The sequence below is a fragment of the Kitasatospora sp. NPDC057015 genome (genome assembly GCF_042673745.1).
Lineage (GTDB): Bacteria > Actinomycetota > Actinomycetes > Streptomycetales > Streptomycetaceae > Kitasatospora.
Window position 1 is genome coordinate 47,065 of record NZ_JBHUSG010000044.1, and the last position, 41,907, is coordinate 88,971.

Here is a 41,907-nt window from a genome sequence, read left to right on the forward strand (position 1 = left end):
CGGGGGCGCCCCCCCCCGCGGCCGCGCGCCCCGCGCCCCCGCCCCCCCCCCCCCCCCCCGGGGGCCCCCCCCCCCCGGCCCCCCCCCCCCCGGGGGGGGGGGGGCCCCCCCCCGACCGTGACTCAGGGGTGCTGCTGTCCGGAGATCCACAGGACGACGACGGCGATCCAGACCAGCGTGGCCCAGATGGCGATCGCCGGGGCGTGACGGCGCATGGGGTGTCCCCTCTCGGGTGGGTTCAGAGCCAGTTGCGGCGCTTGAAGATGAAGTAGAGGCCGACGCAGACCACGCCCATCAGCGCGATGGCGAACGGGTAGCCGAAGGCCCACCGCAGTTCGGGCATGGTCTCGAAGTTCATGCCGTACACGGTGCCGATGAGGGTGGGCGCGAAGAGGATGGCGGCCCAGGAGGAGATCTTCTTGATCTCGTCGTTCTGGACGTGGCCGGCCTCGGCGAGCTGCTTCATCTCCTCGTTCTGGGCCTGCGAGACGAGGGTGGCGTTGACGGTCAGGATGTTCTGGAGCATCTGGCGGAAGCCGTCGACGCGTTCGGCGGCGTAGGTGGCGTGGTCGGCGACGTCGCGCAGGTAGCGCTGGAGTTCCTCGTCGGTGCCGTACTTGACGAAGCCGGCCTCCAGGCTGGCCATGATGTCCAGCAGCGGGCGGGTGGCCCGCTGGAACTCGATGACCTCGCGGGACAGTTCGTAGATGCGCCGGGACACCCCGGGGGCGCCGCCGAACACCTCGGTCTCGATCTCGTCGATGTCGTGCTGCAGGCCCGCGATCACGGGTGCATAGCCGTCGACCACGGCGTCCAGCACCGCGTACAGCACGGCTTCGGGGCCCAGGGCGAGCAGGGCGGGGTCGGCTTCGAGCCGGGTGCGGACGGCGGAGAGGTCGGGGGCCTGCGAGTGGCGGACCGTCAGGACGAAGTCCGGGCCGACGAAGAGGTGGATCTCGCCGAAGTCCACCTCCTCGACGTCGTCCAGGTAGCGGGCGGCGCGCAGCACGACGAAGAGGGTGTCGCCGTAGCGCTCCAGCTTGGGGCGCTGGTGGGCGACGATGGCGTCCTCGACGGCGAGCTCGTGGAGGTCGAACCGTTCGGCGGCCTCGATCAGCTGGGTCTCGGCGGGGCGGAACAGGCCGATCCAGGCCATGGTGCCGGGCTTTCCGGGCAGCTGCCGGTAGATCTCGGCCAGGCTGGCGGGTGCCTCTATCCGGTGCCCGTCGCGGTAGACGGCTGCGTCCACCACGGAACCCTCCAGGGAGACGCCGTCCTCGGCGGGGTCGGGCCTGGGGTCCATCGAGTGCTCGGGTGCGGGCAGGGCCGTGCCGGTGCCGCCGGCTCCGGTGGGGCGGGTGAACGGTCGCTTGCTCGCGCGGGTCGCGCGCGCACGCCAGTCGGACATGGCAGGAACCTCCAGGGTCGGTGCCCGCCGCAGCACCCGGGCCCACCCGCGCCTGCGCGGGGACCTCGGGCGGAACGGCGGGGCGCCCGGCCGTGCCCTCCTCGCGCACCACCGGCTCGACGCGGGCCCGGTGCGGTCAGCGGTGGGCCGTGCGACGAGGTGCGGGAGCGGTGTGGAGGAAGGGGAGCCGGGTGCCGGGGGAAGAGGGGGACATCCCGGGGCGGGGCCTAGTTCGGCCCGGACTACTGCACTCCACAGCTCTCACCTCCTCGCCGCCGGGGCGCCCACGTCGTGGGTCGCCGGAACCGGGTCATCAGGAGGATCCACCCGCCGGTGGCACGGGCGCGGACGCACGTGCCCGCGAAGCGGGTGGGCACCCCTGAACTCGTCAGAGCTTTGGCACGCCACGGCGTAGCACCCGAAGGGGTGCAGCCACTTGGGGTCACCCCTTAGGCCGGGGAGACCTGTCCTGAACCTGGGCGTCTCTCGACGTCGTGGGGTCAGTGGCCTGTGTCCGTGGCGACGCCTCACCGAACGAGGTGCCTTCACAACCGCGTCAAGTCTAGACCCGTCGGCGAGTGCCGGGGACCAGTCCGGTCGCGGGACCCGCGGCCGGCGCCACTGCCGGCCCGGCCGGGTGGCGTGCTCATGACGCTCCATGACCGGTGCATGGACGATCGTGACGTCCCGCCGACGAACCCGCGTCGACGCCGGACGGCGAGGGCAATACTCGGCTCGAACGCGACGGCGTCCGGGCCGGAGCCACCAGGGCGGGACGCGGACGACGGACGATCCCGCCACCGTGCGCGCACCACCTCCCGACGCCCGCACGAACGGACCCGGCCGTCGCGACCACTGCCGCGCCGCCGCCGACACCCGAGGCCGCGCCATCGACCCCAGGAGCCCGAGCCGTGCCAGACCTGACCCGCCGAACCTTCCACGCCCTCGCCCTCCTGCCCGTGGGAGCCGCCGTGTTCGGGGCGACACCCGCCCGGGCGGCGGACGGGCCCCCGCCACCGAAGGCGGGCCCGGGGCCCGCAACGGACTTCCGCTCCGGGCTCCAGGACCTCCTGGACCTGCACGGCGTGCCCAGCGACGCGTACCCCCACGCCCTGAACCTCTTCTGCGACCTCGGCGCCTGGCACGCCTACGGAGTACCCGGCCCCACCGACACCGCCCAACTCGGCGGTTTCAGCGGCCCGTTGTACCTCGCCGAGGAGTTCCCCTGGTACCTCAGCCGGGCGTTCAGCGTCTTCACCCTGACCGACGAGCCGACCGGGCGGAGGGTGGACCTCGCCCGCGATCCCGCACCCGAACTGCACAGCGCACCGGGCGTCCTGACGCAGGCCTTCACGGTGGACGGACTCCGCGTCACGCTCGACCTGCGGTACGCATCGAACCGGACGGTGCTGATCCGAGCGGCGGTGCGCAACGAGGGCAGCCGTCCACGCGTCCTCCGCGCCGGGTGGACCGGTGAACTGCTGCGCCACGACGCCGAACCCGTCCGCAGCGCGCCCACGCTCACCGCGACCCCCACCGGCGTCGCGGTCACCTTCGCCGAGGTCCGGCTCCCGAAGGACTACCTGACCACGACGCAGACCCGGTTCGAGGCCGTTCGGTCCACCCCCGTGGACACCGTGGTGGAGGGCGACGGCTACCGCTCGACCGCCCGCCGCGCCGTGACGCTGCCGCCCGGCCAGGAGACGCGGTACGCCTGGACGGAGAGCTACACGTTCACGGATGCCGAGGCCGTCGCAGCGCGACGGGACGCACGGGAGGTGCTGGCCCGGCCCGAGCGCGTCGTGGATCGCGGCGACGAACGCTGGCACACCTACCTGCGCCGGGCCCTGGACGGTGTCGCCCCCGAGCGCCGCAGGGCCGGGGCCAAGGCCCTGCAGACCGTCGTCAGCAACTGGCGCAGCCCGGCGGGCGCGCTGAAGTCCGACGGCGTCACCGGCGCCATCACCGCCGGCACCTTCGCCACCGGACTGTGGGCCTGGGACGCCTGGAAGACGGCCGTCACCGTAGCCCTGTTCGATCCCCGACTGGCCGAATCCACGGTCGAGTCCGTCTTCGACCACCAGATCACCTCCGCCGACGCGGACCGCCCCTGGGACGCCGGAATGATTCCCGACGTGGTGTTCTACAACGATCCCGAGCACGGCGGAAAGCTGTGGAACGAGCGCAACTCCAAGCCCCCGCTGGCATCCTGGGCCAGCTGGCGGGTGTACGAGCGCGGCGCGGACCTCGCCTTCCTGCGCCGCATGTACCCCAAGCTGCTGGCCCACCACGACTGGTGGTACCGCAACCGCGACCACGACCACGACGGGCTCGCCGAGTACGGGTCCACCCTCGACCCGGCCAACGACAGCACCGAGGAGCGCAGGGCCGCGGCGAGCTGGGAGAGCGGCATGGACAACGCGCCGCGGTTCGACGACGCCGGTGTGGTCACCACCACCGACGCGCACGGCAGGCCCATCGGCTACAGCCTCGCCCAGGCGTCCGTGGACCTCAACTCCTATCTGTACGCGGAGAAGCGCGCCCTCGCCCGGATCTCCGGTGCCCTCGGTCGGCCGAAGGCGGCCGAGGACTTCGACAGGGACGCGGACCGTCTGCGTGACGACGTCCGCACCCGGATGTACGACCCGGGGACGGGCTGGTTCTACGACCTCGGCAGTGACGGGCGCCTGGTCACCTCCGCGGGCAAGGGCATCGAGGGGGCGATCCCGCTGTGGACCGGTCTCGCCTCCGCCCGGCAGGCGGCGGCGGTCCGTGCCTCGCTCACCGACCCGGCACAGTTCGCCACGCCCCTGCCGCTGCCCACCGTGTCGCGGCAGAGCCCGGACTTCGACCCGACCGGCCCGGCGTACTGGCGCGGCCCGGTCTGGCTCGACCAGTTCCTCTTCGCCGTCAGCGGGTTGCACGCCTACGGGTACCACCAGGACGCCGCCGCGCTGACCGAGGCCGGGCTGCTGCACGCCGAGGGGCTGCTCGGCGACGCCCCCATCCGGGAGAACTACAACCCGCTGACCGGAGCCGGGCAGAACACCACCAACTTCACCTGGTCGGCGACGGCGCTGTTGGAACTGCTGCGCGGCGGCATCACGCGGAACGACTGAGGGCGAAGGACCGAGGGCGAACGACCGAAGGCAGGAGGGGACCGGAGCGGTGGCCGCCGCTCCGCTCCGGTCCCCGTTTCCCGCCGCCCGGGCAGCAGGCCGGCACCGACCCGTCCCGACCGTCGAGCAGTCCACACGGTCGACGGAGGGCGGGTGCCGACGCGCATCCGCGCCCTACCGCTCGGCGCGGTACGTCGCCTCGTCGAAGTCCGCGTGCAGGCCTTCCCCGGTGAGGTCCCAGGCCCACAGGCCGACGAACGCGCCGGTGAACCCGAGGGAGCGGATCCGGCCGTCCTCGATGTGTTCGGCGTGCTCGTCGGACAGGACCGTCGCGTCGAGGCGGTCGCCGAAGTCTCGCCAGCCGTCGCCGGCGTCGTACCGGAAGCGCAGTTCGGCCCCGTCGACGTCGACTCCGAGCCGGAGTCGGGTGACGTCGTCGAGCGCCTGCTGGCCGGCTTCGTCGACGTGCAGCCGCCCCCGGTCGCAGTGCGCGGTGCGCAGGACGGCCCGTCCGTGGTCGTCCGCGGTCATGTACAGGTAGTACCAGTTACGGGTGTTGTAGTACGCGGTGATCCCCGCCAGGTGCTGGAACGCGAGGGGCCGGTACTCCATCACCGCCTCCAACGAGCAGTGCGGCTGGGTCACCCGGCGGGCCAGCAGGCTGGGGCCGACCAGGCTCTGCGGTGACCGGCCGCCCCGCAGGCGCAGGTGGGACGGACGCTCGGTCAGGGTGAGCCAGTCGGTTGTCGCGGGCCGGCGCAGCGTCGACCACTGGGGGCCCAGGGCCGGCCGGTCGAATCCGTCGACCTCGGTCGTGCCCGCTGCGTCGGTCGGGGAGGAATCGTCGGTCGGGGAGGAGGCGCCGGTCGGGGAGGGGGTGCCCTCACGGCCGGCCGGCGGGCCGGGAGCGGGGATCTCCAGAGCGGGCAGGCCCGTCGCGATGCGCGGCCAGTCGTCGGCGGTCCAGGTGACTGCTGCCAGCGCCGTCTCGCGGCCCAGCACGCACGGTCCTCGTCGGCCGTGGGGCCGGGCGACCAGGTAGGCCAGGTACCACAGGCCGTCCGCGGTCTCCACCAGGCTGCCGTGGCCCGCCTTCTGCAACGGAAGGTCGGGGTGGTCGCGCGCGGTCACGAGTGGGCCGTGCGGGTCGCGTTCGTAGGGGCCCGCCAGGCTGCGCGAGCGGGCGACCGTGACCTGGTGGTCGTAGCCCGTGCCGCCGTCCGCGGTGAGCAGGTAGTACCAGGGGCCCCGGCGGTAGAGATTGGGGCCTTCGATCCAGCCGGCCTGCGGCGGCAGCGCGACCCTGATCGGGGCCCCGATCAGCCGGCGCGCCGCGCGGTCGTACCGCCGTAGCTCCAGGCCCGCCGAACCGCTGTGCCCGGGGCGCCAGTCGTGGACCAGGTTCAGCAGCCAGCTGTCCGCGCCGTCGTGGAACAGGGAGGCGTCGAACCCCCTGGCGTGCAGCGGGAGCGGGTCCGACCAGGGGCCGTCGATCGAGCGCGCGGTGACCAGGTGGTTGGGACTGTCGGTGAACCCTCCCGTGTAGGTGGACACGTTGCTGTACACGAGATGGAACAGCCCGTCCGCATGGGTGAGGTTCGGCGCCCAGACACCGCCCGAGTCCGGACAGCCCGTCAGGTCCAGCAGCCGAGCACTGTCGAGGGCCCCGGGGACGGGCCGCCAGTGCTCCAGGTCCGTGGAGTGGTGCAGGCGCACTCCCGGGTACCACTCGAACGTCGACGTCGCGAGGTAGAAGTCCGGCCCGACCCGCAGGACGGACGGATCGGGGTGCGAGCCGGCCAGGACCGGATTGCGGATGATGCCTGGTGAGGGGGCGTGCACGTGCTCTCCCTGGTCGTGAACCGCTCGCGCCGGGCTGCGCCGGGTGATCACTGCGGACCGTAGTATCGAACATGTTCGCCGGCAATGGGCGGAGCGCCCGGCCGTCCCGAAGCGCCCACGGCCTCACCGGGGTTGGGCGCCGCGCCGATCGACGCCTCGCCGGCCTGCGGGGAGCGGTCGATCAGCCCGGGCGTCCTCGTCGGCGCTCGACGAGCTCCGCGGCCTCCCGGCGGTGCGCTCCGACGTGCCCGTCCTGAGTCGGTGGATGTGCCCGTCCTGAGCCGGTGGACGTCTCCGTCCTGAGCCGGTGTCCCGTGGAGTGGCGGCCCCCCGGGGCGGCCACTAGTGTCCGGATTGCCCGATTGGCGCAATCCGGACGCCAGGGGGCCATGACGTCTGGAGACCAGCGTGGTCGAGCCCAAGCAGGCGTCCCGTTTCACCGCCGAGGTCAACCGGGCGGCCCTGTCGCAGTACGCGATGGAGGACCGCGGGGACTTCGCCGACGTGGACCGGGGCTTCATCGCGGCCTTTCCCGAGAAGCTGTACGACGACGGGGTCCTGTTGCGCGACGGGCGGATGCTCGACTACGTCGCGGACGACGCCCCGGCCCCGGACTCGGTGAACCCGAGCCTGTGGCGGCAGTCCCAGCTGATCAGGCGCGAGGGCCTGTACAAGGTCGTCGACGGCCTCTACCAGGTGCGGCTGAGCGCCAACATCACGATCGTCGACGCCCCCGAGGGCCTGGTCGTCATCGACTTCGGCACCGACGTCGGCCTGGCGAAGGCCGGTCTGGAGCTGTTCCGCCGCGAGCTCGGCAACGACAAGCCGGTGGTCGCCGCGATCTACACGCACACGCACTTCGACCACTACGGCGGCATCAAGGGCATCGTGGACGAGGCCGACGTCGCCTCCGGCCGGATCCCGATCATCGCGCCCGGCACGATCGAGTCGTTCAACAAGCACGCCATCGGCGAGAACGTCATCACCGGCAACGCCATGTCACGCCGGATGGGCTACACCTTCGGCCTGCTGCTCCCGCACTGCGACTGCGGGGTCGTCACCGGCGGCATCGGCTCCGAGGACGACGGTTTCCGCACCAAGTTCAGCTACATCCCCCCGACCGACCCGATCACCCGTACGGGTGAGGTCCGCACCCTCGGCGGCTGGGACTTCGAGTTCCTCTACGCACCCGACACCGAGGCGCCGGAGGAGATGCACATCTGGATCCCGGCGATCAAGGCGCTCACCTGCGCCGAGAACGCCAACCACACCATGCACAACATCCAGACCATCCGGGGAGCCCGCACCCGGGACGCGCGCAACTTCGCCCGCTACCTCGACGAGACGGTGGTGCGCTGGGGCGGCGACGTCGAGGTCCACTACGGCCCGCACACCTGGCCCGTCTGGGGCAACGGGACCGTCGTGGCGTTCCTGGAGTCCCAGCGCGACCTCTACAAGTTCATCCACGACCAGTCGCTGCGGCTGGCCAACCAGGGGCTCACGCCGCTGGAGGCCGCGGAGGTGGTGGAGCTGCCGGACGCGATCGGCCGCAAGTGGTTCAACCGCTACTACCACGGCGGCCTGCACCACAACGTCCGCGCCGTCTTCCACAAGGAGCTCGGCTTCTGGGACGGCGACCCCGCCACCATCATGCCGCTGCTGCCCGAGGACCATGCGAGGCGGCACGTCGCGCTGATCGGCCGCGACAAGATCCTCCAGGAGGGCCGGGACGCGATCGGGGCCGGTGACTACCGCTGGGCCGTCCAGGTCCTGCACCACCTGGTCTTCGCCGACGCCGACGACACCGAGGCGAAGAACCTCCAGGCCGACGCCTACGAGCAGCTCGGCTACCAGCAGGAGGTGCCCCAGTACCGCGCCATCTTCCTGACCGCGGCCCAGGAGCTGCGCGACGGCATCCAGGCGAAGAGCGTGGTCCACACCGACAACCTCGACACGATCCTGGCGATGCCGGTCGACCTGCTGTTCGACTTCGCCGCCGTCCACACCGACGGCGCCAGGGCCGCGGACGTCGACGTGCGGATCAACTTCGTCTTCACCACCCCCGGCCACCCCGCCCAGGAGCGCTGGACGATGTGGGTGCGCGGTGGGGTCCTCAACGCCCGCCCCGGCCGCGCCGACGACGCACACCTGACCGTCACCGGGCCCAAGGCCGCCCTGGCCTCCCTGCTGCTGCAACCCGCCCGGGCCGCCGGGACCATCGCCGAGCACGCCGTCACCACCGCCGGCGACACCGGGGCGCTCGCCGTCCTCGCCTCCGTCCAGGACACCTTCGACCCGTACTTCAGCATCGTCACCCCCTGACGCGGTCCGGTCGGCGGCCGGAGGGCACGCCGAGGCGCGAAGCCGCGAGCCGCGCCGGCGGGCACGGCTCGCGGCTTCCCGTGGTGCCGGTGTCAGGTGCGGACGTCGGCGAGGAGGCGGGTGCCGGCGGGGATCCGGAGCGCCCCGCCCGGGTGCCGGTGTCGCATCAGGTGATGGTCCGGCAGACCGTGCCGTTCAGCCTGAAGACCGTCGGGGAGGGGTTGGCGCCGTTGTTGCCGCCGACGAAGCCGAAGTCGACGGAGTTGTCGCCGTTCGGCGCGAGTTTCGCGTTGAACTCGCCGTTGGTCACCCGGACGTGCTGCCCCGCACCCGCGATGGTGGCGTTCCACCACGAGTTGACGGACTGCCCGGTCGACGGCCAGTCGAAGTCCAGCGTCCAGCCGTTGATGTCCGCCGGGCCGAGGTTGCTCACCGCGACGTTGGCGACGAAGCCGTTGCCCCAGCCGGCGGTCACCTGGTACGAGACGGTGCAGGTGCTGTCGTTCGGCGTGCCGGTGGTGAAGGTCAGCGGGACGGAGGGCCGGGAGAGACGCCCGGCCTGGTCCCGCGCCAGCACGTTGACCGTGTGCCGGGAGCCCGGCGGCAGGTTGTAGAGCGTGGCGGAGGTGCCGGTGGACGTACCGAGCAGCTGGACGGCGGTGCCGAGCTGCTCGTAGACCTCGTACTTGTCCACCGGGCCGGCGGCGGCCGGCCAGCTCAGGGCGACGGTGCCCGCGCCCACCGAGGTGGTCCGCGGGGCGCCGGGCGCGCCGACGGTGGCGGCGGACGAGCCGGTGCCGGGCTTCGGGTGCAGGGTCAGCACGGTGAGGGAGTACGGGGCCAGGGTCGCCGAGGAGGAGGTGGCGCTGCCGGTCGCGTCGACCAGGCCGTCGTCACCGGGCGCCCACCGCTGGACGGAGGGGGCCGGGGAGCCGGCGGTGAAGCCCTGGTACCGCAGGTCCACGGTGTGCGGGGCGGTGGAACTCCTGTTCAGCAGCAGGACGCTGAGGTCGCCGTTGGCCCGGAGCACCGCGTGCGAGGAGACCTCGGGGCCGGAGGCGCCGGAGGCCACCATGGTGTCGCCCGGGTCGCTCAGGGCGCCCAGTGCCTTGATCCCGTGGTACGGCGCGAACGGGGTGTTCACCGCCGGCTCGCAGACGCCGCCGGTGCAACTGCCGTTCGACAGCATGCCCATGTCGCCGTAGTCGGTCTCGCCGCCCACGGTGGTGATGGCGCCCGCGCCGTTGTGGGTGTCCCACCAGTCCACGGTGAAGACGCCGTTCTCCAGCGCCGTGATCACGGCCTCCGCGGCGAACAGGCCGTTGGGGCGGCTGGTGAAGGCGCCGCTGCCGGAGTTGGAGTTCACCTCGGTCATCGCGATGCCGATGTTCGCGGAGTCGGCCCCCGCGTACCGGTTCACCAGGTTGCGCACCTCGCGGAGCTCGCCGGGCAGTTGCTGCACGGCGGCCAGCGACTGGTCGGCGTCGCTGGCGTTGGGGTACCAGTGGACGCTGACGAAGTCGATGTCGTGGGCGACGGCGGCGAGTACGGTGTGGTTCCAGTCGCCGGTGTCGCCGGCGGCCACGATGCCGTCCGGCCAGTTGCCGGGCATGGTGAGCACCGCACCGACCTTGACGGTGGGGTCGACGGCCTTCATGGCCGTGGCGTACGCCTTGACCTCCCTGGCGTACTGGTCCGGCGTCTTGTCGGCGTGGACGTCGTTCTCCCAGCCGTTGCCGTAGACGCCGTTGCCGTAGATCTCGTTGCCGATCTCCCAGTACTTCGCGCCGTAGCCCTTGGTGACGTTGGCGTACCGGACCCAGTCCGCCGCCTCCTGGGCCGTGCCGGAGCCGTAGTTGGCGATCAGGATCGGCTGGGCACCGGTGGCCTGCACCGTCCCCATGAAGGCGTCGAAGCCGGTGCCCGGGGCGACGTAGCCGCCGGGTGCGGTGTTGTCGACCCAGTGGTAGATGTCGGAGTAGGAGCCGCCCGGGTAGCGCAGCGCGCCGATCCCGGCGGCCCGGTACAGGGAGACCACCTGGGGGTCGTTCATGGACGAGTCCCAGATGGCGGTGTTGGCGCCGAGCGCGGTGGAGCTGACGGTGCCCAGGCCCGCGCTCGCGTTGACCGTGACCGTGGTGTCGCCGGTGGCGGCCGGGTCGGCCGCGACGGCGGGGGCGGACAGCGGCAGCGCCGCGGCCAGCACGGCCAGGGCGGCCGAGGCCGTCATGGCGAGGGGGCGGCGGAGCCCGTCTGGTCTCCTGCGGAACAGCATGGGGGAGTTCCTCCCGGGTAGGACGCCCGGCCCGGGGCCATGCCGCGGAGCCGGACGGTGGACGGGGAACTGTGCGGCGTACGGGGAACTGTGCGGCGTACGGCGTCGCGTCGACCGTCGACGGCGTGTTCGACGAGTGCAGCGGCGGGGGCGACGGGTGGAACCGGGCGAGCAGAGCCGGGCTGGTGGAACGTGGCCGGTGGAGCCGAGCCGGAGGAGCTTGGGAGCGCTCCCATGATGTGAGGGTGCGCCGGGCATGTCAATCTTCCTGACATGCCGAGCCGCCCGGGCGCAGCCACCGCGTCCCAAGCCGACTCCGACGGGGCGATGGTCCGGTCGCGGGAGATCGGATCGGCCGCCGCCTTCCACCGCTGTGACAGGGTTGTTGCCGGAAGTGTGACCGCCGTCACGGCCCCTGACGTCCAGTCATGATCAGCTCGGCGGGTGCTTCGTTTCCGTACCGCCTCTCCAGCCCTCCTGGCCGCCGGGATCCTGTCGCTCACCGCCTGCGGCTCGCAGGCCGCCCCCGGGTCGCAGGCCGCCCCCGCCCGGTCGGGCGGCACGTCCTCCTGCGGCGTGCCGTTGGACCGGACGGCCTCCGCGCCAGCCGGTGATCCGGCCGAGCGGGAGGTGGACGGTGTCAGGATCACCGGCTCCGGCCCCCTCTGCACCGAGTTCGAGGTCACCAACCGGGGGAGCGAACCCTTCACCTACACGGTCACGTTCACGCACCTGTCGCGGTCCGGAAAGGCGATGTCGGTCAGCAGGCGGACGGTGCCGGACGTCGCGCCCGGCCGGACGGTGGCGGGCACCGTCGCGGCGAGTGCACCGACGTCCGTCGTCCCCGGCCAGGGCACGGTCGGCCAGGGCACGGTCGGCCAGGGCACGGCCGGCGCCGCCCCCACCGGTGCTCGTGCGTCCGCCCCCGCCGGCGGCGAGCGGGTGCGGATCACCAAGGTGCGCAGCGTTCCGAGCCTGGAGGCGTCGGCCGCCGCCGGCGCCTGCCCGCCGTCCGGGACGCGGGTGTACGCCGACGAGGGCGATGCCGCCATGGGGCTGCGGGTACTCGGCCTCCACCTGGAGAACTGTGGGGCGGGCACCGTCCAACTCAACGGCTATCCGGACCTCCAGGTCATCGACGAGGAGCACAGGCCGGTCGGCGCCGTGCAGATCCTGCACGGCGGCAGCGCCATCGCGACCGGCACCGGCGTCGACGAACCGCCCCGGCCGGTCACCCTGCGGCCCGGCGAGCGCGCCTACGCCGGGTTGGTCTGGCGCAACACCGTGGAGGCCGGAACGGCCGACCCGGTGAACGCACCGTACCTGCGGGTACGGGCGCAGCCGGGTGCCGACCCGGTGACGGTGATCCCGGAGCTCGACCTGGGCACCACGGGCCGGCTCGGGGTCGGCGCCTGGACGCCGGACCGGACGGGGAGCTCGGCCACCGAGGGCAGCCCGGGCGCCCGGCCCTGACCGGCCGCCGGTGCTCGGGATGCGGTGTACCGCTCGCCGGTCCCGTGCCCGGCGGGCGCGGGACCGGCGAGTGGTGAGGGTGCGGCAGGTGGTTCGGGGCGCCCGTGCTCAGGCGGTGGAGCCCTCCTGCTCAGCCTCGACCCGGGCGTTCCACTCGCGCTTGGAGGACTGCCAGCCGTCCTCGTCGTGCCCGAGCCGCCAGTAGCCGGAGACGGAGAGGTCGTCGCGGGGGATCTCCAGGCCCACCCGCAGGAGCGCGCGGACGTCCTTGACGAAGCCGGCCTCGCCGTGGACGAAGGCGTGCACCCGCCCCTCGGGGAAGTCCAGCTCACGGACGGCCCGGACGAGCAGTTCGCCGACGGGGCGGTCGCCGCGGTGCAGCCAGACGACCTTCGCGGCGGATGCGAACGTCTGCTCCTCCTCGGGGCCGTCGACCTCGACGAAGGCCCGGACGTCGGCGTCGGCCGGCAGGGACTCCAGCGCGGCGGCGATGGCGGGCAGGGCACTCTCGTCCCCGGCCAGCAGGTGCCAGTCGGCGGTGGTGTCGGGCCGGTAGCCGCCGCCGGGGCCCATGAACCGGACGGTGTCGCCCGGCCGGGCGCGCACCGCCCACGGCCCGGCGAGGCCCTCGTCGCCGTGGACGACGAAGTCGAGCGTGAGCTCGTGCAGTTCGGGGTCCCAGGCGCGCACGGTGTACGTCCGTGTCACGGGCCACTGCTCGCGGGGGAACTCCTCGCGGATCCGCTCCAGGTCGAACGGTTCGGGATAGCCGACGCCGTCGGCGCCGAACAGCACCTTCACGTAGTGGTCGGTGTGGGTGCCCGCGGTGAACCCGGCGAGACCGTCACCGCCGAGCACCACGCGCTGCATGTGGGGGGTCAGCCGCTCGGTGCGGACGACGTTTGCGGTGTGCGGCCTCCGGGGCCTGCGGGCCGGACGCTCCGGCATGGGCGCTCTCCTCGTGTCGATGATCGGCAAAGCAGTCCCGAACCGGTCGGACACCCGTGATCGCGGGCACGGCCGTACCGCGGGTACCGGCTGCGGCCGGGTCCGCGGAGCATCGGGGGAGGGCGGGAACCGGGGCGGCGCCCGCCGTGGGAGCCGGCGCAGGGGCGACGAGGACCGCCGCGTGCTTCGGGCTCCACGCGGAGGGGGAACACTCGCCGGCGTTCCCGTGCGGGCCCGAACCGGTGACCACGGTGACCGGTCGTGACACAGCGATCGTAGTCGTCGGGAAACCGCCCGCAAACCGCCACTGCCTGCAGGATCGTTCAACTTATCTTGCGTTCCCGAGGTCATCTCAGCGGAGCCGTACCGGTATACGGTGCCCGAGCCCCCACCCCGGATGGCCTGCGTAGGCCGCAGTGGTCAGGCCCTTCCCTCAGTCCTGCGGCCGTCGCACATCTCATTCCGCCACCATCGTTAGAGGTATCCATGTCTGCAAAGGCTTCTTCTGCCTCGTCGCAGCCTTCTCCCACGCCGGGCGTCTCCCGGAAGGCCGACGTGACGATCCTGTTGGCCTGTCTCGGCGTGTTCGCCGCCTACCTGCCGGTCGTCGGCGTCTCGGTTGCGCTGCCGGTGATCCAGCGGGCCCTCGACGCCTCCACCGTCGAACTCCAGTGGGTGACGGACGCGTTCATCCTGCCGACCGCGGCCCTCCTCCTGACCTGCGGCGTTCTCGGCGAGCGCTACGGGCGGAAGAAGGTCTACACGGCGGGCCTGACGCTCTTCTGCCTCGGCTCCCTGGTGTGCCTGGCGGCGCCGAACGTCGCCCTCGTCTGCGTCGGCCAGGCGCTCACCGGCGTCGGAGCCGCGGCGCTGCTGCCCGCGACGCTGGCACTGATCAACCACGTCTGCCCGGACCACCGCCGACGTGCCCGCGCCATCGCCCTGTGGACCGCCTCGCTCGGCCTCGGGCTGACGCTCGGCCCCGTCATCAACGGTGTGATCGTCGAGCACCTCAGCTGGCGCTGGATCTTCCTCCCCGCCCTGGTCATCGGTGCGATCGTCGCCGTCATCGGTATCTTCCTGTTGGAGGAGACCGGGGCCTCGCGCACCCGCCACCTGGACATCCCCGGGCAGCTCCTCGCCGTCGTCGCCATCACCGGGCTGGTGTACGGCGTCATCGAGGGCGGCAGCGTCGGCTGGACCTCCCCGAAGGCCCTCGTCGCGTTCGTCGTGGCCGCCGCCGGATTCCTCGCCTTCGTCCTGGTGGAACTGCGTTCGCCCGCCCCGATGCTGGACATGCGCCTGTTCGGCTCCCGGGGCTTCTCCGGCGCCGCGTTCATCATGGCGGCCACCCTCTTCGCGCAGGTCGGCCTCGTCTTCGCGGTGAGCGAGTACTTCGGGCTCGTCCACCACGCCTCGACCCTCGACATCGGGCTGCGCCTGCTCGCCCTGAACGGCATCACCGTGCTGGTGGGCCCCTTCGTCGGACGCCTGATGAACCGCACCAGCCCCGGCCTGGTCCTGATCACGGGGCTCGTCGTCGGCGGCGTCGGGGCGTTGGGCGTCTGCCTCTTCCACGCGTCGACCGACACGCTGACCGCGGCTTCTCTGATCGCCGTCCTCGGCGTCGGGATAGCCCTGGCGATCGCCCCGATCACCACGATCGCGATGAACAGCGTCCCGCGTGACCTCGCCGGTACGGCGGGCGCGGCGAACAGCGCGCTCCGCCAGATCGGCAGCGCACTCGGCCCCGCCGTCTTCGGCGCCGTCCTCACCGACCGTACGCTGGGCGCGCTGCCCGGACACCTCGCCGCCTCCGGGCTGGACCCCGCCGCCCAGGGCAAGGTGGAGGGCCTGGTCTCGCACGTGGGCATCCAGGCCGGCGCGTTCCTGCGACTCGACACCCCCGCGGCGACCCGGCAGGCGATGTCCGCCTACGGCGCGAGCTTCACCGACGCCCTGCACGTGTGCGCGCTGATCAGCGGCGTCGGCCTGCTGGTCGCCGCGGGAGTCGGCCTCGTCCTGATCGGTGTCCGTCAGCGGACCCCCGGGGACGCGGCAGCCGCGTCCGTCCCGGCGCAGGCCGCGGTACCGGTCGCCGTGGCCGACGAGGGCTGACGGCTCGGGGCCGGCCGCCGGCCGCGGCTCCGAGAACCGGGCCCAGCAGTAGTACGCCGAAGCCGCCGCGCGTCCAGCAGGACGCGCGGCGGCCTCTGCCGTCCGGTGGCTCGGGTGCACCTACTACGGCCCCGGACCTGTCGGAGGCAGTCCTGCAGCGGGTCGGGCGTGACCGGACGGGGAACCCCGGGCCCCGGGCGCCGGATCCGGGCCTTCGAGGGCAGCACGAAACCCCCGGTCGGACCGTGCTGGTCCGACCGGGGGTTTCCCGGTCAACGGTGGGTGTGCCGGAGCGGTGCGGGTGAGTCGGCGAGCGTGTGGTGGAAGAAGGCCGCCACGGCGGCGGCGGTGTCGTCGGGGCCGAGGAACTCGTAGGTGTCGGCGAGCAGGACGGAGGCGCGCCCGCCGGCGGCGCTCACCACCTGCACGAGGCGGATGCCGTGCTCGGCGGTGATCTTCGGGTCGTCCAGCTGGTGGACCACCAGCAGCGGCACGTCGTTGCCGGTGGCCAGCGCGATCTCGCTGACCTGGTGCAGGACTTCGGCGTCGGGGTGGCGGCGCGGAGTGGTGCGCGGGCGGCGGCGGGCCGCTTCGGGGGACAGGTCCGCGCCCCAGGCGCCGCCGATGCCGGCCACGGCCTGGACGCGGGACCGGAGGTCCACGGTCCCGTACGCGGTGAGGGCGGCGAGGTAGGCGCCGTCGCCGCAGCCGAAGAGGCCGATCCGGTCGGTGGCCGGGCCGGTCGTGCTGCCGCCGGAGCGCAGCAGCCGCACCAGGGCGCGGACCGTCTGCAGGGCGTCGTGGCGGTGTGCGGGGGCGGGTTCGCGGATGGCGGCCACGGCCAGACCGTGGGCGGCCAGTGCCGGCGCCCAGTGCCCGGTGGTGTCGGCCGGCGCCGCCGGGTGTGCGTACTGGGAGACGTCGATGACGAGGGGGAGCCGCGGTCCGGCCGGGGTCGGCAGGTGGAGGTCGACGACGGGCGCGGGGTGGTGGGCGATGAGGGCGTTGCGTTCGACGCGGGTGCGGGGCCGCGTCCGGTCGGCGTCGGCAGGGTTGTTCAAGGTCGGTTCCTCGTCCGGGTGTTCGGGGTGTTCCGGGATGGGCGGGCGGCGGCTGCGGGGTGTGCGGAAACGGTGCCGCCCTGCCCCGGTCGGATGGGGCAGGGCGACGGCGGCCGGGGGCCGAGCGGGCGTGTTCGGGCTACCGGGCGCCGGTGAGCATGACGGTCTCCGCCCGGCCGGCGGCGGCGCGTTCGGCGGGCGTGCCCGGCCGGAGGCGGCTGCCGGCCCAGCCGAGGAGGAATCCGACGGGCACCGTCACCACGGCGATGTTCCGCAGCGGGAACCAGTGGAAGTCGGCGTGGGGGAGGAGCGAGTACGGCTGCCCCGAGACGGTCGGGCCGAAGACCTGCAGCAGCAGGCAGCAGGCCAGTGAACCGTAGAGCGTCCACAGCATCCCCGTCCGGGAGAAGCCGGGCCAGAAGAGCGTGTACGCCAGGACCGGCAGGATCACCGACGCGGCCGCCGCGGTGGCGAACGACGCCAGGAAGAGGACGCTCCATCCCCGCAGCAGGACCGCCGCCAGCACGCTGACCACTCCGAGGACGACGATGGCCCACTGCGCGACGGCGAGTTCCCGCTTGTCGGTGGTGTTCCCGCGGTGCAGCGTCCCGGCGTAGACGTCGTGGGAGAGTGCGGCGGCGCCGGCGAGTGTGAGCCCGGCCACCGAGGCGAGGGAGGTCACGAAGACGGCGCAGGCGACCGCCGTGAACAGGATCCGGCCGCCGGTCCCGTGGGCGAGGGCGTTGGTGAGGAGCAGCAGGGCGGAGTTGCCCTGGGGATCGTCGGCGGTGATCGCGTGGGCACCGACGGCGGCGGCCGCCGTCAGACCGAGCAGCACGATCGCGCCGTAGTACAGGGTGATCAGGAAGGTCGCACGGCGCGCGGCACGCCGTGCGGAGCGGCCGCTCACGGACGCGCCGATGCGCATGAGGAGGGGCGGCAGGACGGCGGAGCCGACCGACAGGGTCAGGCAGAGCGAGAACTGGTCGAGGGTGCCCGTCGTGGTGCTGCCGAAGCGCAGGCCCGGCGCTTGGAAGAGGCCGGGTCCGCCCGCTCCGGCGGCGGCGTGCGCCGTCAGCGCGTCGAGGTTCCAGTGCAGTCCGGCGGCGGCGGTCACGGCCACCGCGGTGACGACGCCGAGGACGAACAGGGCCTTGCCGGTCTGGATCGTGCTCGTCCCGCGCATGCCGCCGAAGGCCGAGAAGGTGATGATCAGCAGTCCGCTCAGCACGGTGCAGGCCAGGGCGGTCCCCGGGGTGCGGGATCCCAGGACGTACGCGGTGGCCTCGCCCGCGACGGTGAGCTGGACGACGGTCAGGGGAACGCACACCGCGACCGTCGTCACCGCACCCGCGATCCGAGCCGCCGAGCCGGTCGTGCGGGTGGCGAGGACGGACCCGAGGGTGAAGCGGCCGGTGTTGCGCAGCGGTTCCGCCAGGACGAGGAGGACGACCATGGCCGCGCCCGCGCTGGTGGCCGCCGCCATGCCGTCGTAGCCGCTCACGGCGATCGTGCCGATCGGGCTGAGCAGGGCGGTCGCGGGAATGAGGTCACCGCACAGGGCGAGGGCGTTGCGCGTCGTGGGCAGCGAGCGTTCGGCCGTGTAGAAGTCGGAGACCCTGTCGCCGGCCACGCCGGCGATCAGGCAGAGCATGAAGCACAGGCTGATGACGACGAGGAACCCGGTCAGCGGTGTGATCAGAGCGGAGCCGCCGGCGGCGAGCGAGGAGTGGTCGTTCACGGCCGTGCCTGCCCGGAGCCGTACGGGTGTGCGGCGGAGACCAGGGCGTCGACGTGCCGGTCGCAGCGGGCACCGCAGGCGCGGTCGTACCAGACGGCGGAGACCAGCATCGTGACGGCCTGGACGACGAGGAGCAGCATCCCGAGCGTGCAGCCGCTCACCAGGGGCGTCGCCATGCCGTCGGGCGCCGTGTGGGCGAGCAGGAACACCGCGAGCCCCGTGCCGCCGTTGACCGCCAGCAGCCGGCGACGCAGGCGGCGCGCGGTGCGGCGCAGGCGCTCGTACGAGGGGTGGCCGTGGAGGTCGAGTCCGGGTGGGGGTTCCTGCCGGGTGGGTTCGAACAGGGACATCGGGGCGACTCCTGGTCTTCGGGTGCGCGGGGGAGACGGGCCGGGGCCTGCGGCTCGGTGGGGCCCGCCGGGGTGGACGGCGACGGTGGGTGGGGTGCGGCCCCGGCGACGGGCGGGACGTCCGGGGCCGCGGCTTCGTACGGCCGGGACGGGTGCGCCGGGGTCCGTCGGTCGCCGCGGGGTGCGCGGCGGCGGCCTCAGCCGACCGCCCCGTAGCGTTCGGCGTCGGTCTCGGCGAACCAGGCGGTGAGGAATTCGAGGAAGATGCTGACCTTGCGGGGGACGGCGTCACCGGGGCCGTAGATCGCGTTCAGTGGCCGCTCGGGCACACCGGACTGCGGGAGCACCGGGCGCAGACCCCCCGTCAGCAGGTCGTGGTTCACGGCCATCTGCGGCAGCATCGCTATGCCGCGGCCGCAGACCGCGGCCTTCTGCAGGGCGATGTAGGAGTTGGAGGAGTACACGACGTTGCGGATCCTGAGCTGGGTGGAAGCGCGGCCCCGGCCGAGTCTCCAGTGGGGTTCGTCGGTGTGGACGACGCAGCCGTGGGCGGCGATGTCGTCCGGGTGGGCCGGCGCCCCGTGCCGCGCGATGTAGTCCGGGGAGGCGCACAGCACGAAGGGGAGGGAGGCGATCCTCTTCAACCTGACGCTGGAGTCCGGCAGGTCCCGTGCGTGCAGGGCGACGTCGAACCCGCTGTCGAGGAAGTCGTGCGTCCGGTCGGACAGTCCGCCGAGCTCGAACCGCACGGAGATCCGCGGGTGGGCGATGGAGAAGGCGGCCATCGCGTCACCGAGGTCGAGGCTTCCCAGCCACTTGGGGGCGATGACGCTGAGGACGCCTTCCGCCCGGTCGTGGAGGTGGGAGATGCTGGCGTACTCCGCTTCGATCTCCTTGAGGATGCGGCCGGCGAACTCGGCGTACCGCATGCCGGGTTCGGTGAGGCTGATCGAGCGTGCGGTGCGGTTGACCAGCCGGACGCCGAGCTCCCGTTCCAGCTCCGCGACGTGACGTGAGACGAGGGAGCCCGAGAAGTTGAGCACCTTCGCGGCGCCGCTGAAGCTGCCGATCCTCGCGACAGTGACGAAACTCTGCATGAGGGACATGCGGTCCATCGGGCTCTCCTCCCGTCGTTCACGGCGGATTGTCAGTGGGTTCTGTGGGGCTGGGCCGGGCCGTCGGCCGTGAAGCGTGCGGCGAAGGACTCCGACGCGCGGGCGAGGACGGTGACGTCGGCACCGACGAGGACGAAGGACGCGCCCGCCTCGACGTAGGCGTCGGCGGCCACCGGGTCGAAGGCGTTGACGCCGACGGGGACACCGGCGGCGAGGACGTCGGCGATCGCGGCCCGCACCGCGGCCGTCACCTCGGGGTGGGCCTGCTGTCCGATCAGGCCCATCGACGCGGCCAGGTCGGCAGGGCCGACGAAGACGCCGTCCACGCCGTCGACCGAGGCGATGTCGGCCGCGGCCGCCACCGCCTCGGCGGTCTCGACCTGCACCAGGACGGACACGTGGGCGGCCGCGTCGGTCAGGTAGTCCTCGATGCGGTTCCACCGGGCGGACCGGGAGAGCGCCGAACCGACGCCCCGGCGCCCCAGCGGCGGGTACTGGGCGGCGGCGACCACCTCGCGTGCCTGGGCCGCCGAGTTCACCATCGGCACCAGGATCGTGCGGGCGCCGAGATCCAGGACCTGCTTGACGACCACGGGGTCGTCGCCGGGGACTCGTACGACGGCCTCGACGGGGTAGGCCGCGACCGCCTGCAGTTGCGCGAGCACCGACTCCAGCCCGTTGGGGGTGTGCTCCATGTCGATGAGCAGCCAGTCGAGCCCGCCGCCGGCGCAGATCTCGGCGACCAGCGGGCTGCCGCTGCACACCCACATTCCCGACAGGGGCCGGGTGGCCGACGCCAGCCGGTCACGGAGTGTGGAGGTCACTGGAATCGGCATGAGACGGTTCCCATCGGTCCGTAGTCGCACAGGACGACGTCGCCCTGCGACACCCACATGGGTCTGGTGAAGGAGCCGGCGAGGACGAGTTCCCCGGCTTCGAGCCGCCCGCCGTGCCGGTGCAGCTTGTTGGCGAGCCAGGCGACCCCGCGCGCCGGGTGGTCGAGCACCGCGGCGGCGACGCCGCTCTCCTCGATGGTCTCGTTGCGGTAGAGCAGGGCGGAGACCCACCGCAGGTCGACGGCGTCCGGGCGGACGGGGTTGCCGCCGAGCACCAGTCCTCCGTAGGCCGCGTTGTCGGCGATGGTGTCGACGATCGTGCGTCCCGGCAGTTCGACGTGGGAGTTGAGGATCTCCAGCGCCGGCAGTACGCACCTGGTGGCGTCGAGCACGTCGACGAGCGTGCAGTGCGGACCTTCCAGGGGGGCGTCGAGCAGGAACGCGAGCTCGACCTCGATCCGCACGTTGGAGAAGTCGGCGAAGTCGATGACCGCGCCGGTGTCCCACACGGTGTCGTCGAAGATGACGCCGTAGTCGGGCTCGGTGATGCCGGTGGCCGACTGCATCGCCTTGGAGGTCAGCCCGATCTTCCGGCCGACCAGGCGGCGGCCCGCCGCGAGCTGTTCGTCGCGCCAGGCGCTCTGGACGGCGTAGGAGTCCTCCACCGTCGCCTCCGGGTGCCGGGCGGTGATCCTGGGCACCGTCGACCGCAGCCGGTGGGCCTCGGACAGCTCGGCGGCCAGTGCGGTGATGGTCTGGGGCGGCAGCATTCACGCTCCTTCGGGGAGGGACAGGTCACAGTGGTTCAGGCCCGGGTGACGGACGGCCAGGTCGGCGGTGACGGAGGCGGCGCGGTGCCGGCGGGCGGCCCGTTCGATGTCCTCGGGGAGCGCGCCGCGCTCGATGAGGTCGATCAGCGCCTCGTGTTCCAGCACCGCCTCGGCCGCGCGGCCCGGCGCGATGCCGGAGGCCGATCCACGCAGGTGCCCCAGCCGGACCCACTCGGCCCGGATGATGTCGAGCAGCCGCGGGTTGGGGCACCTCGCGTACAGGGTGCCGTGCAGGGCCTGGTTGATCTCCCGGAAGACCCGCGGGTCCAGGTCGGGAAGGCCGCGGCGCACGACGTCGTTGAGCTGGCGCGCCCGGGCGATGTCGTCCGCCGTCAGGAAGGGGGCGGCCAGGGCCGTCGCCGCGCTCTCCAGCATGCTGATCGCCTGCATGGTGAAGCGGTACTGGGCGCCGTCCACGTGCGCCACGTGCGCGCCGACGTTCCGTTCGAAGGTCACCAGGCCTTCGGCGGTGAGCGTGCGCACGGCCTCGCGGACCGGTACGACGCTCATCGACAGCTCGCTCGCCAGCGAGCTGAGCACCAGGCGGTAGCCCGGGGTGAAGACGCCGGTGGCGATGCGTTCGCGGATCCACCGGTAGGCCGCCTGCGACTTGCTCTCCCCGGCGGTCGTGCTCACGTGCGGGTCTCCCGCCGCGCGTACCGGGCCCGCCAGTCGGCGTTCATCGGGAACAGTCCGTCCACGGGGTGGCCGGCCCTGACCTGTTCGGCGACCCAGGCGTCCTCGTCCTCCTGGGCGAGGGCGGCGTCGGTGACCTCCTCGGCGAGCGCCGGCGGGATGACCAGCACGCCGTCCGAGTCGGCGACGATCACGTCGCCGGGCTGCACGGTGGCGCCGCCGCAGGCGACGGTCAGGTCGTGGTCCCACGGGAGGTGCTTGCGGCCCAGGACCGCGGGGTGCCGCCCCACGGAGAAGACCGGGATGCCGACGGCCGCGACCGCGTCGGCGTCGCGCACCCCGCCGTCGGTGACGATGCCGGCGGCGCCGCGGGCGTGCGCGCGCAGGGCCAGGACGTCGCCCAGCGTCGCCGCTCCCGCCTCGCCCCGCGCCTCGATGACCAGCACCTCGCCCTCGGCCACGGCGTCGAACGTCCGCTTCTGGGCGTTGTGGCCGCCGCCGTGCGCGGCGAAGAGGTCCTCACGGTTGGGCACGAAGCGGAGCGTCCGGGCGGTTCCGACGATCCTGCTGCCGGGAGTCAGCGGGTGCAGGCCGTCGATGGACACGTGGTCGAGCCCCCGCTTGCGCAGCTGCGCCGACAGGCCGGCCACCGGCGTGCGCAGGAGCTTCTCGCGCAGCTCGGGGCTAAGCCCGCCGGGCCGGGCGGGCTGAGCCGGCAGCGCTCCGAGCGAGGCGTCGAAGGGCGCCCGGCCGGCGACCACGGTGGTCCGCAGCCGCCCCGAGGCGGGCGCCGTCGGGGCGGTCGGGGCGTCCACCTCCACCTCCACGACGTCGCCGGGGGCCAGCACCCGGGAGCCGGCCGGAGTCCCGGTGAGGATGACGTCGCCGGGTTCGAGGGTGAGGTGCTGGGAGAGGTCCGCGACGATCTGCGCCAGCGGGAACAGCAGGCCGGCGGTGGTGTCCTCCTGGACGAGCCCGCCGTTGACCCAGGTCCGGACGCGCAGGGCGGCCGGGTCGACCGCGCCGGCGTCGATCAGCCGGGGGCCGAGCGGTGTGAAGCCGTCACCGCCCTTCGACCGGAGGTTGGAGCCGTGGTCCTGGGCCCGCAGTTCCCCGACGCCGAGGTCGTTGGCCGCGGACACCCAGCCGACATGGCCCCACGCGTCCGCGCGAGCGACCCGCCTGGCCGTGGTGCCGATGACCAGGGCCACCTCGCCCTCGCAGGTCAGCTGCTCGGTGCCGGCCGGGCGCTCCACCTCGCCGCCGGAAGCCGCCACCGAACTGGGCGGCTTCAGGAAGTACGAGGGGTGCGCGGGCCGGTCGCCGCTCTCGGCCGCGCGCGAGGCGTAGCTCGCGTGGACGGCGATGATCTTTCCCGGGCGCCGCATCTCGGGGGCTTGCGCCCTCCTGACGATCACCGTGTGCTCCTTTCAGTAGAATTTGCCGCATGCAGACCAAAGCCGAGCAGGCCTTCCAGATCCTCAAAGAGCGGATCATGGACGGGACGTACGGGCCCGGCCACCGCCTGGTCATCGATCAGCTGGTCCGGACGTACCAGATCAGCTCGGTGCCCTGGCGCGAGTCGCTGCGCCGGCTGGAGGCCGAGGGCTGGGTCGAGATGGTCCCGAACGTCGGCGCGCTGGTCCGCACCTTCGACACGGACGCGTGGCAGAAGGGGCTCAGCCTGCTGGCCCGCATCGGTGGCTACGCCACCGCCCTGTCGGCGCCTCACCTGACCGAGGACGACCTGGACACCGCGCGCTCGCTCAACCGGCAGATGGGCGAGGCGCTCGCCGCCTTCGACCCGGCCCGGTTCGGCCGTCTCAACCGCGAGTTCCACGAACTGCTCGCGTCGCGCGCCGACGACGACCGGCTCGTCGGCATGGTCCACAACGAGTGGGCCAGGCTCGAGGTGATCCGCAAGTCGGCGTTCTGGTACGCGCCGGGCCGGGCCGAGGCCTCGCTGACCGAGCACGACGACCTCATCCGGCTCATCGAGTCCGCCGCCGACGGCGAGGCCATCGAGACCGCCGCCCGGCAGCACGAGCTGCGCACGGTGGACGCCGTGACCCGGTACGAGGCGGGGCTCCAGCGCGACCCGGTCCGACCGGCCGAGCGCTGATCACCGCGCCCGCTCGTGCCAGCGGGCGATGAGTGCACGGCCGTAGTCGTTGCCGTTGGGGTGGCGCAGGGTGGTGTGCACGTGGAAGCGGGCCGGTAGCCGGTTGTTCAGCCACACGCCCGCGTGGTGGTCGAGTTCGGCGACGATCACCGGGCTCTGGACGCGCAGGTAGAAGGGCTGGGAGCCGTCGGTGGCGCCGTACCAGGCGAACCGGGTGTCGTCCCGGTGGGCGTCGAACAGGGCCAGCGCCGCCTCCCGCTGGGGCTCCTTGAGCAGGACCAGGAAGTCCGCGACCACCGTGCGCAGCACGGTGCGCTGCCGATCGGTGAGATCGCCGGCGCGGATGCCCTCGTAGGGGATCACCCGGTTGTCCCGGAAGGCGCCGGCGACGTGGCGCTCGTCGGCCGGGTGCAGCCGGCCCTCGGGCATCGCGGGGTCGAGGACGGACTCGTACACGACCGCGCTCGCCCGCTGTTCGGCGTCGAGCGAGCCGACGAGTTCGAGTGCGGCGGCCTCGCGCGCCGCGAACAGCGGCGGGTGCTGCTCCGTCAGGGCGGGTTCACCCCCGAGGAAGACCGGCGCGATGACGTGCCGGCCGCCGACGGAGACGAAGTTGACGGCCACGTGGTGCCCGAAGAGCTGCCAGCCCCAGGGGGCCAGCGGGTCCGGCGTCCCGAAGAGCGAGAACCAGTAGCTGCGGTCGTTCATCACCGTCGGCAGGTCCACCAGCTCACCGAGGACGGCGTTCAGCGTCATCGCGCCGGTCACCAGCCGGTAGCCCTCGGGGCTCAGCGAGGCCCGCACCACCGCGAGGATCGCCGCCACCTTCTCGTCGGCGAGGTCCTCCAGGCGCAGGCCCACCCGGTGGACGACGAACTCCGGGTTGCTCCAGGCGCGCCACTCACGGGCCGTGAGCTGGTGGCGGAGCGACTGCCGCTCGTCCTCGGCGAGGGTGGCCAGCAGCCGCTCCGCCGCCTGGTGCGGGGCGGGGTCGACGCTCGGGTGCTCCGGCAGGTCGTACAGGCCCGGGCGTACCGTGCCGTCGGACGTGACGCCGGTGAGCGGCTCGTCGTACAGCGCCCTCCAGGAGCCGAGGAGCTCCTGGAGGAAGGGCGCCCGGTGGCGGTCTCGGGAGAACTCCTCGTAGGTCATGCCACGGACGTCGGCGAGTTTCGCGTCGTCGAGGTCGAGGAGGAAGTGGGTGTAGCCGTCGGTCGGCAGCTCGACCGCTTCGCGCCGCGCGGCGACCCGCGCGGTCGAGAAGAAGCCGTCGATGTCCTGATCGGCCCCGGCCTCGGCGTCCTGGCCGGCATCGTGGCTCATGAGTGTCTCCCCTCGTGTCGGGCCGCAGGTTAGATCGGGAGCCGGAAGAGGCGCTTGGCGTTGCCCGACAGCACCTGCTCGCGCTCCTCGTCGGTGATCTCGACGGTGTTCTTGAGGAAGTCCACGCCCTGGCTCATCCAGCCGTAGAAGACCGGGAACGAGGAGCCGAACATGTAGTGGTCGGCGCCGTTGACCTTGAGCGCGCACTCGACCTGGTCCTTGCCCCAGGAGTGCGGGTGGGTCAGGTCGAAGAAGATGTTGTTCTCCAGGTAGCTCTGGATCTTCTCGCCACCGGTCGGGTCGAGCCGGTCGATGGCCTCCTTCTTGTTCGACTTGTGCGGCGTCATCAGCGCGGTGTTGGCGAACCAGTTGCCGCCGAGCATGGTGTGGACGAAGCGCAGGCCGGGCATCCGGTCGAACATGCCGCTGAACAGCTCGCGGCCGACCGCGGTGGCCTGGTCGGTGATGCGGCCGAACTCCCGGCGCAGGTTGGTGTAGTCGATGATCGAGCGCCACTCCACCGGCAGCGGGGTGTGGTGCACGATGACCGGGATGTCGAGCTTCTCGATGACCTTCAGGTAGGGCTCGAACACCGGGTCGTCCAGGTAGATCTGCCCGTAGTGACAGGCGAGTTGCACGCCCACCACACCGAGCTCCTTGACGCAGCGCTCCAGCTCGTAGATGTTCTCCCTGCCGCCCCACGGCGGCACGGTGGCGGTGGCGAACAGCCGGCCGCCCGACCGCTTGACGATCTCGTGGGCGTTGTCGTTGACCTCCCGGCAGGTCTCCAGGCCGAGCCACTCCTGCCAGACCGGCACGCGCATGATGCCGTAGTCGACACCGGCCTCGTCCATGGCCGCGAGCTTGGCCTCGGCGCTGTAGTCGCCGTCGACGTAGTTGAGGTTCTGGAAGCCGGCCGGCTTCTCCAGGATCAGCTGCTTGCGGCCGTCCTCCAGGTCGGCGACCCGGGCGATCTCGCCGAAGCCGCGCGGGGCGCTGTCGAGGAAGCCGTTGAGGATCTTCGGGTTGGAGAACAGGTCCTCGGGCAGGTGGTGGATGTTGATGTCGACCACGGTCATGGGGGACACCTCTCGTCGTAAGTCGGGTTTCTGCGGCATCTGATGACCTGCGCCCACCGTCTCGCCGGTGGCGCCCGGCCGCATCCGGCCGAGATCATGTGCGATATCTGATACGAACGCTAGCCGAGCCCTGCCCCTAGCGCAACAGATTTCATAATTGAAATCATACACGATCTCGTTTATGGTCCCCTGTACGGCGGTGCCCCCAGTGCTGGGAACGCCGTCTGCCACCACGCCCCCGTTCGCGTGGGCGAACCGTCGAGAGAGGACGTTTGTGCAGATGAGGGATGTGATCGCACGCGACATCGAGTACTGGGACGAGGGCACCCGCCTGCTCGGCCACGTGTGCGCACCGACCGGTGAGCGCGCCGGGGCGACCGTGCTCCTGCTCCCCGACGCCTACGGGGTGACCAGACACATGATCGGCATCGCCCGGAGCCTCGCCGAGGAGGGACACGCCGTCTTCGTCGCGGACCTGTGGGGCAACGGGCTGCTGCCCGCCGACCAGTCCGAGTTCGGCCCGCTCATCGGGGCCATGGCCGCCGACCGCGAACGCTGGACCCGCCGGGTGGGCGCGGCCCACCGGGCCCTCCTGGTGCAACCGGAGACCGGGACGACGACCGTGGTGCTCCTCGGCTACTGCTTCGGCGGCTCCTCCGCCCTGGAGTACCAGCGCGCCGGCGCCGACATCGCGGGCGCCGTCAGCGTCCACGGGGGCCTGGACGTCGTCGGGTCCGACTGGTCCGGGGCCGGACGGGCGCCGGTGCTGCTCTGCACCGGCGACGGCGACCCGATGGCCACCGCGCAGATGCGCACCGCCCTCACCGCCGGGATGGCCACGGCCGGCCTCGACTGGCAACTGCACGTGTACGGCCGGACCGTCCACGGCTTCACCTCCCCGACGGCGAAGGACTCCCCGCGGCCGGACGTCGTCGCCTACAGCGCCCGCAGCACCGCCCGCGCCTGGAACACCACCCTGCGGTTCCTGCGGGAGATCGACGAACCGCAGCTCGGCGCCTGACCCCCCCCCGACCACCGCGCCGGCGCCGCGCCGACCGGCACCCGCCGCACCACCTTTCTTGCCCGCCGCACCACCCACCCGCCGCATCACCCACCCGAGGACCCACATGACCGACAACCCGCTCGACATCGCGATCATCGGCGCCGGCCCGGCCGGCCTGGCCGCCGCGCTGCGCCTGCACCAGCGCGGCTTCCGGCCCCGGATCTACGAGACCGTCCCCGAACTCAAGCCGCTCGGCGTCGGCATCGACGTCAAGGTGTACGGCACCAAGGAACTGGACGACCTGGGCCTGCTCGAAGAGTTCAGGGCCATCTCCGTCGACGCGCAGGACTCGATCTTCTACAACAAGTACGGCCAGGAGATCTACGCCGAACTGTGCGGCGTGCACATGGGCTACCTGCACGAGCAGCGCTTCGTCCACCGCGGCCGACTCCAGATGCTGCTCTACCGCACGGTGCTGGAGCGCCTCGGCGCCGACGCCGTCGTCCTCGGGCTGCGCTGTACCGGCTACACCAACCACGACGACCGGGTGACCCTCGACCTGGAGGACCTGGACGGCAACGCCTCGCAGGTGACGGCCGACCTCGCGATCGCCGCGGACGGCATCAACTCCGCCGTCCGCCGCCAGATGCACCCGGGCCACTCGGAGCCGGTCTACTCCGGCATCACCATGTGGCGGGGCACGACCCTGATGGAGCCCTTCGGCAGCGGCGGCACCATCCTGCACATCGGCGCGCCGCAGTCCTCCAGCATGATCGTGTACCCGATCGCCGACGACTATGAGGGCACCGGCAAGGTGCTCGTGAACTGGGTCGTCGAGGCCACCCGGGACGAGTCCGTCGAGGACTGGAACCAGCTCGGCACCGTCGACCAGATCATGCACTACTACGACCAGTGCGACATCGTGCACCTGGACGTCCAGGAGATGCTGCGCAACGCCCGCGAGGTCTACCTCTTCCCGCTGATCCGCCACGAACCGCTCGACACCTGGACCGACGGCCGGGTCCTGCTGATCGGCGACGCCGCGCACGCCATGTACCCCCGCGGCGGCAACGGCGCCTGCCAGGCCATCGTCGACGGCGGCGCGCTGGCCGAGAAGCTCGCCACCGTCCCGGACGTGCCCACCGCCCTGAAGGCCTTCGAGGCCCAGCGCCTCCAGGCCGTCAACGGCATCGTGATGGCCCACCGCGGCGAGGGCTACGAGGTGATCCGCCGGATGGTCGAGGAGCGGACCGGCGGCGAACGGTTCACCGACATCGAGGACGTGCTCCCGCTCGCCGAGGCCGACGCCATCTTCAGCAGGTACCACGCGCTGGTCGGACAGCCCCGCCCCGGCCACGAGGCCGGCGACACCACGGGCTTCCGCACCGAGCACGCCGACCGCTGACCCCGGCCGGGGGCCGGCCCGCCGCCGTCATCGGCGGGCCGGCCACCACCGGGCACCTGGTGCGGCCGCCCCGCGACCGCCCAGCCGCTCAGCCGCACGACCGCTCCGCCCCGCGATCGCCCAGCCCCACGACCGCTCCGCCCCACGACCGCTCAGCTCCCCGGACATGAAGGACGACCATGAGCACCCACCGACCACCCGCCGTCGTGTACGCCGACGACCCGACCCGCGACGAGATCCTCGCGGTGGAGGAACGGCGCCGTACCGCCCTCCTCACCGTCGACGTCCCCGCCCTGGACGACCTGTTCGACCCCTCCCTCGTCCACACCCACGCGCCCGGAGTGACCCACGACAAGGCGCAGCTCCTGGAGCACGTGGCGACCCGGCGGGCGTACCTCGACATCACCCGCGGCCCCTTGGCCATCCGCCTGATCGGCGACGTCGCGATCATGACCGGCCGCATCCTCAACCGGCTCGACAGCCCCGACGGGACCGAACGGGTCATCCGCGGCCAGGTCATCCAGGTGCTGCGCCGCTGCGAGGACGGCGCCTGGCGCTTCGTCAGCTTCCAGATGACCCCGGACGGCGAGCACGTCTGGCCGGCCACCGACGCGGAGAAGGCCGCCCTGGCGGACACGACGATCGAACAGAAGGGCCGACCGGCATGAGACTCGCACGGTTCCACACCGCGGACGGCACCGTCCGCCTCGGCCGCGTCGACGGCGAACTGATCACCGACATCACCCGGGAGACCGGGCCCTCGCTGCGCGACATCCTGCCCGACCTGCCCGCACTGCGGCAGCGGATCGAGGCTGCGGACGGCCCCGGGCACCACCTGTCCGAGGTCACCCTCCTCGCACCGATCGACGCCCCCCAGAAGTACCTGGGCATCGGGATGAACTACCGCGAGCACGCCGAGGAGGCGCGCCGGGCGGGCATCACCGTCCCCGCGAACCAGATGTGGTTCAACAAGCAGGTGTCCTGCGTCGTCGGACCGAACGCCGACGTCGTGAAGCCGGACATCTCCGACGAACTCGACTACGAGATCGAACTCGGCGTCGTCATCGGGCAGCGCTGCAAGAACGTCACCGCCGAGAACGCCCCCTCGGTGATCGCCGGCTACCTCGTCGTCAACGACTTCTCCGTCCGCGACTGGCTGCAGAAGCGCTCGCCCACCTTCACCCTCGGCAAGTCCTTCGACACCCACGGCCCGATCGGCCCCTGGCTCACCACGGCCGACGAGGTCCCCGACCCGCTCGCGCTGCAGATGACCCTGAGCGTGAACGGAGAGGTGCGCCAGGACTGGCCGACGAACGACATGATCTACGACATCCACGACCAGATCGCCTACCTGTCGCAGGTCTTCACGCTGATGCCCGGCGACATCCTCGCCACCGGCACGCCGTCCGGCATCGGCGCGCCGACCCGGAACTTCCTGCGGGTCGGCGACGTGGTGCGCGCCGAGATCGAGGGCCTCGGCGCCCTGGAGAACCTCATCGTCGCGGAGGGCTGAGCCGTGTCCGAGCGGGCCAGTGTCGAACTGCCGGGGTTCGAGCACGCCAATCCGATCCCCGCGGCCAGCCGGATCGGCCCCTTCCTGGCATCGGGCGCCATCACCGGCCGCGACCCGCTGACCGGGGACATGCCGCGGACGCTGGAGCAGCAGTGCGCCAACGTCTTCACCCACGTGCGCGCCCTCATGGCGGCAGCGGGCGGCGGCACCGACGACATCCTCAAGATGACCTTCCACCTGGCCGATCCGCGCGACCGTGAGGCGCTCAACCGCGAGTGGCTGGCCGAGTTCCCGGACCCGGCGCGCCGGCCCGCCCGGCAGGCCCTCGCCGCGCGACTCGACGGTGCGGCGCGGATCCACTGCGACCTCCTCGCCGTACTCCCGGAGACGGCCACGTCGCGTGAACCATCGGACCCGGCCGCCTGACGCAGGAGGACTCATGCCGCAGCACCCTTCCAGGAACTACGAAGCACCGGGCGCCATCAAGCGGATGCTCTTCTCCGCCTGGGCGCTCCTGGACTCCCTCACCCCGGACCTGCGGGCCCGGATGCACATCCCCGAGATGAACGACCCCCGGCGCGCCGACTGGGACTTCATCCCCAAGCCCGACCGCACGGGCGTGCCGCTGAGCAAACTCCACGGCCACCAGCGGACGTTGGCCCACACCCTGCTGAAGTCCGGGCTCAGCATGCGCGGCTACAGCCAGGTGCTGGCCGTGATGGCCACCGAGAACATCCTGCGGGAGCTCGACGTCATCGAGCGCGAGTTCGGCGTGTTCGCGGGCGACTTCCGCAGCCCGGACGCCTACTGGCTCACCGTGTTCGGACGCCCGGGTTTCGAGGACACCTGGGGGTGGCGCGTCATCGGCCACCACCTGTCCGTCAGCTTCACCGTCGTCGCGCAGCGGTACCTGACCGTCACCCCGCTCGCCATGGGCGCGATGCCGATCCCCGCCGGAGTCCTCGACCCGCTGGGCGAGCACGGCCGGATGGCCTTCGACATCCTGCACGGACTCTCCCCCGACTTGCGGGCCCGGGCCGTCGTCCACGACGTCGCACCCGCGGACTTCGTGACCCGCCAGGTGCCCCGCGTCGGCGCCGAGGAATGGCCGGACCCGGTCGACCTCGGCATCGTCGGCTACACCACCACCGACGAGGACCGCCGCAAGCTCCGCTTCACCAGGGAGGCACCCTCCGGCATCAACGGCGCCGACCTCACCGGCACCGAACTGGCCGCCGTCCGGGAGCTGCTGCTGCGCTACGTGGAAACCGGACCGGAGGAGCTCACCGCCCAGTACCGCGACGACGTGCTCCGCGAGCACCCGTCCGGGCTGCACTTCGCCTGGGCCGGCGGAACCGAGCCGGACACCGCGCACTACTACCGGATCTCGACCTCCGGCCTGCTGGTCGAGGCGGACAACGCGGTCGCCGCGGGACAGCACGTGCACACCGTCTGGCGGGACCTGAACAACGACCTCGGCCACGACCTCCTGCTCGACCACTACGCGCGGCACGGCCCCAACGGAGAGCACCTGAGCCGACGGCTGACCTCCAACCGCTCCGAACCCACCGGCCCACTCCGGACGGACGCCTGGTATCCGCCGCAGGCATACCTGAAGCACTGACCGGCCACCGTCACCCACGTGCCCACGGACCGGTATCGGACCACCACCGCTCCCGCGGGGGCCCGGCCCGGACGCGCAACCGTGGGCCGTGCCGTTCCCCGACGCGGTGGATCCGTGGGACGCCGGGTGCGGCCGGCCGCGTTCAGTGCGCGGCGTCCTGCGGATCGGCCTGGAGCGCCGCGAGCTCCCGGGCGGCCCGGGGGACGCCGGCGTCGACGGCCTGACGGAGGGCCAGCTCGGCTCCGGCGCGGTCCCCGGCCTCCCGGCGGACCGCCCCCAGGGTGAGGAGGGCGTCGGCACGACCCTTGGCGACCAGGGTGCGGAGCAGCAGTTCGGCGCTCTCCCGCCGCCCGTGTGCCGCACGGATCCGGGCGAGCGTCTCCACGGTGTCGTACGAGCGGTTCGCCAGCTCTTCGGCAGCCCGGCCCTGTCCGCTGAGTTCGAGGACCCGGACCAGGCCGTGGGCGGCGTACGACTGACCCTCGTCGAGCGCGCGCCGGTAGAGGCGTTCGGCGCGGCGGAGATCGCCCTGCTCCTCCCGCAGGAGGGCGAGGTCGAGCAGGACCGAGTACAGCTCCCGGTTGTACGCGCGCCAGTACAGCCCGGCGGCCGCACGGTGGTCGCCCTGCGCGGCGTGCTTCATCCCGAGCCCGCGCAGCACGTTCGGCTCCCCGAGCGCGACGGCGATGTCGGCGTACTCCGCGCTCCCCGCCCGGTCGCCGTCCTCGGCCAGCACCCAGGCCAGCTCCCGAGGGGCGTTCACATCACCTTCGACGTGGTAGGCGTGCTTGAGGACGTCGATGGCCCGCGGCTTCTCCTCAGGGCTCATGTACGTCCAGGCGAGTCCGGTGAACGCCTCGGTGTTGCCGGCCCGGAAGGCGCAGCCGGTCAGGGCGAGGGCCAGCCGGTGCCTGCCCTTCTTCGCCAGCCAGCGGGCCTGGTACTCGATGCTGCGGGCCCCGCCCGCGGCGAGGGCCTCGTTGTAGAGGTCCAGCGCCGCCGACCGGTCGCCGCGCTCCCAGAGCACTGAGGCGAGGCCCACGGTGGCGTCCGGGCCCACGTCGGAGCCGACGGCCCGCCGGTACCACGCCTCGGCCTCGTCGAGGTTCCCGTCCTGTTCGAGCTGCCAGGCAAGTCGGACCTGTGCTCCGGCGTGCCCCGCCCCGGCGGCGAGTGCGTAGTAGGGGGCGGCGTCGACGTCGCCGTGGCGCTGTTCGAGGTGCCGGGCCAGGGCGTTGAGCGCGCTTCCGCCGTCGGTGTCCGCCGTCGAGCGGGCGAGGGACTCGGCGTCGGAGATCCGGCCGCGGGCCGCTGCGGCGACGACCAGGGTCGCCCGGTCGGCGGTGGACGCATGCCGTTCCGCGGCGCGCCAGAAGGCGCCACCCGGGCAGTGGAGGTTCCGGGTGCGGCGCGCGTCCTGTTCGAGGAAGTCGGCGAGGCGCAGCCCACCGCCGCCCGTCCCACGCACGGTCGACAGGGGTCCGCGTACGCCTCGGCACGGCTCGGAGTGGTAGCGGAGCGCCTCCTCGAACCAGTGTTCCGGTGCGAGGTCCAGTTCGAGATCGGTGAGGTAGTCCGTCGCCGCCTCCGCGAGGAAGCCTGCGGCCAGTTCGAGGCCGTGGCCGAGCCGGCGGGCATCCATCGCGGCTTCGAGGACGGCCCGGGCGGTGGGGGAGGCGTTGGCGTACCGCTCCTGGAGTGCGGGCCCGCCTGCCAGGTACTGGGTGATGTGACGGCCCTCGGCCGACCGCGCTGCCTGGCGCAGCCGGTGGTCGCTCAGGTCGGGCACGGTGAGCAGCGCGGCCACCTCGTCCGCGGTGAAGCGTGAGGGGACGGGGATCCACCGGTGCGCGAGCAGCGCGCGACGTTCTGCGTTCTCGTCTGTGCTGCCGGCTGCCGTGGTCATCGGCCGCTGGTAGGCGTGCCAGGACGTACCGAGCACGAGCACCGGTGCCCGGCCGGGATCGCGCAGGAGCTCGTTCAGCGCGGCGGCGACGCGCTCGTCCCGGTCGGCGTCGCCGGTGAGCAGGTACCGATTGATCTCGTTCAGCCACAGCACCGTCCGCGGCCCGACCGAGCGGACGCAGCCGAGCAGGGTGTCCGGCGACGGCGGGTGCCAGAGCCGCCACTCGTCGGGCAGACCCCGGATCGCCTCCCAGAGTGCGCGGGTCTTGCCGGTGGAGGAGTCGCCGAGCAGGACGGCCGTGCCGCTCGTCCCGCGCACGGCGCCGTCCAGGACGGTGTTCAGCTCGTCGTCGAAGGGTCTGCGCAGGTAAGGGGGGAGGGGAGCGACCGGGGCGTCGCCCTCGGCGTGGATCGCCTGGTGCACTTCGAGGTCGAACGGGTCGGCGTCCGTGACGGGCATGCCGACGGCGCCCTCGGACGTACCGGTCCGCCCGTCCGGACCGCCGTAGTACTCGGCCAGCGCGTGCGCGTCGCAGAAGCGGAGGGCGACCGGGTCGCCGAAGTACCGCGCGACGATCCACGGCAGGGGGCGCAGCAGCCGGCCCAGGTGCTCGGCGTCCCACACCTCGCCGAGCAGGAGCTCGGGGAACTCGGCCCGGTATTCGAGCGCGAGCTCCCGTACCCGGGTGGAGGTCCCCCGGCACGAGGTGACGATGACGAACCTGGTCGCGCGGTGGGGCCGACTGCCGCGGACGAAGCGGTCGAAGGCCTTGCGGGCCGAGGCGGCGGGGAACTCCACGACGTGCTTGACCTGGAAGGCCGACCAGCGACCGTCGGAGGCCAGGCCCACCACGTCGATGCCGCCCTGGGCCTGGCCCGCGGTCCCGTAGCGGGCAACCCGGGTGAGCCCCTCGGTGGCCTCGACGAGTTCGCAGACCAGTCGCTCGAAGTCGGTCCAGTGCTGGGTGTCGAAGGGGAGGAGCGGGATCTTCGGGTCGGCCACCGGTGGCCGGGCGGTCGGGGCGCGGTGGGGCATCGATGGCACCTTCGGGCTCGGCTCGCTCGTGTTCGTCGGCAGCCTATGCCTCGCCACCGACAGGCCGGGCGGCCCGCTTCCCGGGCATGCCGCCGGCCGCGGCGGTGGTCGCCCGCCCGGCCCGTTCGGGCGGCGCCCCACCGGGGTCGGCCGTAGCCTGGGGACAGCCAGGGGTGCAGTGCGTCCGTGGGCCTGGACGGGCTCGCGGGAGTGGCACCGTGCCGGGTCGGGCCCGGCGCCGCCCGTTGCCCGGGGCCCGCTGCTGTACGCCGGCGTGCCGTGGGTGCGGCGGCTGGACCCGTGCCGGTGCCCGCACCCGACCCGACGGCCCCGCGGGGCGTCCCGCCGAACAGGCGGCGGGACGCAGCCGGGTCGTGGAGCGACCGCCGAGCCGAGGAGTGGCCCGTGACCGAACAGGTGCTGGCGAGTTGGAACGAGGGCCCGGTCAGGCAGGCGATCCTGGACTACGTCGAACGGGCGACGACACCGGGGGCGGCGTTCGTCGAGCCGGCCGACCGGATCGCCACCTTCGACAACGACGGCACGCTGTGGGTCGAGCAGCCGCTGCCACCGCAGTTCGACTTCGTGTTCCGCACCTGGGAGCGGGAGGTGAAGGCCGACCCCTCGCTCGCGGCGCGGCAGCCGTACCAGGCGCTCCTGCAGCGGGACCAGGCGTTCTTCGAGGGGCTGGCGACGCAGGAACCCGAGGCGGTGGCGAGCCTGCTGGAGGCGTTCGCCCGGTCGTGGGCGGGCACGACGCCCGAGGAGTTCGACGCGCAGGTGCGGGAGTGGACCAGGACGGTGCGCGACCCGCGGTTCGGCGTCCCGTACGTGGAGCTGGTCTACCGGCCGATGCTGGAGCTGTTCGACCTCCTGCGCGGGTGCGGGTTCCGGGTGTTCGTGTGTTCGGGCGGCGGCCGCGACTTCATGCGCGCCTTCGCCGAGGAGACCTGGGGGATCCTGAAGGAGAACGTCATCGGCTCGGCCGCCGGCTACACCTACACCGACGGCAGGATCGTCCGCTCCCGCGAGCTCCTGGGCGGCCTGGACCTGGGGCCGGGCAAGCCCGAGCACATCTTCGCCCACACCGGCCGACTGCCGGCCTTCGCGGGCGGCAACGCCGACGTCGACGTCGAGATGCTCCGGAGCGCGGCGTTCGCCCTGCTCGTCCGGCACGACGACGACCAGCGCGAGTACGCCTACACCAAGGGCGCCGAGGCCTCGCTCGCCACGGCCGAGCAGCTCGGTTGGACGGTGGTGAGCATGAAGCGCGACTGGACGACCCTGTTCTGACCGGGAGGACGCACCGAATGACCGACCTGACCGCCGTCGACGTGCTCGTCGAGCCGGACGGGGAGACCCTGCGGCACGCCCGCGCCTGGAACGCCCGGATGCGCGAGAGCGTCCCCGACGGCTTCGCCCTGGACGCCTCCCACCGACCGCACATCACCACCCTGCAGCGCTACGTCCGGACATCCGACCTGGACGACGCGTACGACGCCGTCCACCGGGCCCTGACCGCGACCGACCCGCGGACCCTCTCCTACCAGGCCGTCGCCATCGGGCACGCCGACTGGGGCGTGCCCGGCCAGGGCCTCGCGGGCATCCTCCTGCGACCCGGCCCGCGGGTCCTCGACTTCCAGGCCGCGCTGCTGGCCGCGGTCTCGCCGTTCACCGAGTCCGGCGGCACGGCCGCCGCCTTCGTCACCGACCCGGGCGAGGACATCAGCCGGAGCACCCTCGACTGGGTCGACGGCTACGTCCCCGCCCAGATCGGCCCGGACCGGTACACCGCTCACATCACCGTCGGCTTCGCCACCCTCGACGACCTCGGGACCATCGAGGCCGAGCCGTTCGACGCCTTCACCGTCCGGGCGTCGGCCGTCGCCGTCCACCAGCTCGGAAACAGCGGGGCCGCCCGCAGGCTCCTGCGGACCTGGCCCACCCCGAACTGACCGGGCCGCACCGCGGGCAGCGCCCGGCGCCTGCGCGAGGCCGGCCGGGCACGGCCGGGAGCCCCGCCTCCCGGGTCGGGGCGGCGGGGCTCGGAACCACGGACGGGTTGCGGCTATCCGAGGCCGCGGGCGTCCTGCTTCAGCGCGGTGTCCACGGTGAGCGCGGTCGCCACGACGAGGCCGAGCAGCGGGTCGGTGAGCGGGCGGTGGATCTGGAGCACGTAGTTGTCGGCCGTGGTGAACATCGTCTTCGCGAGGCCCTCCCAGGTCTTGGTGATCCGGGCGATCTCGGTGTCCGTCTCGTCGACGATGGAGAAGTTCCAGGCGCGCCAGTTCTCCGCCTTGACGGCGCCGACCTTCCGGCCGCCGACCTCCAGCGCGAAGTTGATCTTGCCGATCGCGTTCTGCTGAACGATCTGGCCGACCTCCTGGCCGTCCGGGCGCTGCACGATGACCCGCGACTTGATGAACTTCGCCGGGCGGGTCAGCAGCAGTACCGGGGTGCCCTGCGCGTCACGGATCTCGAGCTTGTGGGTCAGGTACTGGTCGATGGAGAAGAGCAGCCGGACGACCTTGCGCAGACCGCTCTGGCCGACCTGGACCACCGAGCCCAGCGTCGCGCCCTGCTGGTCGAAGACCGCGTACTCGTTGGTCAGCTCGATCAGCTTGGCCTTCTGATTCACCACCAGGACCGGCTCGGAGAAGAGGGTGCCGCCGCCACCGTGGACCGGGTCGATGCCCGCCTGCCGCTGGACCTGGCGCTGCACCTTGGCGGAGTCGCCGACCGGAGCCGTCTGCTGCCCGGGGATGTTGGGGGTGTTCGTGTTCTGGGACATGGCGGGCAGGCTAGGCTCAATCGTTCGTGGGTAGCTAGATCATATTGCCCGGTCCCGGATCCGCCCGGACCTCGAATCATGCCGCTGACCTGCGGGTTCGATTGCCATGAGGCACAGTTGGCGGATATTCGACGGGTGGGATGTGGCGGATGTCACACCGGGGGTGCGTCAGTTCGCCGTCCTCGGGCCCTGGTTCGGGTGGCTGCGAGGTGGAATCCGGCCACTTCGCCCGGCGCCCCGGACCGCCGGCCGCATCCGGCGAATCGGAGACTGAATCGGTGAGTGAGCCGGGGTGAGCGCGCGCCGGACACGGGAGCCGGGTGCCACCCTGGGAGAGCATGCCTCCATGGACATCGAAGCGCTCGTACGCACCCGCCGCGCCCTGCACGCGGTCGCGGAGCTGGTCATGGCCGGCCCGCAGTTCCGCACCAGCGGCACCATCAGGCTGCGCGCCTCCCTGGGGGGTTTCGCCACCCGGGCCGAGCCGAACGTGCAGGTCGTCGGTGCGGATCTGGTGGCGTCCGGACAGCGGCTCTTCCTGGAGCGGACCACCTGCGCCGGGCTGGCGGCCGAGATCGGGGTCGCGGTCGGCGCGCCCGCCGGGCTCTACGAGAGCGGATCCGGGGTCGGCCCCGAGGACGTGATCGAGGCCGATCCGCAGCAGGCGCACCGGATCGCGCAGGGATTCGCGGTCGGCGACGCCGCGCTGCGCCGGATGTTCCCCGGGGCGGATCCGGTGATCTGGCCGGAGCACTTCGACATCGGCGTGACCGTGGCCGCGGTCAACTACGGGGTCTCTCCGGGCGACGACCACCGGGCGGAGCCGTACGCCTACGTCGGCCCGCACGTCCAGCAGGAGGGGGTGTACTGGAACGCGCCGTTCGGCGCCGCGGCCACCGTCCGCGAACTCGGCGGCGTGGACGGTGTGCTGAGCTTCTTCGAGCAGGGTCGTCGGTTGCTCGCCTGATCACCACCACCGGCGCCCGGGCCGGCCTCCCGGGCCGCGCCGAACGGCTCCTGGTACCCGTTCACCGTCCCGCCACGACCGCGTCGGTGGTGACGGGTCAGCGCGGGCCGGCGGCCGACCTGCGGACGGAGCTCGGTGAGGTGGGGGCCGGCAGCCCCGACCGCGCGGCGCCGAGGGGCGCGGCTCCGGAGCGCCGCTCAGCCGCCGTTCAGTTCCCGGCCGACCTTCTCGTCGATGCCGCGCAGCGCCTGGTCGACGGGGGTGCGCCCGTCGACGCCGGCCACCACGTCGGACTTCTGCGCCTCCCAGCGGGCGCCGAAGCCGTGGCGGTCCTGGAGCAGCAGGTCGGGGGTGTTGCGCTCGAACTGGGTCATGATCGCGGCCCAGCTGGGATCGGTGTTGTAGAAGGAGTCGACCACGACCTTGGTCTCACGGGGCACCTTCGCGGTGTCGTACGGGAAGATCCCGTGGAACTCCATGAACTGGGCGCTGGTCGACGGTGAGGAGAGCCAGCGCATGAACGTTCCGGCGGCGCCCGGGTCCGCGAGGCCGGCTCGGGCGACCAGGCTGTGGCCGCCGACGGCGGAGCAGCCGCTCCTGGGGCCGACGGGCATCGGGGCGACCGCCCACTTGCCCCGGGTCTTCTCGTTGCCGGCGGCGATGTCGGAGATGGCGCTCTGGTAGAAGGAGAACATCGCCACGTCGCCCTCGATGAAACCGCCCAGGGCGCTGGTCCCGGTGGTCGACACCTTGTCGGTGTAGAAGGACTTCATGTAGTTCATCGCGGTGCGCCCGGCCTCGGTGTTCTGGGTCGAGGTCTTGAAGTCGGGTGAGGTGAGGCTGCCGCCGGCCTGGCAGAGGAAGCTCTCCCAGGTGGGGTTGATGGCGTTGAGGTGGTCGTCCATCCCCTTGAACTGCCAGCCGCTCACCTTCTTGCCCGCCGCCGCGGACTTGGCGGTGATGGCGGCGGCGGTCGACTTGAGCTCCTCCCAGGTGCGGGGTGCTTCGGTGAAGCCGTACTTCTGCAGGATGTCCTTGCGGTAGAGCAGGACGTCGACGTCGAAGTACAGCGGTGCGCCGTAGAGGCGGCCCTGGTACTCGTTGACCTTGACCAGGGGACGGAACCGGCCGAGGTCGTCGGCGGTGTAGCCGAGGCTGTCGAGCGGGGCGAGTCTGCCGGCGGACAGCAGGTCGAGTTCGAGGCCGTTGTTGGCCAGCCAGATGTCCGGACCCTGGCCGCTCATGACGGCCTTCTTGATGGTCTCCCGTCCGGTCTGCCAGTCGAGCACGGTGAGCCGGACGTCGATCGAGCCCTGGGAGGCGTTGAAGTCCTCGACCAGGTGCTTGAGGTTGTCCGGTCGGCCGATCCAGAACGGCATCGTCCAGAAGGTGATCGTGGTGCGTCCGGTCGGCCGGTGGGCCGGATCGGGGGAGCAGGCACTGACGCCGAGCGCTGAAGTGGCGGCGAGGGCGGCGGCCATGAGTCGGTGGGGCAGGTGCGCCATCGGGGTGGGAACTCCTTCGTGGGTGGAGTCGGATGATGGCGTAGGGTATGCGATATACGAAACGACTCCAAGGGGTTGCGCCGGATCGATGTGCGGCCGCGGTCGGTGGCCCTCCGGTGGCGGTGCTCAGTGCGCGGCCATCTCGGCCCAGACCAGTTGGCCCGCGCCCGTGTGCGACGCGCCCCACGCGCTGCTCAGCGCGGCGACCAGCAGCAGGCCGCGCCCGCCGCACCTCTCGGTGGCATCGGGGTGATCGACGGCTCGCAGGCACGCGTCCGGGTCGAAGCCGGGGCCCGAGTCCTGGATCTCCAGGCGGACCACGCGAGGTGCCGCGTCCGACTCGGAGATCGAGAGCGTGGCGAGGGCCGAGGTGCCGCCGTGCCGTACGGCGTTCGTGGCGAGTTCGCTCGCGATCAGCGTGAGGTCGTCGACCAGGTGAGGCACTTGCCAGTCGGTGAGCCGGCCGGCGATCCACCGGCGCAGTCGGCTCGGGGTGAGGCCGTCGGCGGCGAGTTCGTACCGGTGGATCCGCGGCGGGCCGCCCGGCCCGCCCGGGGCGCTGTGGGTGCGCGGTGCGGTGAGAATGCGAGGCATGGGGACTCCTCGGCTGGTGGGGGACGGCGTCCGCCTGCTGGGGCGACGCCCGTGTCGGCCGGAAGACAGCTCAGCTGACAAGGTGACGGTAGTATACGAAATCCGATAAGGCAATAGACCGGGAGAAATCGGTCAAGTATGCAGGTCGAGGCAGGTCAAGTGGGTGCCTGTCAGATGTTCTCGCACGATAGAATATCGCATACGATAAAAGGATGGACCGGAGCAGCTGGGCGGAGCGCATCCCCGCCGTGAAGAGCAAGGCCGATCTCGCCTACGAGAGCCTGCGGAGCGCCATCGCCCGTGGGGACCTCAAGGCGGGTGAGCGGATCAACATGGACGAACTCGCGCGGAGCTTCGGCGTCAGCAAGATCCCGATCCGCGAGGCGGTGAAACGGTTGGAGTCGGACGGGCTGCTGGTCTCCCGGGTGCACGCGGGCGTCACCGTGGCCGGTGTCGACGTCACCGAGATGCGCGGCGTCTTCCTCGCCCGTGGGGCGATCGAGGCGCTCATCGCCGAACTCGCCGTGCAGCGCGTGGACGAGCGCCGGCTGGCCGAGCTGCACGAGGTCCAGCGGGAGATGCGCGACACCCTGGAGCGGGGCGGCACCGCCGAGATGGCCGAGCTGAACTCCCGCTTCCACCGGCTCCTCGCCGAGGCGGCCGGCTACCGGATCCTGCGCGACCTGACCGAGCAGCTGCTGCTCACCATCCGCCGCTACCGCATCACGGCGCCGCTCGGTGAGCGCAACTGGCGCTCGGTGGTCGACGAGCACGACACCATCATGGCGGCGCTGCATCGGCGCGATCCGCAGGCGGCGGCCGCCGCCGCACGCGCCCACATCGGCTCCCAGGCGGCGCACGAAGTGGAGGACGGCGGGTGAGCCCCGGCCCGGTGGTGGATCGGGACCGACGGTCACCCCCGGTCGGGCCGGTGGCGGCCCGACCGGCGGGGCAGGGGGCACCGCC

The 41,907-nt window shown here is 72.5% G+C and carries 33 protein-coding genes and 1 riboswitch; of the genes, 15 read left to right on the forward strand and 18 right to left on the reverse strand.

Annotation, left to right across the window (positions count from 1 at the left end; all coding sequences use genetic code 11):
• Positions 1 to 238: 238 nt before the first annotated feature.
• On the reverse strand, positions 239 to 1,408 hold the full coding sequence (locus tag ACFTWP_RS31660) for a magnesium and cobalt transport protein CorA (protein WP_380268395.1): 1,170 nt from the start codon (positions 1,406 to 1,408) through the stop codon (positions 239 to 241).
• A gap of 370 nt (positions 1,409 to 1,778) precedes the next feature.
• Positions 1,779 to 1,954: riboswitch (M-box (ykoK) riboswitch) on the reverse strand.
• 365 nt (positions 1,955 to 2,319) lie between these two features.
• Here ACFTWP_RS31660 and ACFTWP_RS31665 point away from each other — a divergent pair.
• The gene (locus ACFTWP_RS31665; protein ID WP_380268396.1) at positions 2,320 to 4,527 is read left to right on the forward strand and encodes a trehalase family glycosidase; all 2,208 of its coding nucleotides are present in this window, start codon (positions 2,320 to 2,322) and stop codon (positions 4,525 to 4,527) included.
• A gap of 174 nt (positions 4,528 to 4,701) precedes the next feature.
• Here the strand turns inward: ACFTWP_RS31665 and ACFTWP_RS31670 are convergent, their stop codons facing one another.
• Positions 4,702 to 6,369, reverse strand: coding sequence for a family 43 glycosylhydrolase (locus ACFTWP_RS31670; RefSeq protein ID WP_380268397.1), 1,668 nt, complete (start codon positions 6,367 to 6,369; stop codon positions 4,702 to 4,704).
• 408 nt (positions 6,370 to 6,777) lie between these two features.
• On the opposite strand from ACFTWP_RS31670, the gene ACFTWP_RS31675 reads away from it, so the two are divergent.
• Positions 6,778 to 8,691: an alkyl/aryl-sulfatase gene (locus ACFTWP_RS31675; protein WP_380268398.1), complete on the forward strand. Its 1,914-nt coding sequence runs from the start codon at positions 6,778 to 6,780 to the stop codon at positions 8,689 to 8,691.
• Positions 8,692 to 8,857: 166 nt separating this feature from the next.
• Here the strand turns inward: ACFTWP_RS31675 and ACFTWP_RS31680 are convergent, their stop codons facing one another.
• Positions 8,858 to 10,966, reverse strand: coding sequence for a cellulose binding domain-containing protein (locus ACFTWP_RS31680; RefSeq protein ID WP_380268399.1), 2,109 nt, complete (start codon positions 10,964 to 10,966; stop codon positions 8,858 to 8,860).
• A 444-nt stretch (positions 10,967 to 11,410) separates the two neighbouring features.
• Here ACFTWP_RS31680 and ACFTWP_RS31685 point away from each other — a divergent pair, with 444 nt between their 5' ends.
• Positions 11,411 to 12,439, forward strand: a complete 1,029-nt coding sequence (locus ACFTWP_RS31685; protein WP_380268400.1) for a DUF4232 domain-containing protein — start codon at positions 11,411 to 11,413, stop codon at positions 12,437 to 12,439.
• Between the two features lie 108 nt (positions 12,440 to 12,547).
• Here the strand turns inward: ACFTWP_RS31685 and ACFTWP_RS31690 are convergent, their stop codons facing one another.
• The gene (locus ACFTWP_RS31690; protein WP_380268401.1) at positions 12,548 to 13,387 is read right to left on the reverse strand and encodes a siderophore-interacting protein; all 840 of its coding nucleotides are present in this window, start codon (positions 13,385 to 13,387) and stop codon (positions 12,548 to 12,550) included.
• A gap of 486 nt (positions 13,388 to 13,873) precedes the next feature.
• Here ACFTWP_RS31690 and ACFTWP_RS31695 point away from each other — a divergent pair, with 486 nt between their 5' ends.
• Complete coding sequence (locus tag ACFTWP_RS31695) at positions 13,874 to 15,505, forward strand: DHA2 family efflux MFS transporter permease subunit (protein WP_380268402.1); 1,632 nt, start codon at positions 13,874 to 13,876, stop codon at positions 15,503 to 15,505.
• 272 nt (positions 15,506 to 15,777) lie between these two features.
• Here the strand turns inward: ACFTWP_RS31695 and ACFTWP_RS31700 are convergent, their stop codons facing one another.
• From ACFTWP_RS31700 to ACFTWP_RS31735, 8 genes are all read right to left on the reverse strand, one after another.
• Complete coding sequence (locus ACFTWP_RS31700; protein WP_380268404.1) at positions 15,778 to 16,566, reverse strand: alpha/beta hydrolase family protein; 789 nt, start codon at positions 16,564 to 16,566, stop codon at positions 15,778 to 15,780.
• 139 nt (positions 16,567 to 16,705) lie between these two features.
• Positions 16,706 to 18,307 carry a cation acetate symporter gene (locus ACFTWP_RS31705; protein WP_380268405.1) on the reverse strand — a complete coding sequence of 534 codons (1,602 nt, stop codon included), beginning with the start codon at positions 18,305 to 18,307 and terminating at the stop codon, positions 16,706 to 16,708.
• A complete protein-coding gene (locus ACFTWP_RS31710; RefSeq protein WP_380268406.1) occupies positions 18,304 to 18,657 on the reverse strand; it encodes a DUF485 domain-containing protein in 354 nt (117 codons plus the stop codon). Before ACFTWP_RS31710 ends, ACFTWP_RS31705 begins: the two co-directional genes overlap by 4 nt.
• A gap of 197 nt (positions 18,658 to 18,854) precedes the next feature.
• The gene (locus ACFTWP_RS31715; protein WP_380268408.1) at positions 18,855 to 19,772 is read right to left on the reverse strand and encodes a LysR family transcriptional regulator; all 918 of its coding nucleotides are present in this window, start codon (positions 19,770 to 19,772) and stop codon (positions 18,855 to 18,857) included.
• 32 nt (positions 19,773 to 19,804) lie between these two features.
• Positions 19,805 to 20,596: an HpcH/HpaI aldolase/citrate lyase family protein gene (locus tag ACFTWP_RS31720; RefSeq protein WP_380268409.1), complete on the reverse strand. Its 792-nt coding sequence runs from the start codon at positions 20,594 to 20,596 to the stop codon at positions 19,805 to 19,807.
• Positions 20,593 to 21,378 carry a 2-oxo-hepta-3-ene-1,7-dioate hydratase gene (locus ACFTWP_RS31725; RefSeq protein ID WP_380268410.1) on the reverse strand — a complete coding sequence of 262 codons (786 nt, stop codon included), beginning with the start codon at positions 21,376 to 21,378 and terminating at the stop codon, positions 20,593 to 20,595. The genes ACFTWP_RS31720 and ACFTWP_RS31725 overlap by 4 nt, the downstream gene beginning before the upstream one ends.
• Positions 21,379 to 22,074, reverse strand: coding sequence for a GntR family transcriptional regulator (locus ACFTWP_RS31730; RefSeq protein WP_380268411.1), 696 nt, complete (start codon positions 22,072 to 22,074; stop codon positions 21,379 to 21,381). It abuts the gene before it with no gap.
• Positions 22,071 to 23,492 carry a fumarylacetoacetate hydrolase family protein gene (locus ACFTWP_RS31735; protein ID WP_380268412.1) on the reverse strand — a complete coding sequence of 474 codons (1,422 nt, stop codon included), beginning with the start codon at positions 23,490 to 23,492 and terminating at the stop codon, positions 22,071 to 22,073. Before ACFTWP_RS31735 ends, ACFTWP_RS31730 begins: the two co-directional genes overlap by 4 nt.
• Before the next feature lie 29 nt (positions 23,493 to 23,521).
• Between ACFTWP_RS31735 and ACFTWP_RS31740 the strand changes: the two genes are divergently transcribed.
• The gene (locus ACFTWP_RS31740; protein WP_380268413.1) at positions 23,522 to 24,196 is read left to right on the forward strand and encodes a GntR family transcriptional regulator; all 675 of its coding nucleotides are present in this window, start codon (positions 23,522 to 23,524) and stop codon (positions 24,194 to 24,196) included.
• Here the strand turns inward: ACFTWP_RS31740 and ACFTWP_RS31745 are convergent, their stop codons facing one another.
• Both ACFTWP_RS31745 and ACFTWP_RS31750 read right to left on the reverse strand, forming a co-directional pair.
• A complete protein-coding gene (locus tag ACFTWP_RS31745; protein ID WP_380268414.1) occupies positions 24,197 to 25,519 on the reverse strand; it encodes a DUF3500 domain-containing protein in 1,323 nt (440 codons plus the stop codon).
• Between the two features lie 29 nt (positions 25,520 to 25,548).
• On the reverse strand, positions 25,549 to 26,598 hold the full coding sequence (locus tag ACFTWP_RS31750; RefSeq protein ID WP_380268415.1) for an amidohydrolase family protein: 1,050 nt from the start codon (positions 26,596 to 26,598) through the stop codon (positions 25,549 to 25,551).
• A 280-nt stretch (positions 26,599 to 26,878) separates the two neighbouring features.
• On the opposite strand from ACFTWP_RS31750, the gene ACFTWP_RS31755 reads away from it, so the two are divergent.
• From ACFTWP_RS31755 to ACFTWP_RS31780, 6 genes are all read left to right on the forward strand, one after another.
• On the forward strand, positions 26,879 to 27,619 hold the full coding sequence (locus ACFTWP_RS31755) for a dienelactone hydrolase family protein (protein ID WP_380268416.1): 741 nt from the start codon (positions 26,879 to 26,881) through the stop codon (positions 27,617 to 27,619).
• Positions 27,620 to 27,725: 106 nt separating this feature from the next.
• Entirely contained in the window at positions 27,726 to 29,006 is a 1,281-nt protein-coding gene (locus ACFTWP_RS31760) for an FAD-dependent monooxygenase (RefSeq protein WP_380268417.1), read from the forward strand.
• 179 nt (positions 29,007 to 29,185) lie between these two features.
• Positions 29,186 to 29,674 carry a nuclear transport factor 2 family protein gene (locus ACFTWP_RS31765; protein WP_380268418.1) on the forward strand — a complete coding sequence of 163 codons (489 nt, stop codon included), beginning with the start codon at positions 29,186 to 29,188 and terminating at the stop codon, positions 29,672 to 29,674.
• Positions 29,671 to 30,519 carry a fumarylacetoacetate hydrolase family protein gene (locus ACFTWP_RS31770; RefSeq protein ID WP_380268419.1) on the forward strand — a complete coding sequence of 283 codons (849 nt, stop codon included), beginning with the start codon at positions 29,671 to 29,673 and terminating at the stop codon, positions 30,517 to 30,519. Before ACFTWP_RS31765 ends, ACFTWP_RS31770 begins: the two co-directional genes overlap by 4 nt.
• Before the next feature lie 3 nt (positions 30,520 to 30,522).
• Positions 30,523 to 30,945: a RidA family protein gene (locus ACFTWP_RS31775; RefSeq protein WP_380268420.1), complete on the forward strand. Its 423-nt coding sequence runs from the start codon at positions 30,523 to 30,525 to the stop codon at positions 30,943 to 30,945.
• A 13-nt stretch (positions 30,946 to 30,958) separates the two neighbouring features.
• Positions 30,959 to 32,143 carry a DUF3500 domain-containing protein gene (locus tag ACFTWP_RS31780; protein ID WP_380268421.1) on the forward strand — a complete coding sequence of 395 codons (1,185 nt, stop codon included), beginning with the start codon at positions 30,959 to 30,961 and terminating at the stop codon, positions 32,141 to 32,143.
• Positions 32,144 to 32,285: 142 nt separating this feature from the next.
• On the opposite strand, the gene ACFTWP_RS31785 is transcribed toward ACFTWP_RS31780, so the two are convergent.
• Positions 32,286 to 35,084, reverse strand: coding sequence for a hypothetical protein (locus tag ACFTWP_RS31785; RefSeq protein ID WP_380268422.1), 2,799 nt, complete (start codon positions 35,082 to 35,084; stop codon positions 32,286 to 32,288).
• Between the two features lie 405 nt (positions 35,085 to 35,489).
• Here ACFTWP_RS31785 and ACFTWP_RS31790 point away from each other — a divergent pair, with 405 nt between their 5' ends.
• Positions 35,490 to 36,377, forward strand: a complete 888-nt coding sequence (locus ACFTWP_RS31790) for an HAD family hydrolase (RefSeq protein WP_380268423.1) — start codon at positions 35,490 to 35,492, stop codon at positions 36,375 to 36,377.
• A 17-nt stretch (positions 36,378 to 36,394) separates the two neighbouring features.
• On the forward strand, positions 36,395 to 37,039 hold the full coding sequence (locus tag ACFTWP_RS31795) for a hypothetical protein (protein ID WP_380268424.1): 645 nt from the start codon (positions 36,395 to 36,397) through the stop codon (positions 37,037 to 37,039).
• A gap of 113 nt (positions 37,040 to 37,152) precedes the next feature.
• Here ACFTWP_RS31795 and ACFTWP_RS31800 read toward each other — a convergent pair whose 3' ends face one another.
• On the reverse strand, positions 37,153 to 37,875 hold the full coding sequence (locus tag ACFTWP_RS31800) for a phospholipid scramblase-related protein (protein WP_380268425.1): 723 nt from the start codon (positions 37,873 to 37,875) through the stop codon (positions 37,153 to 37,155).
• Between the two features lie 346 nt (positions 37,876 to 38,221).
• Between ACFTWP_RS31800 and ACFTWP_RS31805 the strand changes: the two genes are divergently transcribed.
• Entirely contained in the window at positions 38,222 to 38,842 is a 621-nt protein-coding gene (locus ACFTWP_RS31805) for a hypothetical protein (RefSeq protein WP_380268426.1), read from the forward strand.
• A gap of 197 nt (positions 38,843 to 39,039) precedes the next feature.
• Here the strand turns inward: ACFTWP_RS31805 and ACFTWP_RS31810 are convergent, their stop codons facing one another.
• Both ACFTWP_RS31810 and ACFTWP_RS31815 read right to left on the reverse strand, forming a co-directional pair.
• A complete protein-coding gene (locus ACFTWP_RS31810; protein ID WP_380268427.1) occupies positions 39,040 to 40,347 on the reverse strand; it encodes an ABC transporter substrate-binding protein in 1,308 nt (435 codons plus the stop codon).
• A 126-nt stretch (positions 40,348 to 40,473) separates the two neighbouring features.
• Positions 40,474 to 40,941, reverse strand: coding sequence for an ATP-binding protein (locus tag ACFTWP_RS31815; RefSeq protein WP_380268428.1), 468 nt, complete (start codon positions 40,939 to 40,941; stop codon positions 40,474 to 40,476).
• A gap of 212 nt (positions 40,942 to 41,153) precedes the next feature.
• Here ACFTWP_RS31815 and ACFTWP_RS31820 point away from each other — a divergent pair, with 212 nt between their 5' ends.
• The gene (locus ACFTWP_RS31820; protein WP_380268429.1) at positions 41,154 to 41,822 is read left to right on the forward strand and encodes a GntR family transcriptional regulator; all 669 of its coding nucleotides are present in this window, start codon (positions 41,154 to 41,156) and stop codon (positions 41,820 to 41,822) included.
• Positions 41,823 to 41,907 lie beyond the last annotated feature (85 nt).

What these genes read in the sequence shown, in the direction of transcription:
- ACFTWP_RS31740 (WP_380268413.1), top strand. Translation starts at nt 23,522, where the DNA reads ATGCAGACCAAAGCCGAGCAGGCCTTCCAGATCCTCAAAGAGCGGATC.
- ACFTWP_RS31795 (WP_380268424.1), top strand. Translation starts at nt 36,395, where the DNA reads ATGACCGACCTGACCGCCGTCGACGTGCTCGTCGAGCCGGACGGGGAG.
- ACFTWP_RS31780 (WP_380268421.1), top strand. Translation starts at nt 30,959, where the DNA reads ATGCCGCAGCACCCTTCCAGGAACTACGAAGCACCGGGCGCCATCAAG.
- ACFTWP_RS31815 (WP_380268428.1), bottom strand. Translation starts at nt 40,941, where the DNA reads ATGCCTCGCATTCTCACCGCACCGCGCACCCACAGCGCCCCGGGCGGG.
- ACFTWP_RS31745 (WP_380268414.1), bottom strand. Translation starts at nt 25,519, where the DNA reads ATGAGCCACGATGCCGGCCAGGACGCCGAGGCCGGGGCCGATCAGGAC.
- ACFTWP_RS31820 (WP_380268429.1), top strand. Translation starts at nt 41,154, where the DNA reads ATGGACCGGAGCAGCTGGGCGGAGCGCATCCCCGCCGTGAAGAGCAAG.
- ACFTWP_RS31810 (WP_380268427.1), bottom strand. Translation starts at nt 40,347, where the DNA reads ATGGCGCACCTGCCCCACCGACTCATGGCCGCCGCCCTCGCCGCCACT.
- ACFTWP_RS31725 (WP_380268410.1), bottom strand. Translation starts at nt 21,378, where the DNA reads ATGCTGCCGCCCCAGACCATCACCGCACTGGCCGCCGAGCTGTCCGAG.
- ACFTWP_RS31770 (WP_380268419.1), top strand. Translation starts at nt 29,671, where the DNA reads ATGAGACTCGCACGGTTCCACACCGCGGACGGCACCGTCCGCCTCGGC.
- ACFTWP_RS31785 (WP_380268422.1), bottom strand. Translation starts at nt 35,084, where the DNA reads ATGCCCCACCGCGCCCCGACCGCCCGGCCACCGGTGGCCGACCCGAAG.
- ACFTWP_RS31680 (WP_380268399.1), bottom strand. Translation starts at nt 10,966, where the DNA reads ATGCTGTTCCGCAGGAGACCAGACGGGCTCCGCCGCCCCCTCGCCATG.
- ACFTWP_RS31805 (WP_380268426.1), top strand. Translation starts at nt 38,222, where the DNA reads ATGGACATCGAAGCGCTCGTACGCACCCGCCGCGCCCTGCACGCGGTC.
- ACFTWP_RS31715 (WP_380268408.1), bottom strand. Translation starts at nt 19,772, where the DNA reads ATGGACCGCATGTCCCTCATGCAGAGTTTCGTCACTGTCGCGAGGATC.
- ACFTWP_RS31690 (WP_380268401.1), bottom strand. Translation starts at nt 13,387, where the DNA reads ATGCCGGAGCGTCCGGCCCGCAGGCCCCGGAGGCCGCACACCGCAAAC.
- ACFTWP_RS31710 (WP_380268406.1), bottom strand. Translation starts at nt 18,657, where the DNA reads ATGTCCCTGTTCGAACCCACCCGGCAGGAACCCCCACCCGGACTCGAC.
- ACFTWP_RS31660 (WP_380268395.1), bottom strand. Translation starts at nt 1,408, where the DNA reads ATGTCCGACTGGCGTGCGCGCGCGACCCGCGCGAGCAAGCGACCGTTC.
- ACFTWP_RS31755 (WP_380268416.1), top strand. Translation starts at nt 26,879, where the DNA reads ATGAGGGATGTGATCGCACGCGACATCGAGTACTGGGACGAGGGCACC.
- ACFTWP_RS31695 (WP_380268402.1), top strand. Translation starts at nt 13,874, where the DNA reads ATGTCTGCAAAGGCTTCTTCTGCCTCGTCGCAGCCTTCTCCCACGCCG.
- ACFTWP_RS31750 (WP_380268415.1), bottom strand. Translation starts at nt 26,598, where the DNA reads ATGACCGTGGTCGACATCAACATCCACCACCTGCCCGAGGACCTGTTC.
- ACFTWP_RS31765 (WP_380268418.1), top strand. Translation starts at nt 29,186, where the DNA reads ATGAGCACCCACCGACCACCCGCCGTCGTGTACGCCGACGACCCGACC.
- ACFTWP_RS31760 (WP_380268417.1), top strand. Translation starts at nt 27,726, where the DNA reads ATGACCGACAACCCGCTCGACATCGCGATCATCGGCGCCGGCCCGGCC.
- ACFTWP_RS31800 (WP_380268425.1), bottom strand. Translation starts at nt 37,875, where the DNA reads ATGTCCCAGAACACGAACACCCCCAACATCCCCGGGCAGCAGACGGCT.